55 protein-coding genes and 1 pseudogene (1 of these 56 running past the window's edge) are annotated in these 57,385 nt (G+C 72.7%); 35 read left to right on the plus strand and 21 right to left on the minus strand.

Features of this window, described 5'->3' with window-relative positions:
• Positions 1-15 precede the first annotated feature (15 nt).
• Together IOD16_RS01100 and IOD16_RS01105 are read left to right on the plus strand one after the other, a co-directional pair.
• The gene (locus IOD16_RS01100) at positions 16-1,596 is read left to right on the plus strand and encodes an ABC transporter permease (protein ID WP_442978108.1); all 1,581 of its coding nucleotides are present in this window, start codon (positions 16-18) and stop codon (positions 1,594-1,596) included.
• Positions 1,596-2,567 (plus strand): ABC transporter ATP-binding protein, encoded by a 972-nt coding sequence (locus IOD16_RS01105; RefSeq protein WP_201438553.1) that lies wholly within the window; start codon positions 1,596-1,598, stop codon positions 2,565-2,567. The genes IOD16_RS01100 and IOD16_RS01105 overlap by 1 nt, the downstream gene beginning before the upstream one ends.
• Here the strand turns inward: IOD16_RS01105 and IOD16_RS01110 are convergent.
• The 4 genes from IOD16_RS01110 to IOD16_RS01125 are packed head-to-tail and all read right to left on the minus strand — an operon-like array spanning position 2,557 to position 6,095.
• Positions 2,557-3,057, minus strand: coding sequence for a GNAT family N-acetyltransferase (locus IOD16_RS01110; protein WP_236594672.1), 501 nt, complete (start codon positions 3,055-3,057; stop codon positions 2,557-2,559). The genes IOD16_RS01105 and IOD16_RS01110 overlap by 11 nt on opposite strands.
• A gap of 4 nt (positions 3,058-3,061) precedes the next feature.
• The gene (locus tag IOD16_RS01115; protein WP_123744091.1) at positions 3,062-3,895 is read right to left on the minus strand and encodes an ABC transporter permease; all 834 of its coding nucleotides are present in this window, start codon (positions 3,893-3,895) and stop codon (positions 3,062-3,064) included.
• A complete protein-coding gene (locus IOD16_RS01120; protein WP_201438554.1) occupies positions 3,892-4,932 on the minus strand; it encodes an ABC transporter ATP-binding protein in 1,041 nt (346 codons plus the stop codon). The genes IOD16_RS01115 and IOD16_RS01120 overlap by 4 nt, the downstream gene beginning before the upstream one ends.
• On the minus strand, positions 4,929-6,095 hold the full coding sequence (locus IOD16_RS01125; protein WP_201438555.1) for a LolA family protein: 1,167 nt from the start codon (positions 6,093-6,095) through the stop codon (positions 4,929-4,931). The genes IOD16_RS01120 and IOD16_RS01125 overlap by 4 nt, the downstream gene beginning before the upstream one ends.
• Before the next feature lie 148 nt (positions 6,096-6,243).
• Between IOD16_RS01125 and IOD16_RS01130 the strand changes: the two genes are divergently transcribed.
• The 3 genes from IOD16_RS01130 to IOD16_RS39870 are packed head-to-tail and all read left to right on the plus strand — an operon-like array spanning position 6,244 to position 9,091.
• Complete coding sequence (locus IOD16_RS01130) at positions 6,244-6,966, plus strand: response regulator transcription factor (protein ID WP_201438556.1); 723 nt, start codon at positions 6,244-6,246, stop codon at positions 6,964-6,966.
• On the plus strand, positions 6,963-8,249 hold the full coding sequence (locus IOD16_RS01135; protein ID WP_123744087.1) for a sensor histidine kinase: 1,287 nt from the start codon (positions 6,963-6,965) through the stop codon (positions 8,247-8,249). The genes IOD16_RS01130 and IOD16_RS01135 overlap by 4 nt, the downstream gene beginning before the upstream one ends.
• Positions 8,250-8,275: 26 nt before the next feature.
• Positions 8,276-9,091 (plus strand): NUDIX domain-containing protein, encoded by an 816-nt coding sequence (locus IOD16_RS39870; RefSeq protein WP_236594673.1) that lies wholly within the window; start codon positions 8,276-8,278, stop codon positions 9,089-9,091.
• Positions 9,092-9,313: 222 nt separating this feature from the next.
• Here IOD16_RS39870 and trpS read toward each other — a convergent pair whose 3' ends face one another.
• Positions 9,314-10,279 (minus strand): tryptophan--tRNA ligase, encoded by a 966-nt coding sequence (gene trpS, locus IOD16_RS01145; RefSeq protein WP_201438557.1) that lies wholly within the window; start codon positions 10,277-10,279, stop codon positions 9,314-9,316.
• 193 nt (positions 10,280-10,472) lie between these two features.
• Here trpS and IOD16_RS01150 point away from each other — a divergent pair, with 193 nt between their 5' ends.
• Positions 10,473-10,772 (plus strand): YciI family protein, encoded by a 300-nt coding sequence (locus IOD16_RS01150; RefSeq protein ID WP_123744085.1) that lies wholly within the window; start codon positions 10,473-10,475, stop codon positions 10,770-10,772.
• A 46-nt stretch (positions 10,773-10,818) separates the two neighbouring features.
• Here IOD16_RS01150 and IOD16_RS01155 read toward each other — a convergent pair whose 3' ends face one another.
• Positions 10,819-11,040, minus strand: a complete 222-nt coding sequence (locus tag IOD16_RS01155) for a hypothetical protein (RefSeq protein ID WP_201438558.1) — start codon at positions 11,038-11,040, stop codon at positions 10,819-10,821.
• 147 nt (positions 11,041-11,187) lie between these two features.
• On the opposite strand from IOD16_RS01155, the gene typA reads away from it, so the two are divergent.
• The 10 genes from typA to IOD16_RS01205 all read left to right on the plus strand — a co-directional run bounded on the left by typA (position 11,188) and on the right by IOD16_RS01205 (position 24,075).
• Entirely contained in the window at positions 11,188-13,089 is a 1,902-nt protein-coding gene (gene typA / locus IOD16_RS01160; protein ID WP_123744083.1) for a translational GTPase TypA, read from the plus strand.
• Between the two features lie 726 nt (positions 13,090-13,815).
• Positions 13,816-15,549: an ABC transporter family substrate-binding protein gene (locus tag IOD16_RS01165; protein ID WP_328809405.1), complete on the plus strand. Its 1,734-nt coding sequence runs from the start codon at positions 13,816-13,818 to the stop codon at positions 15,547-15,549.
• 291 nt (positions 15,550-15,840) lie between these two features.
• Positions 15,841-17,664 (plus strand): ABC transporter family substrate-binding protein, encoded by a 1,824-nt coding sequence (locus IOD16_RS01170; protein ID WP_201438559.1) that lies wholly within the window; start codon positions 15,841-15,843, stop codon positions 17,662-17,664.
• A 150-nt stretch (positions 17,665-17,814) separates the two neighbouring features.
• On the plus strand, positions 17,815-18,813 hold the full coding sequence (locus IOD16_RS01175; RefSeq protein ID WP_123744080.1) for an ABC transporter permease: 999 nt from the start codon (positions 17,815-17,817) through the stop codon (positions 18,811-18,813).
• Entirely contained in the window at positions 18,806-19,765 is a 960-nt protein-coding gene (locus tag IOD16_RS01180; protein ID WP_123744079.1) for an ABC transporter permease, read from the plus strand. The genes IOD16_RS01175 and IOD16_RS01180 overlap by 8 nt, the downstream gene beginning before the upstream one ends.
• 38 nt (positions 19,766-19,803) lie before the next feature.
• Positions 19,804-20,970 carry an ABC transporter ATP-binding protein gene (locus tag IOD16_RS01185; RefSeq protein WP_201441138.1) on the plus strand — a complete coding sequence of 389 codons (1,167 nt, stop codon included), beginning with the start codon at positions 19,804-19,806 and terminating at the stop codon, positions 20,968-20,970.
• On the plus strand, positions 20,967-22,034 hold the full coding sequence (locus IOD16_RS01190) for an ABC transporter ATP-binding protein (protein WP_236594674.1): 1,068 nt from the start codon (positions 20,967-20,969) through the stop codon (positions 22,032-22,034). Before IOD16_RS01185 ends, IOD16_RS01190 begins: the two co-directional genes overlap by 4 nt.
• A gap of 88 nt (positions 22,035-22,122) precedes the next feature.
• A complete protein-coding gene (mshB, locus tag IOD16_RS01195) occupies positions 22,123-22,962 on the plus strand; it encodes an N-acetyl-1-D-myo-inositol-2-amino-2-deoxy-alpha-D-glucopyranoside deacetylase (protein ID WP_123744077.1) in 840 nt (279 codons plus the stop codon).
• Positions 22,959-23,351: a hypothetical protein gene (locus IOD16_RS01200; RefSeq protein WP_123744076.1), complete on the plus strand. Its 393-nt coding sequence runs from the start codon at positions 22,959-22,961 to the stop codon at positions 23,349-23,351. The genes mshB and IOD16_RS01200 overlap by 4 nt, the downstream gene beginning before the upstream one ends.
• A complete protein-coding gene (locus tag IOD16_RS01205; protein WP_201438560.1) occupies positions 23,332-24,075 on the plus strand; it encodes a hypothetical protein in 744 nt (247 codons plus the stop codon). Before IOD16_RS01200 ends, IOD16_RS01205 begins: the two co-directional genes overlap by 20 nt.
• Here the strand turns inward: IOD16_RS01205 and IOD16_RS01210 are convergent.
• The gene (locus IOD16_RS01210; protein ID WP_201438561.1) at positions 24,051-24,788 is read right to left on the minus strand and encodes a GNAT family N-acetyltransferase; all 738 of its coding nucleotides are present in this window, start codon (positions 24,786-24,788) and stop codon (positions 24,051-24,053) included. The two genes, IOD16_RS01205 and IOD16_RS01210, sit on opposite strands and share 25 nt — an antisense overlap.
• Positions 24,789-24,934: 146 nt before the next feature.
• On the opposite strand from IOD16_RS01210, the gene fdxA reads away from it, so the two are divergent.
• Positions 24,935-25,261 (plus strand): ferredoxin, encoded by a 327-nt coding sequence (gene fdxA / locus IOD16_RS01215; RefSeq protein WP_123744073.1) that lies wholly within the window; start codon positions 24,935-24,937, stop codon positions 25,259-25,261.
• Positions 25,258-26,358, plus strand: coding sequence for a succinyldiaminopimelate transaminase (dapC, locus tag IOD16_RS01220; protein WP_201438562.1), 1,101 nt, complete (start codon positions 25,258-25,260; stop codon positions 26,356-26,358). Before fdxA ends, dapC begins: the two co-directional genes overlap by 4 nt.
• Positions 26,359-26,551: 193 nt before the next feature.
• Here the strand turns inward: dapC and dapD are convergent, their stop codons facing one another.
• Positions 26,552-27,523 (minus strand): 2,3,4,5-tetrahydropyridine-2,6-dicarboxylate N-succinyltransferase, encoded by a 972-nt coding sequence (dapD, locus tag IOD16_RS01225; protein WP_236594675.1) that lies wholly within the window; start codon positions 27,521-27,523, stop codon positions 26,552-26,554.
• Between the two features lie 25 nt (positions 27,524-27,548).
• On the opposite strand from dapD, the gene dapE reads away from it, so the two are divergent.
• Positions 27,549-28,628, plus strand: coding sequence for a succinyl-diaminopimelate desuccinylase (dapE, locus tag IOD16_RS01230; RefSeq protein WP_123744070.1), 1,080 nt, complete (start codon positions 27,549-27,551; stop codon positions 28,626-28,628).
• 10 nt (positions 28,629-28,638) lie between these two features.
• Positions 28,639-29,403 (plus strand): TIGR00730 family Rossman fold protein, encoded by a 765-nt coding sequence (locus IOD16_RS01235; protein ID WP_123744069.1) that lies wholly within the window; start codon positions 28,639-28,641, stop codon positions 29,401-29,403.
• Positions 29,404-29,506: 103 nt separating this feature from the next.
• On the opposite strand, the gene IOD16_RS01240 is transcribed toward IOD16_RS01235, so the two are convergent.
• The 3 genes from IOD16_RS01240 to IOD16_RS01250 form a co-directional block, all read right to left on the minus strand.
• Positions 29,507-30,550, minus strand: coding sequence for a DNA glycosylase AlkZ-like family protein (locus IOD16_RS01240; RefSeq protein ID WP_201438563.1), 1,044 nt, complete (start codon positions 30,548-30,550; stop codon positions 29,507-29,509).
• The gene (locus IOD16_RS01245) at positions 30,543-30,914 is read right to left on the minus strand and encodes a DUF3224 domain-containing protein (RefSeq protein WP_201438564.1); all 372 of its coding nucleotides are present in this window, start codon (positions 30,912-30,914) and stop codon (positions 30,543-30,545) included. Before IOD16_RS01245 ends, IOD16_RS01240 begins: the two co-directional genes overlap by 8 nt.
• 215 nt (positions 30,915-31,129) lie before the next feature.
• Positions 31,130-32,626, minus strand: a complete 1,497-nt coding sequence (locus IOD16_RS01250) for a CocE/NonD family hydrolase (protein ID WP_236594676.1) — start codon at positions 32,624-32,626, stop codon at positions 31,130-31,132.
• A gap of 152 nt (positions 32,627-32,778) precedes the next feature.
• Here IOD16_RS01250 and folP point away from each other — a divergent pair, with 152 nt between their 5' ends.
• Positions 32,779-33,639, plus strand: coding sequence for a dihydropteroate synthase (gene folP / locus IOD16_RS01255; protein WP_201438565.1), 861 nt, complete (start codon positions 32,779-32,781; stop codon positions 33,637-33,639).
• A complete protein-coding gene (locus tag IOD16_RS01260) occupies positions 33,639-34,541 on the plus strand; it encodes a glucosyl-3-phosphoglycerate synthase (protein ID WP_201438566.1) in 903 nt (300 codons plus the stop codon). Before folP ends, IOD16_RS01260 begins: the two co-directional genes overlap by 1 nt.
• Before the next feature lie 197 nt (positions 34,542-34,738).
• Here IOD16_RS01260 and IOD16_RS01265 read toward each other — a convergent pair.
• The 4 genes and pseudogenes from IOD16_RS01265 to IOD16_RS01280 form a co-directional block, all read right to left on the minus strand.
• A pseudogene (locus IOD16_RS01265) lies at positions 34,739-35,944 on the minus strand (ATP-binding cassette domain-containing protein); the annotation flags it as partial.
• A complete protein-coding gene (gene cydD / locus IOD16_RS01270) occupies positions 35,941-37,581 on the minus strand; it encodes a thiol reductant ABC exporter subunit CydD (protein ID WP_201438567.1) in 1,641 nt (546 codons plus the stop codon). The pseudogene IOD16_RS01265 and the gene cydD, both read right to left, overlap by 4 nt.
• Entirely contained in the window at positions 37,568-38,413 is an 846-nt protein-coding gene (locus IOD16_RS01275; RefSeq protein WP_201438568.1) for a cytochrome d ubiquinol oxidase subunit II, read from the minus strand. Before IOD16_RS01275 ends, cydD begins: the two co-directional genes overlap by 14 nt.
• Before the next feature lie 10 nt (positions 38,414-38,423).
• Positions 38,424-39,590: a cytochrome ubiquinol oxidase subunit I gene (locus IOD16_RS01280; RefSeq protein WP_201438569.1), complete on the minus strand. Its 1,167-nt coding sequence runs from the start codon at positions 39,588-39,590 to the stop codon at positions 38,424-38,426.
• Between the two features lie 89 nt (positions 39,591-39,679).
• Here IOD16_RS01280 and IOD16_RS01285 point away from each other — a divergent pair, with 89 nt between their 5' ends.
• The 5 genes from IOD16_RS01285 to IOD16_RS01305 are packed head-to-tail and all read left to right on the plus strand — an operon-like array spanning position 39,680 to position 42,037.
• Positions 39,680-40,018 (plus strand): PadR family transcriptional regulator, encoded by a 339-nt coding sequence (locus tag IOD16_RS01285; protein WP_201438570.1) that lies wholly within the window; start codon positions 39,680-39,682, stop codon positions 40,016-40,018.
• Positions 40,000-40,677, plus strand: a complete 678-nt coding sequence (locus tag IOD16_RS01290) for a permease prefix domain 1-containing protein (protein ID WP_201438571.1) — start codon at positions 40,000-40,002, stop codon at positions 40,675-40,677. The genes IOD16_RS01285 and IOD16_RS01290 overlap by 19 nt, the downstream gene beginning before the upstream one ends.
• A gap of 28 nt (positions 40,678-40,705) precedes the next feature.
• Positions 40,706-41,053 carry a DivIVA domain-containing protein gene (locus IOD16_RS01295; RefSeq protein WP_201438572.1) on the plus strand — a complete coding sequence of 116 codons (348 nt, stop codon included), beginning with the start codon at positions 40,706-40,708 and terminating at the stop codon, positions 41,051-41,053.
• Positions 41,040-41,453 carry an SRPBCC family protein gene (locus IOD16_RS01300; RefSeq protein ID WP_201438573.1) on the plus strand — a complete coding sequence of 138 codons (414 nt, stop codon included), beginning with the start codon at positions 41,040-41,042 and terminating at the stop codon, positions 41,451-41,453. Before IOD16_RS01295 ends, IOD16_RS01300 begins: the two co-directional genes overlap by 14 nt.
• Positions 41,450-42,037: a DNA-3-methyladenine glycosylase I gene (locus tag IOD16_RS01305; RefSeq protein WP_201438574.1), complete on the plus strand. Its 588-nt coding sequence runs from the start codon at positions 41,450-41,452 to the stop codon at positions 42,035-42,037. Before IOD16_RS01300 ends, IOD16_RS01305 begins: the two co-directional genes overlap by 4 nt.
• Here IOD16_RS01305 and IOD16_RS01310 read toward each other — a convergent pair.
• A complete protein-coding gene (locus IOD16_RS01310; RefSeq protein ID WP_123744055.1) occupies positions 42,024-42,803 on the minus strand; it encodes an enoyl-CoA hydratase-related protein in 780 nt (259 codons plus the stop codon). The genes IOD16_RS01305 and IOD16_RS01310 overlap by 14 nt on opposite strands.
• Positions 42,804-42,818: 15 nt before the next feature.
• Positions 42,819-43,598 (minus strand): PaaX family transcriptional regulator, encoded by a 780-nt coding sequence (locus IOD16_RS01315; RefSeq protein ID WP_236594677.1) that lies wholly within the window; start codon positions 43,596-43,598, stop codon positions 42,819-42,821.
• Between the two features lie 262 nt (positions 43,599-43,860).
• Here IOD16_RS01315 and IOD16_RS01320 point away from each other — a divergent pair, with 262 nt between their 5' ends.
• Together IOD16_RS01320 and IOD16_RS01325 are read left to right on the plus strand one after the other, a co-directional pair.
• On the plus strand, positions 43,861-44,028 hold the full coding sequence (locus IOD16_RS01320) for a DUF3117 domain-containing protein (RefSeq protein ID WP_012783412.1): 168 nt from the start codon (positions 43,861-43,863) through the stop codon (positions 44,026-44,028).
• A 168-nt stretch (positions 44,029-44,196) separates the two neighbouring features.
• Positions 44,197-45,648 (plus strand): leucyl aminopeptidase family protein, encoded by a 1,452-nt coding sequence (locus tag IOD16_RS01325; RefSeq protein WP_201438575.1) that lies wholly within the window; start codon positions 44,197-44,199, stop codon positions 45,646-45,648.
• A gap of 131 nt (positions 45,649-45,779) precedes the next feature.
• Here the strand turns inward: IOD16_RS01325 and IOD16_RS01330 are convergent, their stop codons facing one another.
• Positions 45,780-46,646, minus strand: coding sequence for a LysR family transcriptional regulator (locus tag IOD16_RS01330; RefSeq protein ID WP_236595102.1), 867 nt, complete (start codon positions 46,644-46,646; stop codon positions 45,780-45,782).
• Between the two features lie 56 nt (positions 46,647-46,702).
• Between IOD16_RS01330 and IOD16_RS01335 the strand changes: the two genes are divergently transcribed.
• A complete protein-coding gene (locus IOD16_RS01335) occupies positions 46,703-48,013 on the plus strand; it encodes an MFS transporter (protein ID WP_201438577.1) in 1,311 nt (436 codons plus the stop codon).
• 1,292 nt (positions 48,014-49,305) lie between these two features.
• Here IOD16_RS01335 and glgA read toward each other — a convergent pair.
• The gene (gene glgA, locus IOD16_RS01340) at positions 49,306-50,469 is read right to left on the minus strand and encodes a glycogen synthase (protein WP_123748123.1); all 1,164 of its coding nucleotides are present in this window, start codon (positions 50,467-50,469) and stop codon (positions 49,306-49,308) included.
• A 103-nt stretch (positions 50,470-50,572) separates the two neighbouring features.
• Here glgA and glgC point away from each other — a divergent pair, with 103 nt between their 5' ends.
• A complete protein-coding gene (gene glgC, locus IOD16_RS01345; protein WP_123744050.1) occupies positions 50,573-51,787 on the plus strand; it encodes a glucose-1-phosphate adenylyltransferase in 1,215 nt (404 codons plus the stop codon).
• 166 nt (positions 51,788-51,953) lie between these two features.
• Here glgC and IOD16_RS01350 read toward each other — a convergent pair whose 3' ends face one another.
• On the minus strand, positions 51,954-52,580 hold the full coding sequence (locus IOD16_RS01350; RefSeq protein ID WP_201438578.1) for an O-methyltransferase: 627 nt from the start codon (positions 52,578-52,580) through the stop codon (positions 51,954-51,956).
• A 216-nt stretch (positions 52,581-52,796) separates the two neighbouring features.
• Between IOD16_RS01350 and sigE the strand changes: the two genes are divergently transcribed.
• From sigE to tatB, 4 genes are all read left to right on the plus strand, one after another.
• Positions 52,797-53,372 (plus strand): RNA polymerase sigma factor SigE, encoded by a 576-nt coding sequence (gene sigE / locus IOD16_RS01355; protein WP_201438579.1) that lies wholly within the window; start codon positions 52,797-52,799, stop codon positions 53,370-53,372.
• The gene (locus tag IOD16_RS01360; RefSeq protein WP_123744047.1) at positions 53,369-54,007 is read left to right on the plus strand and encodes an anti-sigma factor family protein; all 639 of its coding nucleotides are present in this window, start codon (positions 53,369-53,371) and stop codon (positions 54,005-54,007) included. The genes sigE and IOD16_RS01360 overlap by 4 nt, the downstream gene beginning before the upstream one ends.
• An 81-nt stretch (positions 54,008-54,088) precedes the next feature.
• Positions 54,089-55,615 (plus strand): S1C family serine protease, encoded by a 1,527-nt coding sequence (locus tag IOD16_RS01365; protein WP_201438580.1) that lies wholly within the window; start codon positions 54,089-54,091, stop codon positions 55,613-55,615.
• A gap of 49 nt (positions 55,616-55,664) precedes the next feature.
• Positions 55,665-56,045 (plus strand): Sec-independent protein translocase protein TatB, encoded by a 381-nt coding sequence (tatB, locus tag IOD16_RS01370; protein ID WP_201438581.1) that lies wholly within the window; start codon positions 55,665-55,667, stop codon positions 56,043-56,045.
• Between the two features lie 128 nt (positions 56,046-56,173).
• On the opposite strand, the gene IOD16_RS01375 is transcribed toward tatB, so the two are convergent.
• Positions 56,174-57,385: the end of a CARDB domain-containing protein gene (locus IOD16_RS01375; RefSeq protein ID WP_201438582.1), read on the minus strand. 2,475 nt of this gene lie beyond the right edge of the window; only the last 1,212 of its 3,687 coding nucleotides appear in the window; the start codon falls outside the window, past its right edge — the gene reads right to left on this strand; the stop codon is at positions 56,174-56,176.

Genomic DNA, 57,385 nt, shown 5'->3' on the forward strand with positions numbered 1-57,385 from the left:
CGCCCGACCACCCGCCTGAGCCCGCGGTCGGCCTGGGCGCTCGCCGCGCTCCTGCCCCTGGCGTTCCTGGGCGTGTTCTTCGCGTGGCCGGTGCTGGCGATCGTCGGGCTCGGCCTGGGCGAGGGTGGCGTGCTGCCGGTCCTGGCCCGCGCCGACACGTGGGACCTGGTCGGGTTCACCCTCGGCCAGGCCGCCGCGGCGACGGCGCTGGCGCTGGTCGCGGGACTGCCGGTGGCGTTCCTGCTGGCCCGGTGCCGGGTGCGGGGCGCCGGGCTGGTCCGCGCGGCGGTCATGGTGCCGTTCGTGCTGCCGACCGTGGTGGTGGGGCTCGCGTTCCGGGCGCTGTGGCCCGACGGTGGCGTGCTGCCGATCGTGCTGGCCAACGCGTTCTTCAACGTCGCCGTGGTCGCCCGCACGGTCGGCGGCCTGTGGGCGCGGGTCGACCGGCGGGCCGAGGACGCGGCACGGGCCCTGGGCGCGTCGCGCTCACGGGCGTTCACCTCCGTCGTGCTGCCGTCGTTGGCGCCCGCGATCGGGTCGGCGGCGTCGGTGGTGTTCCTGTTCTGCGCCACCAGCTTCGGCGTGGTGCTGGTGCTCGGCGGCGCGCGTCACCGCACGCTGGAGACCGAGATCTACCTGCGCACGGTGGAGCTGTTCGACCTGTCGGGCGCCGCCGCGCTGTCGTTGGTCCAGTTCGTCGCCGTGATCGCGGTGCTGGTGGTCGGCGCCCTGGCCCGGCGCAAGCGCGAGAAGTCCCTGTCGCTGCGGGTCGAGCCGCCCCGCCGGCCCACCGGCGGCGAGTGGGGCGTGGTCGTCGCGGCGTGGCTGGTGGTGGCGGCGCTGCTGGTGCCGGTGGTGGGGCTGATCGCCAGGTCGCTGGCCGCGGACGACGGCTGGAGCTTCGCCGGGTACGCGGCGCTGGCGGGCACGGGGGAGCGCGGCACGTTGGCGGTGTCCGGGCTGGACGCGGCGCTGAACTCGGTGCGCACGGCCACCGACGCCACGCTGGTGGCGCTGCTGGTCGGCGTGACGTCCGCGGTCGTGCTCGTGGGGTTGCGGCGGCACGGGTCGTGGTTCGCGGAGACCCTGGACACCGCGCTGATGCTGCCGCTGGGCGTGTCGGCCGTGACGCTCGGCTTCGGCTACCTGGTCACCATGGACGCGCTGCCCGGCGACTTCCGCACGTCACCGCTGCTGGTGCCGTTGGCGCAGGCGCTGGTGGTGACGCCGTTGATCGTGCGGATCGTGCTGCCGGTGCTGCGCGCGGTCGACGAGCGGCTGAGGCAGGCGGCGGCGACGTTGGGCGCGAGCCCGTGGCGGGTGTGGCGCGAGGTGGACCTCCCGCTGGCGTCGCGGTCGCTGCTGGCGGCGGCCGGGTTCGGGTTCGTGGTGGCGTTGGGCGAGTTCGGCGCGACGAGCTTCCTGGCCCGGCCGGACGCGCCGACGCTGCCGGTGGTGATCGCGCGGCTGATGTCGCGGCCGGGCGAGCTGAACAGCCAGATGGCTTACGCGGCGTGCGCGTTGCTGATGGTGGTGACCACGGCGGCCGTGCTGGTGATCGAGCGGTTGCGGGTGCCGAGCGGCGGGGAGTTCTGATGTCGTTGCGGGTCGACGGGGTGAGCGTGGCCTACGGGCCGGTGACCGCGGTGTCGGAGGTGGACCTGGCCATCGGGGACGGCGAGGTGGTGGCGCTGCTCGGGCCGTCCGGGTGCGGCAAGTCGACGTTGCTGCGGGCGGTGGCCGGGTTGGAGCCGCCGGCCGCCGGGACCGTGTCGTGGGACGGCGTCGACCTGGCGGGCACGCCCGTGCACCGGCGGGGTTTCGGGTTGGTGTTCCAGGACGGCCAGCTGTTCCCGCACCGGGACGTGGCGGGCAACGTGGCGTTCGGGCTGCGGATGCGCCGGGTGGAGCGGGAGGCGCGGGAGAAGCGGGTGGCCGCCCTGCTGGACCTGGTCGGCCTGTCGGGTTACGCCGATCGCCGGGTGACCGAGCTGTCCGGCGGCGAGCAGCAGCGGGTGGCCCTGGCCCGTGCCCTCGCGCCGCGACCCAAGCTGCTGCTGCTGGACGAGCCGCTCTCCGCGCTGGACCGGGCGTTGCGGGAGCAGTTGGCGGTGGACCTGGCGCGCCTGCTGCGGGAGACGGGCGCGACCGCGCTGGTGGTGACGCACGACCACGACGAGGCGTTCACCCTGGCCGACCGCGTGGCGGTGATGCGGGCGGGCCGGATCGTGCAGGTCGGCGAGCCGTCCTCGGTGTGGCGGCGCCCCGCCGACGTCGAGACCGCGCGGTTCCTGGGCTGCGGCAAGGTCCTCCCGCCCGAGGACGCCGAGCGCCTGGTGGGCGTGGCCGCGCGGGTCGGCCTGCGGGCCACGGCCCTGCGCGTCGACCCGGCCGGCCCGATCGGGGCAGAGGTCCTGGAACGCGTCCACCGCCGCGACCACGTGCGCCTGCTCGTGCGGCTGGAGGGCGAGGACTTCGAGGCGGTCGCCCCGGTCGCCGCACCACCGTCGCCGGGCGACCGCGTCACCCTGTCCGTGGACCTCGACGGGGTCGCCGTCATCGGCTGAGGTCGAGCACGTACTCCACGTCCCCGTGTTCGGCGCCCTCGATGTGCTCGGGCCAGTCCTCGTGGAACGTCCGCACGTGCCGCAGCCCGACCTTCTCCAGCACCCGCCGCGACCCGGTGTTCACCGTCATCGCGTACGCCACGATCCGCGTCAACCCGGCCGCACGCCCGTGCTCCACCAGCGCCGCCGCGCCCTCGGTCGCGTAGCCGCGCCCCCAGTGGTCGGGGTGCAGCCGGTACCCCAGCTCGGCCACACCCCTGTCCACCGGGCTCAGCTCGAACCACCCGATGAAGTCCCCCGACTCCTTCAGGTGCGCGGCCCACCAGCCGCCGCCGAGCAGCCTCGGCAGCACGACCCGCTCCACGTCGGCCCGCGGCACCGGCTTGCCGTCTTCGACGTACCGCATCACCCGCGGCTCGCCGAGCAACCGCACCACGGCGTCCACATCGGACTCGACGAACTCGCGCAACACCAACCGCTCGGTCTCCACCGGGCTAATTGTCCTTGGTCGCCAACCGCATCGCCGCCAGCGACAGGCCGATCAGGACGTAGCACCCCGCCAACGCCGTGCTCCGCCACAACCCCTCGGTCGGCAACGGGTCGCGCATCACGTCGGTCAAGCCCTCCCACGCGGACGTGATGAGGTACGGGTGCAGCCAGTCCAACGCGCTGAAGACGCCCAGCACCGCGAACACGATCACACCGGCCATCGTCGCCGCCATCACCACCAACGGGTGCTCGGTGCACGCCGAGATCGCCATCGCGATCGCCGCCACACCCCACACCTGCACGGTGACCAGCAGGATCGTCAACGCGATCCGCCCGAGCGCCGCGCCGAACGACAGCGTGGACCCCGACAGCGTGAGCATCCCCTCGCCGCCGAACAGCACCACGCCGGTGATCGCGCCGACGAACGCGATCAGCGTCACCGCGACCAACGTCATCGTGGCCACGCCGAACGCCTTGATCCCCAGCAGCCGCAGCCGGCCCACCGGCGAGATCATCAGCCCGCGCAACGTGCCGTGCTGCGCCTCGCCCGCCAACCCGTCGGCCGCCCAGATCGCGCCGACCAGCGGCAGCAGCAGCGGCAGCGCCAAGAACAGCGTGAACACCGGCAGCACCAGCCCGTTGCCCGCGATGATGGCGGCCAGACCCGGCCCGGCGGGACCGTCGCCGTCCACCGCGAACCACAGCCCGATCCCGGCCAGGACCGGCACCAGGCACAGCGACGCCAGCCCGATCACCGTCCGCGGCCGGCGCACGATCCAGCGCAGCTCCGAGCGCAGTTGCCTGCCCAGCGGAGCGCGCGTGGCGACCAGCGCGCTCATCGGGCCCCCTCCTCGATCGTGTCCACGGCGGACAGGTTGTGCTCGGACTCCTCGGCCTCGGTGAGCCGGGCGAACAGGTCCTCCAGACCGGTGCGGTGGCGACGCGCCTCGTGCACCTCGACCCCGGCGTCCACCAGCGTCCGCACCACCACGGGCGCGGTCGTGCCCATCAGCTCGACCCGCACCCCCTCGGTGGCCTCATCGCCGGCTCCGCCGGCGGAGATCGGGCGCGCCGAGATCCGACCGGCGCGCAACGCGTTCAGCGCGTCGTCCACGTCCGGCGTGACGACCAGCAGCGAACTGCTGTCCGCGTGCAGCAGCTCGGCCAGTTCCCCTTGCGCCACCACGGTTCCCCGGTGCAGCACGGCCACGTGCGTGCACGTCGCCTCGATCTCGCTGAGCAGGTGCGACGACACGACGACCGTGCTGCCCGCCTCGTGCAGGTCCGCGATCACCTTGCGCACCTCGCGGGTGCCCGCCGGGTCCAGGCCGTTGGTCGGCTCGTCCAGCACGATCAGCTTCCGCTTCACCAGCAGCGCCGAGGCCAGCCCCAGCCGCTGCTTCATGCCCAGCGAGTACCCCCGGTAGCGCCGGTGCGCGGCGGCGCCGAGGCCGACCCGCTCCAGCGCGTCCTCGACGGCCTGCCTGATGTCGCCCGAGGCGAGCAGCGGCTCGAAGGCCGCCGCCCGCCGCAGGTTCTCCCGACCCGACAGGAACGGGTGGAACCCCGGACCCTCGACCAGCGCGCCCACGTGCGGCAACGCCTGGGCGACGCCGTCGGGCAACGCCTTGCCCAGCAGCTCGACCTCGCCCTCGGTCGGCCGCACCAGTCCGAGCAGCATGCGGATCGTGGTGGTCTTGCCCGACCCGTTGGGGCCGAGCATCCCGAGCACCGCCCCCTGCGGCACGTCGAGGTCCACCCTGTCCACCGCGACCGTGCGCCCGTACACCTTGCGCAGCCCCCGCGTCCGGGCCGCGAGGACCGGGGTGGAGCCGGTGCTCACCGGCTCCACCCGCGCGCTGGTCGAGGTGGTCACTTGACCTGGCCGATCGCGTCCACGAGCACCTGCTCCGGCACCGCGCCCGCGGCCACCCGGCCGTCGTCGGCGATCAGCACGCCACCGACCCGCGTGGTGATGAGCGTGCCCGAGCCCCAGTCGCCGCTGACCTGCTTGCCCAGCTGCTTGAGCAGGCCCTGCACGTCGACGTCCGCGTCCCGGCCGTCCTCCTGCCAACGCCCCGGGCGCTCACCCTGCCGGCCCTGCTCGCCCTGCCGGTCCGCCAGCCCGGCCAAGGCGCCTGCCGGCACGCGCGCGGCCAGCACGGTGTCCCAGCCCTCGCCGATGACCTGCGGGTTCGCCTCGGTGAACGCCTGCTCGGCGGCGGCCTTGTCCTCGGCCGACGGCTCGTCGGCGTTCGGCTCGGTCACCTTCGCCCCGGCGGGCGGGGTGAACGCGAACAGCGACGCGTCCTGCGGGCCGACGGTCAGCTCGGAGAACCCGACCTGCACGGCGGGCGCGTCCGTGCCGTTGGTCAGCACGGCCACGCGCAGCGGCATCCGCAGCTCCGAGTCGACCGCGACGCGCACCTCGCGCAGCACCGTCTTCTCGGTCGGCTTCGGCGTCAGCACCAGCTCGTACACCGGCCGGTTCGCCACCCGCGCGGTGCCGTCGACGGTGACGTCGCTGTACTCCTGGATCGCCGCGACCACCTGGCGCGACAACGTCACCGGGTCCGTCGGCAGGGCCTGCTGCCCGTCCGGCTCGCCCTGCCCGACGCCGAGCCCCGGCTTGGTCCGCTCGAACGACCCGTGCGGCATCTTGCCGACGGTCTGCTCGGCCGAGTTCCACAGCCACGCCGTCTGCCCGTCGTCGACGAACGTGCGCTCGGAGTCGCCGCCGGGCAGCTGCACCCGCAGCTTGCCCTGCCCGTCGGTCCAGATCCGCAGGTTGCTGGCGCCGTCCGAGGCCTGCGGCACGCCCGCGATGGCCGGGATGCCCAGGTCGTTGTCCACGTCCACGGTGCCGCCGAACGCGGCCGGCTTCGCCTGCAGCACGGACTCGACCAGCGCCTCGGCGCTCACGTCCGGCAGCACCGGCGCGGGACCGGCGCCGGCGGGCATCGCGAGCAGCCCCAGCCCGGCCGCGCCGGCGACCACGCCCACCGCCGCCGCCACGACGGTCACCTTTCTCCGGTTCATGTCCCCTCCTCTGCCGGGCAGCCCCTTGCGACCCGACAACCCAGACACTCCTCCGCGAGCCCTGAGACCGGGCTGAGAGCGGTCCGGACGCTGAGAGCGCACTGAGACTCCTGCCCCGATTGTCCTCCTCACGGGGCATGCTGGGGACGTGAGACCACGGGTGCTGGTTGTGGACGACGAGATCGGCGTGCGCCGCGCGTTGGAACGCGGGCTGTCCGCGGAGGGCATGGAAGTGGTGACCGCCGCCGACGGCCCCAACGCCCTGCGCGTGGCGTTGACCGGCGCGTTCGACGTGGTGCTGCTGGACATCATGCTGCCCGGCCTGTCGGGCTACCGGGTGTTGCAGCGGATGCGCGCCGAAGGGGTGCGCACGCCCGTGCTGATGGTGTCCGCCAAGGACGGCGAGGTCGACCAGGCCGACGGGCTCGACCTCGGCGCCGACGGCTACCTGGTCAAGCCGTTCTCGTTCGTGGTGCTCGTGGCGCAGGTCCGGGCGTTGCTCCGGCGCAACTCCACCGACCTGGCGCGGCGCCGGCTCAAGCTCGGCGAGCTGGTGGTGGACCGCGCCCTGCGCGAGGTGAGCTGGGCCGGCGAGCCGGTCTCGCTGTCGCCGCGCGAGTACGCCGTGCTCGACGTGCTGGCCAGCCGGGCCGGCTCGGTCGTGACGAAGGACGAGCTGCTGCGCACCGTGTGGGGCGACGAGCAGGCCGCCACCCGCAACGCGGTCGAGGTGTACGTCGGCTACCTGCGGCGCAAGCTCGACGCGATGGGCGCGGGCGAGGTCGTGCGCACCGTGCGCGGCCACGGCTACCTGGCGTCCACGCCCGACCTCGACGCGGCGCTGGGTTCGGCGGGGACCAGGCGCAGGTGAGCCCGCGCCGGTGGTGGCCGCCGCGCCGCTGGTGGCTGCGGCGCACCCTGCGGTTCCGGATCACCGTCGTGGCGACCGGAGTGGCCCTGCTGTGCCTGCTCGCGTTCACCCTCCTGGCACCCCAGCTGATCGGGTTCGTGCAGGTCAACGCAGTGGACCGGGAGCTGTCCAAGGCGGAGGACGCCCGCGTGCTCGACACCGCCGGCAACCCCCTGGACGGCGGGCCGAAGCCCGACCTGACCGCGGCCGAGATCCGCGCGCTCAAGTCCGGCGAACCCGTGCTGCGGATCGACGGCCCCAGCGCGCACCGGTGGGTCGGCCGGGTCCAGTTCGCCGCGGACGGCACACCCCGGCTGCACGTCGCCGGCGACACGCTCGTCGGCTACCGCGAGGCGAACCAGCTCGGCACCCGGTGGCTCGCGGTGGCCGCCGTGCTGGTCGCGGGCCTCGTCGGGATCGCCACGTGGCTGGCCGTGCGGTCGTCGCTGCGCCCCGTGGAGCGGATGCGGGTGGCCGCGGCGGAACTGCCGCGCGGGCAACGCCTGCCCGTGCCGGCCGCGCGGGACGAGCTGCAAGCCCTGGCGGAGGCGCTGAACGCCCTGCTGGCCCGACGCGACGAAGCCACCGAACGGCTGCGCCGGTTCACCGGCGACGCCGCGCACGAACTGCGCTCGCCCGTGACGTCCGTGCGGGCGCAGGCCGAGGTGGCGGTGGCGCACCCCGACCCGGACTTCTCCATCGAAGTGCTCGAATCGGTGGTCGAGGAATCCGTGCGGCTGTCCGCCCTGGTGGACGCGCTGCTGATCCTGGCGCGCGCCGACACCGGCGAACTGCCGCGCGCCGAACCCGTCGACCTCGTGCTGCAGGCGCAGGCCGCCGTCGACCGGCTGGGGGAGACGGAGCTGCTGGTGCAGCTGGCCGCGCCCATGAGCGCGTGCCTGATCTCCGCCGCGGGCGCCGAGGTCGAGCTGGTGCTGGACAACCTGCTGCGCAACGCCGCCCGGTACGCCCGGACGTTCATCCGGATCTCCGTGCTGCCGGCCGCGCGCGAGGTGCGGCTGCTCGTGGACGACGACGGGCACGGCATCCCCGAAGAGCACCGGGAGAAGGTGTTCGACCGCTTCTACCGGGTCGAGTCGGACCGGGGACGGGCCACCGGCGGGTTCGGGCTGGGCCTCGCGCTCGTCGCGCACCTCGTGCGGCGGCGGCGGGGGACGATCCGGGCGGGCGAGTCGCCGGAGGGCGGCGCCCGGCTGGAGGTGCGCTGGCCGCTCTACCGGTGACCGCGCCTCTGACAGGATGGGCGACCGTGCCCGAGCTGAGAACCACCACCCTCGTCGACGCGCCGTTGCGGACCGTCGCCGCCGCGCTGCTCGACGCGCGACTGCTGGCCCGTGCCGTGCGGGGATTGGGCGTGCGGATCACCGGCGGGGCGCCGGTGCTGCACGTGGGTGCCTCACTGGCCGGGTCCGTGGGTCCGGTGACCGGGACGCTGGTCGTGACGCGGGCCGACACCACCGGCGTGTCGGCGGAGCTGGTCGGCGGGCCGTTGCCGAAGTTCACGCTGGTCACGGACCTGCTGCACACCGGCGGCGGCACGATGGTGGTCGACTCGGTCGAGTGGTCGAGCCCCGGCGGGCCGTTCGGCCGGCTGGCGGACGTCCTCGTGGGCCGCGGCCTGGCCCTGAAAGTGCTGCAAGCGCGTGCCGCCGCGGTGGCCGCGCGCAGCACCGAGCTGTTGAGGGCGCGCGTGGTGGTAGGTGCCGCGATCGTCCACGACGGCCGCCTCCTGGCCCAGCAGCGCAGCTACCCGCCCGAGGCCGCCGGCAAGTGGGAGCTCCCGGGTGGGCGCGTGGAGCCGGACGAGACCGACCACGCCGCCGTGGTCCGCGAGTGCGCGGAGGAACTGGGCGTGACCGTCACCCCCGGTGACCGGATCGGCCCGGACGTCCCCCTGCGCCCCGACCTCCTGCTCCGCGCCTACGCCGCGACCCTGACCTCGGGCACCCCGGCCCCCACCGACCACCAGGCGATCCGCTGGCTGACCTCCGCCACCCTCGACTCCGTCGACTGGCTGCCCGCCGACCGCGTCCTCCTCCCCGCCCTCCGCCCCCTCCTCCCCTGACCCCGAGAGTCCAACCCCCACCCCGCGCGAGTCCAACGTTCACGTCACGCGTGTCCTACGTTCAGAACACCCGAGTTGAACGCTCAGCGCAGTGGATCTAGTGCTGAACGTTCAACTCGGGGTGCCTGAACGTAGGACACACGCCTTCCGAACGTAGGACACGCGCGTTCTGGAGGTAGGACTCACGCGGCGTGGAGGTTGGACTCTCGCGCGGGGTGGAGGTCAGCCCAGGCCGGACATGCGCAGGGCGGCGTCGAGGCGGTGGCGGCACCGCTCACGCGAGCGTTCCGCGCCGTACGCCCGCGCCCGGTCCAGCTCGGCCGGGTCGTCGAGCAGCCCCTGCGTCACCTCGCGCACGGGACGCAGCTCCTCGACCACCGCGTCCGCCGCGGCTTCCTTCAACTCCGAGTAGTCCTTCACCGAACCCGCCAGCTCCGCCGGGTCCTTCCGGGTGCACGCCGCCAGGATCTCCAGCAGGTTGGCCACGCCCGGCTGCTCCTCCGGCGCGTAACGCACCTCACCCCGGTCGTCGGTCACCGCACGCCGGATCTTGCGCCGCACCAGGTCCGGCGGGTCGAGCACGAACACGGTGCCCGCCGCGTCCTTCGCCGTCTTCGCCATCTTCCGCGACGGATCGGCCAGGTCGCGCACCCGCGCCGCGGTCGGCGGCACCACGGACCGGGGCATGGTGAACACCTCGCCGTAAGTGCCGTTGAACCGCCGCGCCAGCACCCGCGCCAGCTCCACGTGCTGCCGCTGGTCGTCGCCGACGGGCACCTCGTGCGCGCCCTGCAGCAGGATGTCGGCCGCCATCAGCACCGGGTACGTGAGCAGGCTCAACCGGACCGACGACCGGCCCGCCGACTTCTCCTTGAACTGGATCATCCGGGCCGCCTCGCCGTAGGTGCAGGTGCACTCCAGCACCCACGTCAGCGCGCCGAGCTCGCGGACCAGGTCGGACTGCACGGCCACCGACCGCGGGTCGACGCCGGCGGCGATGAGCACCGCCAGCTGCTCCCGGGTCAGCGACCGCAGTCGTGACGGGTTGTGCGACGTCGTCATCGCGTGCAGGTCGCTGATGAAGTAGACGTCCTCCTCGGTGCCCTCGGCGGCCCACCGCCGGATCGCGCCGAGGTAGTTGCCGAGCTGGACGGGGCCGGACGGGGTGATCGCGGACAGCCTGATCATGGTGATCCCTTCGGGGTCTGCCCGCTCGACCCGACCCCCGAAAGCACGAAGGCCGCCCCAGCGGGCGGCCTGCGTTCGTCTGACGCGCAGTTCTCAGGGCCGCCTGAAGGCGGACCACCAGAACGGGTAAAGAGTGCGCACAACCGCGATTCTAGCGTGTAACCCCCCTGTGTCGGGGGTCTACATTTCTCCTATGTACGTCGTGCTGCTGGAGTACACCGCACCGCTGGACGAGGTCGACTACGCCCTCCCGGACCACGTGGAGTGGCTGAGGAAGCAGTACGAGGCCGGGTACTTCCTGGCCTCGGGCCGGCAGGTGCCCCGCGTGGGCGGCGTGATCATCGCGCGGCCGATGGCGCGCGGGAAGCTGGACGCGCTGCTGGCCACCGACCCGTTCGCGGTCGGCAAGCTGGCGAAGTACCAGGTGGTGGAGTTCCAGGCCACCCGGACCGCGCCCGAGCTGGCCGGGATCAACGAGGCGGTGGTGGGCTAGCCCGCGGGCGGCCCCGTCCCACCCGGCGTCGGCCGGGCGGCGGCCCTCACGCGGCCGGCTTCAGGTCGCCCTTCTTCCCGCTCTTCTTCCCGGCCTTCTTGCCCCGTTCCCGCTCCTTCCGCGCCTTGCGCTCCTGCTTGGCCGCCATCTTCGCGGCCTTCTCCCGAGCCTTGAGCAGCACCACGACCGGACAGCTCTTGCACCTCGGTGTGGAACGGCAGCACTTCTTCTTCACCTTGACCTTGCCCACGCGGCGTGCTCCACTCATCCGGGTGTCCTCAGAGTAGGTGAGGCTGACCTCACCTGCCGTCCGTGTGTGGTAAGGGCACTCCGCCCGGTAAGCTGTACTGAGGCTGCGCGCGATCCAACGTCCGGCGCCTGGCTTCCCTCGCACAAACAGCTCTAGGAGTTCCGCGTGCCCACGGCCACCGCGTCGATCAAGGAAACGCTGGTCCGCAACGACCTGCGCAACGTCGCGATCGTCGCGCACGTTGACCACGGCAAGACGACCCTCGTCGACGCCATGCTCCGCCAGTCCGGGGCCTTCTCCGAACGTGCCGAGCTCGTCGACCGGGTCATGGACTCGGGCGAGCTGGAGCGTGAGAAGGGCATCACGATCCTGGCCAAGAACACCGCCGTGCGCCGCCACACGCCCGACGGTCCCGTCACCATCAACGTGGTCGACACCCCGGGTCACGCCGACTTCGGCGGCGAGGTCGAACGCGGCCTCTCCATGGTCGACGGCGTCGTGCTGCTCATCGACGCCTCCGAGGGCCCGCTGCCGCAGACCCGGTTCGTGCTGCGCAAGACCCTGGCCGCCGGCCTGCCGGTGATCCTGGTGGTGAACAAGGTCGACCGCCCCGACGCCCGGATCTCCGAGGTCGTCGAGGAAGCTCACGACCTGCTGCTCGACCTGGCCAGCGAGGTCGGCGCCGACGACTCGGTGCTCGACCTGCCGGTCGTCTACGCCTCGGCGCGCGCCGGCCGGGCGTCGCTCAACCAGCCCGAGGACGGCGGCCTGCCCGACGAGGAGAACCTCGACGTGCTGTTCGAGGTCCTGTTCAAGCACATCCCGGCCCCGCTGGGCGACTCCGACGCGCCGCTGCGCGCGCTGGTGACCAACCTCGACGCGTCGTCGTTCCTCGGCCGCATCGCGCTGTGCCGGATCGAGGCGGGCACCATCCGCAAGGGCGAGACGGTGGCCTGGTGCCGTGAGGACGGCACGATCCAGAAGGTCCGCATCACCGAGCTGCTGATCACCGAGGCGCTCGACCGCGTGCCCGCCGAGTCGGCGAAGGCCGGTGACCTGGTCGCCATCGCCGGCATCCCGGACATCACCATCGGCGACACGCTCGCCGACGTGGACAACCCCGAGCCGCTCCCGCGGATCACCGTGGACGAGCCCGCGATCTCGATGACGATCGGCGTCAACACCTCGCCGCTGGCGGGTCGCGGCGGCGGCACCAAGCTGACCGCGCGGGTGCTCAAGGCCCGGTTGGACTCGGAGCTGGTCGGCAACGTGTCGGTGCGCGTGCTGCCCACCGAGCGGCCGGACACGTGGGAGGTGCAGGGCCGCGGTGAGCTGGCGCTGGCCATCCTCGTCGAGCAGATGAAGCGCGAAGGCTTCGAGCTGACCGTCGGCAAGCCGCAGGTGGTCACCAAGACCGTCGACGGCAAGCTGCACGAGCCGTTCGAGCGGCTGACGATCGACGCGCCCGAGGAGCACCTGGGCGCCATCACCCAGCTGCTGGCCAACCGCAAGGGCCGGATGGAGAACATGTCCGGCCACGGTTCCGGGCGGATCAAGCTGGAGTACGTCGTGCCGTCGCGCGGCCTCATCGGCTTCCGCACCGAGTTCCTCACCGAGACTCGCGGCACCGGCATCGCGAACGCGGTGTCCGAGGGCTACGCCCCGTGGGCCGGCGAGATCCGGACCAGGCACAACGGCTCCCTCGTCGCCGACCGGTCGGGCCAGATCACCGCGTACGCGATGATCCAGCTGGCGGACCGGGGCACGTTCTTCGTCGAGCCCGGCGCCGAGGCGTACGAGGGCATGGTCGTCGGCGAGAACCCGCGCGCGGAGGACCTGGACGTCAACGTCTGCCGTGAGAAGAAGCTGACGAACATGCGCACGTCGACGGCCGACGTGATGGAGACCCTGGCCCGGCCGCGGAAGCTGTCGCTGGAGGAGGCGCTCGAGTTCTGCGCCGCCGACGAGTGCGTCGAGGTCGCGCCGGAGGTCGTGCGGGTGCGCAAGGTGATCCTGGACGCCAACCAGCGCGGCCGTGAGCGCAGCCGCAACAAGTTGCGGGGCTGACCTCCGCTCCTTATATATAGGGTCTGTCCGACGGGCACCCCCGGCTTCGGCCGGGGGTGCCCGTCGGTTTACCGCCCCCTCCGCCCGTGACCACCGCACACGATCGGGTGAACATAGGCCGAAAATGTACGGTAACCCTGTTACCGTCCCTCGGTTGGAACATGAGGAAACCGACCGACCGCCCCGCCGCCGACCACCCCCCGATCCCCACCACCTCCCACACCCACCGGCCACCGCCCCTCCCGCCTGCCACCTCCACAGCCCGCCCGCCACCTGCCCGCACCGGGCCCCCGGCCCCACGCGGGCCGCCCCGCCCCCACGCCCGCGCCCCGGCCACGCGCCTGGCCGCACGCCGCGCCCCCACTCGCGCCCGCGCCGCCGGCCCGCGCCCGTGCGCCCCGGCCCCCGCGCCCGCACGCCTGGCCCCCGCCCCCGCCCGCGCGCCCGCGCGCCGCGCGGCTGGCCTCGCGCCCGCGCCCGCCGGCCCAGCCGCCGTGCGCGCCCTCCCCACCTGCGCGTCGGCTCCGCGCCCACCCGTCCAGCCGCCGCCCGGAGCTCGCCGGCCCCGGCTGTCGCACTCGGTGGCCCCTGCCCGCCCCGCACGATCGCCGGGCCGGGGCTGCCGTTGACGCCGGACCGATCGCCGATCCCGGCCGCGGCGCCGGCGACGCGTCCGGCGACGTCGACCGACGCGCCCGGCGTGCGAATGCCACCGGGGCGTGTCGCGTGGGCAGTGGTGGGGTTGGGAGTCAACTGTCAGCGTCGTCTGGCACGCTCGTACCCATGGGGACGCGGAGGGTTCTTGCGGTGGTGGCTGCGCTCGCGCTGGTCGGAGCGGGTTGCACGGCCGCGCCGCCGTTGCCCCTCGTGCCGTCGACGCCCGGGGTGACGGTCGTGCCGAAGGAGAAGCAGAACGAGGTCGTCGTCGGCGTGGACGACGTCAAGGGCGGCTACAACCCGCACACGCTGGCCGGTCAGAGCAGCGTCACGACGGCGCTGTCCGCGCTGCTCCTGCCCTCGACCTTCCGGACCGACGCGGACGGCAGCCCGAAGCTCGACCTGGACCTCGTGGTGAGCGCCGAGGTGACCAGCGCGGACCCCTACACGGTGACGTACACGTTGCGGCGGGATGCCAGCTGGTCGGACTCGGCGCCCATCGCGGCGGAGGACTTCGTCTACCTGTGGCAGCGGATGCGGGAGGAGCCCGGGGTGGTCGACCCCGCCGGGTACCGGCTCATCGACGACATCGCCAGCCGGGAGGGCGGCAAGGTCGTCGAGGTCGTGTTCGACAAGCCCTACCCCGGTTGGCGCAGCCTGTTCCGCAACCTCCTGCCCGCCCACCTGCTGAAAGACGCCCCCGGGGGGTGGGGCGCGGCCCTCGCGGACAGCTTCCCGGCGACCGCGGGGCCGTTCGCGGTCCGCACGCTCGACCAGCCGCGCGGCGAGATCATCCTCGAGCGCAGCGACCGCTTCTGGGAGGCGCCGCCCGCGCTCGACCGGGTGATCCTGCGCCGCGCGAACCAGCACGACACGATCGAGGCGCTGAACACCGGTGACGACCAGGTCGCCCTCATCCACGCGGACGCGATCGCGGTCAAGGACATCGACGAGCTGGCCAAGACCACGTCGCTCGCCAGCGTGGTCGTGCCCCGCGCGGAGGTCGTCCAGCTGCTCTTCCGGCCCGCCTCGCCGCGCATGCAGGACCTGCGCGTGCGCACCGCCGTGATGAACCTGCTCGACCGCGACGACCTGATCGCCACCGGCACCCGCAGCGGACCCAGCGCGGGCCTCCGCGCGGACGCCCAGGTGATCCCGCCGAGCAAGCCCGGCCACCTCCCGACGATGCCCGCCAAGGCCGGTGACCCGGCGCTACTGCTCACTGAGGCGGGTTACACCCGACCGGAGGGCGGGCAGTGGTTGAGGGACGGCAAGCCGTTCGAGTTGACCATCGCCGCACCCGCCGGGATCGAGCCGTACGTGACCGTCGCGAACCGCGTCCAGCGTCAACTGTCATTGTCCGGAATCGCCGCACGCGTCCTGACAACGCCGCCCAATCAGTTGTTCGGCCAAGATCTGTCGGATACCGCCCCTTCCAATGAGCCGGTCGACATTGCCGTCGTGCCACAGGTCGACACCGGCGATTCCGCGGCCGTTCTGGCTTCCACATTCGGGTGCCGTCCGTCACCCGAGGACGGCGGTACACCCTTTCCGGCGAATCTGTCCGGTTTCTGCGACCAGGCGGTCCAGCCGGTGATCGACCAGGCCCTCAGCGGCCAGGTGCTGCTCGCCGACGCCCTCCGGACCATCGAGCCGATCCTCTGGCAGCAGGCCGTCTCGCTGCCGTTGTTCCAGGTAGCGGACCTGCTGGTGGTCCTACCGGAGGCGGAGAACGTCTCCGCCGGTGCTCCGTTCGCCGGTCCGCTGAGCACCGCGCGCTCCTGGCGGCGCGTGGAACGTTGACCGTTGACCCGGACGAAACACTGGCTTCAAGATGCGTTCGCGGTGCAGTATTGACAGTATTCTCGTCGTCCGGTTAACGAACGCTCCCGCCCGGTAACGACGGAGTCGCATGCTGCGACCAACGTGTCACCCTTTGGTCACGATCGGCCGATGGGCAGTGACCGTGCCGCGCACTGGTTCTTATCGTGCTGCAACGGTGTGTCGGTTCGGGGCGCGTTTGGCACATCACGGTTATGGGTGGAAGTCGGCCCAAACGGTCGCTCCAACCCAGTGCTAGGAGGGCACGTGTCGATGAGGAGATCAAAGGCTGTCTCGGCGCTTGCGCTGTTGACCGGAGCCGCGCTCGTGCTGAGCGCGTGCGGCGGCGGCGGCTCGGGCAGCGGCGATCAAGGCGGGCCGCAGGACCTCGACCCCGGCGCGATCGGTGGTCAGGACGAGCTGTTGAAGCGTCCGAAGGTGGAGGACATCGGCGAGGTCGCGATCGCCGTCGAAGAGGGCTTCAGCAACTACAACAACAACATCGGCGCGACGAACAACTTCGCGAGCACCATCGCGCTGTCGAACGTGCAGCCCTCGCCGTACATCACCGAGCTGGTCGACGGCAAGGTCATCATCAAGATCGACGGTGACCTGATGGAGTCCATCAAGGTGACGTCGAGCGACCCGCAGGCGATCGAGTGGAAGGTCCAGAAGGCCGCCGTCTGGTCCGACGGCGAAGCCATCGACTGCGACGACTTCCACCTCAAGTGGCTGGCCGCGACGAGCAAGGCCACCGTCAAGGGCGAAGACGGCACGGAAGCTTCGATCTTCGACTCGTCCGACACGGGCTACAAGGACATCGAGAAGCTCGAGTGCTCCGACGACGGCAAGACCATCACCACCACGTTCTTCAAGGACAAGGCGTTCGCGGACTACCGCGCCCTGTTCTCGCAGCCCGGTAGCGACAGCCTGCTGCCGGCGCACATCCTGGAGCAGAAGACCGGCGTCGCGGACATCACCAAGATCTCGCCCGCGCAGAACGACGACACGGTCAAGAAGATCGCCGAGTTCTACACGACCGGCTGGCGGGGCTTCGACCCGGCGGTCGCGCTGTCCGGCGGTCCGTACGTCATCACCTCGGCCGACCTCAAGGACCAGACGGTCCTGGAGCGCAACCCGAAGTGGTGGGGCAACCCCGGTGGCCCGTCCAAGGTCATCCTGAAGACGAACACGGACGCCCAGTCTGCCGCTCAGCAGCTGCAGAACAAGGAAGTCCAGGTCATCGCCCCGCAGGCGGACGCCGCCGTGGCGCAGCAGCTGCGCGGTGACAGCGCGTTCAACGTCTTCGCGGCCGGTGGCCAGACGTACGAGCACGTCGACTTCAACATGGCGCTGCCCCTGTTCAAGGAGAACAAGGACCTGCGCACGGCGATCGCCCAGTGCTTCGACCGCGACGGCCTGGTCGAGAAGCTCGTGGCGGACGTGGACCCGAACGCCAAGCCGCTGGGCAGCCTGACGTTCATGCCGAACGAGGTCGGCTACGAGGACCACTACAGCGACACCGGCAAGGGTGACGTCGCGGCGGCCAAGAAGACCCTCGAGGACGGCGGCTGGAAGCAGGGCGCCGACGGCATCTACACCAAGGGCGAGTTCCGCGCGTCCTTCAAGCTCGGCCACAAGATCGTCCAGCGCCGTGCGGACACCGTCCGCATCCTGCAGGACAAGTGCAAGCAGGCCGGCATCGAGATCGTCGACGACCAGGCGGCCGACTTCAACGACAAGCGCCTCCCGGCCAGCGAGTTCGAAGCCGCGCTGTTCGCGTGGGTCGGCCAGCCGCTGAAGGCCGGCGCGTACGGCAACTACGCCCAGAAGGACAAGGGCGGCACGGCCAACTACAACAACTACGACTCCGCCGCGTTGACGGAGAAGTGGGCGGCCGCGAACAGCGAGCTGGACTACCAGAAGCGCATCACCATGATGAACGACGCGGACAAGATCATGCGGGACGACCTGCACAGTGTCCCGCTGTTCCAGCTGACCGACTTCGCGGCGTCGAGCGCGGACATCGGGCCGATCTCGTACATCGGTGTCGGCGGTGGCGTGACCTGGAACCTGTACGCCTGGCAGAAGAAGTAGTAACCGCCGGGCTCGGTGAGCCCAGCTGGAAAAGCACGACCCAACCGCCGGGGGGCCGGTGCCACAAGCACCGGCCCCCCGGAGGGTGTCCGCGTCCGGTAGGCTCCCACGCTTGCACGCGGGGGTGCCTAGGGAGACTAGAGACTCGTCATGTTCCGTTACATAATCCGGCGGTTGTTGATCTCGATTCCGCTGTTGATCGTCGCCTCATTCCTCTGCTTCGGTCTGGTCAACGCCATGGGTGATCCCCTGGGCGAGTGGAAGCTCCAGAAGGCCCGGACACCGGCGGAAATCGCTGCCGCGTACGAGCGGACGGGCTACAACAAGCCGTTCATGGAGCGCTACGTAAACTGGGCCGGCGACTTCGTCACCGGTGACTGGGGCGAGTCCGTCGTCCCCGGCAACGCGGGCAAGCCGGTCAAGGACGAGCTGCTCAAGGCCTTCGGCGTCACGCTGCGGCTGATCCTGGGCGCGGAGTTGATCGCGTTGCTGCTCGGCATCGCCGTCGGTGTCATCGGCGCGGTCAGACAGTATTCGATATTCGACTACACGGCGACCGGAATATCGTTCGCCATGTTCTCGATGCCCTTGTTCTGCGTCGCCCTGGTGCTCAAGGCCGGTGGTATCGAGCTGAACAACTGGCTGGAGTCCATCGGGGCCGACCGGTGGATCATCACGGCGGGTCCGCCAGGCGACGGGTTCGGCGGCAGCTTCGGCCAGCAGGTGTTCCAGTACAGCGGCGCGTACATCCTGCCCACCATTTCGCTGGTGGTCATCCAGTTTGCGCTCTACAGCCGTTTCCAGCGCGCCTCGATGCTGGAGACGCTCAACGCCGACTACGTCCGCACGGCGCAGGCGAAGGGCATTTCGGAGGCGCGGTCGATCTTCCGGCACGCGTTCCGCAACGCGCTCATCCCGATCATCACGGTCTCCTCGCTCAACATCGGCGCCGGGTTCGGCGGCGCGGTGATCACCGAAACGGTCTTCAGCTGGTCCGGAATGGGCAAGTTCATCGTCGAGGCCATCACGAAGATCGAGCCGTACCAGGTGCTCGGCTTCATGATGCTCACGGCCGTGTTCATCATCGTGTTCAACCTGATCGCGGACATCCTGTACGCCTTCCTGGACCCGAGGATTCGCCTTGACTGAGATCGGTTCCCCCGTGGCGCAGGCGCCCGCGCCCCAGTCGGGCGGCGAGGTGAGCACGTTCGACGCGACCACGGCGCGCAAGCAGTGGCAGGTGGTCCTGCGCCGGTTCACCCGGCACAAGGCCGCCCTGGTCGGCTCGGTCCTGTTCGCGATCCTGGTGCTGTTCGCCTTCTTCGGCGGCGTGTTCTGGAAGTACCCGTACACGGACCTCGGCTTCAAGCGGTACCTGCCGCCCAGCGCCGACCACCCGTTCGGCACGGACCGGCTGGGCGGCGACATGGTCGCCCTGATCATCCGCGGCACGCAGTTCTCGCTCCAGATCGCGATCGTGGTGGCGGTGCTGTCCACCGTCATCGGCGTGGTCCTGGGCGCGCTGGCCGGCTACATGAAGGGCTGGGTCGACACCCTGATCAGCCGCTTCATCGACCTGCTGCTGGTGATCCCCAGCCTGATCATCGCGGCCGTGCTGGTGCGCAACAGCTTCGTGGTGGCGGTGGCGGGCGGCAGCGGCGGCAGCAACTGGCTGATCGTCGCGCTCTACCTGGGCCTGATCGGCTGGCTGTCGATCGCCCGGGTGATCCGCGGCATGGTGCTGTCGCTGCGCGAGAAGGAGTTCGTGGAGGCGGCCCGCGCGCTGGGCGCGTCCACGTTCCGCATCGTGTTCCGGCACATCCTGCCCAACACCGTGGACGTGATCATCGTGAACGCCACGCTGGCGATCGCGCAGGCCGTGCTGCTGGAGGCCGCGCTGTCGTTCATCGGCCTCGGCGTGCAGAGCCCGGACACGTCGCTCGGCCTGATGATCAGCCTGAACAAGAACGAACTGACGCTGCACCCGTGGCTGTTCCTCACCCCGTTCGTGTTCATCGTGCTGATCTCACTCGCGGTGAACTTCATCGGCGACGGTCTCCGGGACGCCTTCGACCCGCGGCAGAGGAGGGTGAAGGCATGAGCGAGGTGGACGTGACCGCCGCCGGAGGTGGCAACCAGATGACGGCCCTGACCGAGTCGATCTTCGACAACACCGTCGGCGGCGAGAAGCTGCTCCGGGTCGAGAACCTGTCGGTCGACTTCCCGACCGACGACGGCACCGTGCACGCGGTGCGGGACGTGTCGTTCACCCTCGGCCCCGGCGAGGTGCTGGGCATCGTGGGCGAGTCGGGTTCCGGCAAGTCCGTGTCGTCGATGGCGATCATGGGCCTGCTGCCCAAGACCGCGAAGATCGGCGGGTCGATCAAGTTCAAGGACCGCGAGCTCGTCGGCCTGAACTACAAGCAGATGCAGCCGGTCCGCGGCAACGGCGTCTCGATGATCTTCCAGGATCCGATGACCTCGATGAACCCGGTGTACACGGTGGGCTGGCAGCTCGCCGAGGCGCACCGGGCGCACCACGACGTGTCGAAGAAGGCCGCCTGGGCCAAGGCCGTCGAGGCGCTGGAACTCGTCGGCATCCCGCAGCCGGACCGCCGCGCCTCGCAGTACCCGCACGAGTTCTCCGGCGGCATGCGGCAGCGCGCGATGATCGCGATGGCGATCATCAACGACCCGGACGTGATCATCGCGGACGAGCCGACCACGGCGCTGGACGTGACCGTGCAGGCGCAGATCCTGGACACGCTGCTGCGCATCCGGGACGAGACGAGCGCGGGCATCATGGTCATCACGCACGACCTGGGCGTGGTGGCGGGCATGGTGGACCGCGTGCAGGTCATGTACGGCGGCACGGTCGTCGAGCAGGGCACCGTGGACGAGGTCTTCGAGGCGCAGCGGATGCCGTACACCGTCGGCCTGCTGGGCTCGATCCCGAACCCGAACCTGCTGGGCAAGCGGCTCACCCCGATCAAGGGCGCGCCCCCGTCGCTGATGAACCTGCCGCAGGGCTGCTCGTTCTCGCCCCGCTGCCCGTTGGCGATCGACGAGTGCCGCGAGACCGAGCCGCTGCTGCTGGAGACCGACCGGGCAGGCCACTTCGCGCGGTGCCACCGCTCCGCGCACCTGGCGACCATCGAGAACCCGCAGCGGCTGTTCGCCCACGACGAGATCGGCGTGGTCGAGAACCCCGCGTCGCTGACCATGGCGAACCCGGACATCCCGGTGAGCGAGGACCTCGACGTGGTCGAAGCTCGGTTGCACGAAGAGGAGAAGCCGACCTCATGACCTCGACAGACATCAACCCCCAGGCCGGTGGCCTCGCCTCGGGCGGACGTCCGGGCGAGACCCCGCTGCTGGAGGTCAAGGACCTGGTCAAGTCGTTCCCGGTGCGCGGCGGCGGCATCATCCCGCGCACCGTGGGGCAGGTCCAGGCGGTGTCCGGGGTGAGCTTCGACCTCTACCCGGGCGAGACGCTGGGCCTGGTCGGCGAGTCCGGCTGCGGCAAGTCCACCACCGGTCGGGCGATCCTCCAGCTGCACAAGCCGACGTCCGGCTCGGTGAAGTTCGAGGGCCGCGAGCTCACCAAGCTGCGCGGCAAGGGCCTGCGCGGCGTGCGGCGGGACATGCAGATCGTGTTCCAGGACCCGTACGCGTCGCTGAACCCGCGCTGGCAGATCAACGAGCTGATCTCCGAGCCGTTCAAGATCCACGGCCTGCCGCCGGACGCGGGCGGCGACGTGCAGCACCGGGTCAACGAGCTCATGGAGCTGGTGGGCCTGAACCCGGAGCACCGCAACCGGTACGCGCACGAGTTCTCCGGCGGCCAGCGCCAGCGCATCGGCATCGCCCGGGCGCTCGCGCTGAACCCGAAGCTCGTGGTGCTGGACGAGCCGGTGTCCGCGCTGGACGTGTCGGTGCAGGCCGGTGTGGTGAACCTGCTGGAGGAGCTGCAGGAACGCCTGGGCCTGGCGTACCTGTTCGTGGCGCACGACCTGTCGGTCGTGCGGCACATCTCCGACCGGGTCGCCGTGATGTACCTCGGCAAGATCATCGAGATCGGCGAGCGGGAGGACATCTACGCCCGGCCGATGCACCCGTACACGCAGGCGCTGCTGTCCGCGGTGCCCGTGCCGAACCCGAAGGTGGAGCGCCGGCGTCAGCGGATCGTGCTCACCGGTGACGTGCCCTCGCCGGTGAACCCGCCGTCGGGCTGCCGCTTCCGCACCCGGTGCTGGAAGGCGCAGGACATCTGCGCCGTCGAGGAGCCCAAGCTGGAACGCCGCGGCGACGGCAGCGGCACGCTCTCGGCGTGCCACTTCGCCGAAGTGGTCCCGGCGCTGGTGGGGTGAGTTCCGGAATCGGTCCCCCGCGGCCTCGCGGGGGACCGAGCCGCCGGCTGCGGAACAGCGGCCACCCCACACCGATTAGTCTCTTCCGGTGACGCTCACCGCTCCACCACGGTTGCTGCTGGTACACGCACATCCCGACGACGAAAGCCTGTGGACGGGCGGCACGATCGCCCGCTACTCCGCGCTGGGCGTGCACGTCACCGTGGTCACCTGCACCCTCGGCGAGGAGGGCGAGATCATCCCGCCGGCGCTCCAGGAGCTGACCGCGGACGCCGCCGACCAGCTCGGCGGGTACCGGGTCGCGGAACTGAGGTCGGCCTGCGCGGCCCTCGGCGTGACCGACCACCGGTTCCTCGGCGGCATCGGCCGCTGGCGGGACTCCGGGATGGCCGGCGTCGAGGCGAACAGCCACCCGCGCGCCTTCGTCAACGGCTCGGCCGACGAGCAGGCCGCCGCCCTGTCGGAGATCATCGCGTCGGTGAAGCCGCAGGTCGTCGTCACCTACGACGCGTTCGGCGGCTACGGGCACCCCGACCACATCCGGGCGCACGAGATCACCACGGCCGCGGCGACGGACGTGGACCGCGTCTTCCACGCCGTGACGTCCCGCGCCGCGACCGAGGCGGGCGCGGCGGCGCTGGCCGAGGTCGGCGACCTGCCGTGGCGGCTGCCCGCCGAGGACGAGCTGGTGGTCACCGACGACGCCGCGATCACCACCACGATCGACATCTCCGAGCACCTGGTCGCGAAGCTGCGGGCGTTGCGCGCCCACTCCACGCAGATCAGCGTGTGGCAGGACGGCTCGGGCCGGGCCGCCTACGCGCTGTCCAACGGCATCGCGCAGCCCGTCGCGCAGGCCGAGTACTACGTGCTGGCCAAGGGTCCCGCGGCGGGCGCGGAGACAGACCTGTTCGGGGGGCTCGATTGACCGATCGCCTCGCTCTTGTCGGGATCGCGGTCGCGGCGTTCGTGCTCGCGGTGCTGGAGCTGTTCTTCCTGCCCGTGCGGCTGGACGGCACCCTGCTCCCGCGCGTGGACGACCTGCCGTTCCCGATCACGGTGGTGCTCGCGATCGTGACCACGCCGATGCTGGTCGTCGCCGCCTCGTGGCACGGGCGCCGCACGCTGTCCGTGGTGTCGCCGCTGCTGGTGTGGACCGGCACGTTGCTGCTGTTCGGCCTGTTCGGACCGGGAGGGGACGTGGTACTCCTCAACGACTGGCGCACCCTGGTGCTGTTCGCCGGGGGCGCGCTGCCGGGCGCCATCGCGGTGGGCGCGCACATGGGGAGGACCGCCGGTGCCGGAGACGATCACTGACCGGGACGTGGTGCGGGCGCTGCGCCCGTTCGTGCGGGCGACCGGACCGCTGCTGGACACCCTGCGCGACGCGAACCTGCTGGGGCTGCGCGACCGCGAGGCCGAACGCGACGCCGACCGCAAGCTCGTGGACAAGCTCTGGGACCGGCTGGCCGCCGTGAAGGTGCCGGGCACGGCCGCGTGGACGCGGATGGACGTGCTCCAGCGCGACGAGTTCTGGCTCAACCGGGTCGGCCGCCTCGTGTCGCTGGTCGCCGCGCTGCCCGGGATCGGCGGCGTGCTCGCCGACCGGCTGCCCGTCCAGTCGGCGCTCGGCGCGGCCGGGCAGGGGCTGCTGCTGTCGGCCATCGCGGGCGAGCACGGGTTCACCTCGACCGAGGACCGCGTGCGGCTGCTCGCGCACGTGCTGTTCCAGCGGGAGGTCGACGGGCTGCCGGTCGACCGGCAGCCCGGCGAGACGAGCACCGAGGACGAGCAGACCGCGGCGCTCACCGAGGAGCTGCGGCAGCGGTCCACGTTCCGGGCGATCGGCGCGACCATCTGGAAGCTCGCCAAGGTCCTCTGGAAGCTGGAGGACGAGCTGGACAAGCGCCCGCAGGGCCGGCTGCACCACCAGGCGCTGGGCATGCTGCCCGTGGTCGGCGTGGTGGGCGACTACTTCGGCGAGCGCTCGGCGTTGAAACGGGTCCGCAAGGCCGCCTACGCGTGGTTCGACACCCAGTAGCGGTAGCGGTGGTGCTCGACGCAGCCCAACGACTCGTAGAGCGTGATCGCGGGCTTGTTGTGCTCGGCCACCTGCAACGCGCACGTCGTCGCACCCCGGTCGACGCCCCACGCGGCCAGACCGCCCATCAGCCGCCGCGCCAGGCCGAGCCGGCGCGCCTCGGGGCGCACGGCGAGCCGTGCCACGTGCAGCAGGTCGCCGACGACGGCGCCGCGCACGGCGGCCAGCACCCGGCCGTCCCGGACGACCGCGCCGAAACCGACCTGCCCGCCCGACGCGAGCACGTGCCGCTGCGCGGGGGTGGGGTCGGGCCGGGCGACGAGCTCCCACCATCCGGGAGACGGGAAGTCCGAAATGTCCACCTCGGCTTCCTTCGGGGTGGCGAACCCAGCCGGCCTGCCGGTCATCACCAGCGACTCCGCACCACCCGGGTGATCCACATCGACCCGCCACCCGGCGGCCGCGACCCCGGCCTCGGCGGGCGCGCCGATCACCACGTGGGCGGTCGGCCCGATGCCGTTGGCGGTCGCGAAGTCGATCACCTCGGCGAGCGCGTCGACCACCGGCATCCCGGGATCGCCCGTGGTCAAGGCGCTGTTGGCCCGTCCGGTGAACCCGCCCGCGGCCCGCAGCCGCCACTGCCCGAGCGGCCGGTCGACCAGCGCCGGCCACGCGTCGGCGCACCGCTGCTCCAAGTCGGTGACGTGCTGCACCCCCGCATCGTGCACCGCCCCGGTGGACGTGGGTCTGTGAGGTGGAGCACGGTGCGGTTAAGGCAAGCCTGGGCGTTGGACAATCGACTCCGCCGCGTACTCTCCGGCTTGCGCGGTGTGGACCAGAACAAGAGCAGGAGAGCGCAGTGACCTATGTGATCGCCCAGCCGTGCGTGGACGTGCTCGACAAGGCGTGCATCGAAGAGTGCCCCGTCGACTGCATCTACGAAGGCGACCGGATGCTCTACATCCACCCGGACGAGTGCGTCGACTGCGGTGCTTGCGAGCCGGTGTGCCCCGTCGAGGCCATCTACTACGAGGACGACGTCCCCGACGAGTGGAAGGAGTACACGAAGGCGAACGTGGACTTCTTCGACGAGCTGGGCTCACCCGGTGGCGCCTCCAAGGTCGGCAAGGTCAGCGCCGACCCCGCGGTCATCAAGGCACTCCCCCCGCAGGCGTCGCACGAGTGACCTCCGGCACCTCGCGGAGGCTCCCGGACTTCCCCTGGGACTCGCTGGCCGACCACGCCGCCAAAGCGCGCACGCACCCCGGCGGCGTGGTCGACCTGTCCATCGGCACCCCGGTGGACCCGGTCCCGGAACTGATCCGGCACGCCCTCGGCTCCGTCGCCGACGAACCCGGCTACCCGACCACGCACGGCACGCCGGCGTTGCGCGAGGCGGTCGTGGGCGCGTTGGCGCGGCGGCACGGCGTGACGGGGCTCGACCCGGCGGCGGTCCTGCCGACCATCGGGTCGAAGGAGCTGGTGGCGTGGCTGCCGACGTTGCTGGGCCTGGGGCCGGGCGACGTGGTGGCCATCCCGGCGCTGTCGTACCCGACCTACGAGGTGGGCGCGCGGCTGGCGGGCGCCACCCCGGTGCGGCTGGCCGACGGCGAGCCGCCCCCGCCCGGCACGTCGCTGGTGTGGCTGAACTCGCCGTCCAACCCGACCGGCCGGGTGCTGTCCGACGAGCAGCTAGCGCGGGCCGTGGCCGACGCGCGAGCCGTCGGGGCAGTCGTCGCGTCCGACGAGTGCTACCTGGCGCTGGCGTGGGACGCGCAGCCGGTGTCCGTGCTGCTGCCGTCGGTCAACGGCGGCTCGCTGGACGGGGTGCTGGCCGTGCACTCGCTGTCCAAGTCGTCCAGCCTCGCCGGGTACCGGGCCGGGTTCGTGACGGGCGACCCGGCGCTGGTGGCATCGCTGCTCGAGGTGCGCAAGCACGCGGGCATGATCATGCCCCGGCCGGTGCAGGCGGCGATGACGGCGGCGTTGAACGACGACGCGCACGTCGCCGAGCAGCGCGAGCGGTACCGGGCGCGGCGGGCCGTGCTGCTGCCGGCGCTGACCGCGGCGGGCTTCACCGTGGACCACTCGGAGGCCGGCCTGTACCTGTGGTCGACCCGGGACGGCGAGAACGCGTGGGACACCGTCGGCTGGCTCGCCGAGCGCGGCATCCTGGCCGCTCCGGGCACGTTCTACGGCCCGACGGGTGACCGGCACGTCCGCATCGCCCTGACCGCCACCGACTCGGCCATCGCCACCGCCACCACCCGCCTCACCCCCTGACCCCCGCGTGTCCTACGTCTAGAACGCGCGTGTCCTACGTTCGGAACACCCGAGTTGAACGCTCAGAACAGTGGATCTTGTCCTGAATGTTCAACTCGGGGTACCGGAACGTAGGACACGCGCGTTCGGAACGTAGGACACGCGCGTTCGGAACGTAGGACACGCGCGTTCGGAACGTAGGACACGCGCGGGGTCAGTCGTTGGCGTGCAGGGCGGCGTTCAGCTCGATGCCCTGGCCCTCGCGGGAGCGGACCTTGACGACGCCGGTGGTCGAGTCGCGCAGGAACAGCAGGTTCGACATGCCGGACAGCCGGCCCGCCTTGACGACGGCGCCGTCCTCGCCGGTGACCTTCGTCCCCGCGGTGATGTAGAGGCCGGCCTCCACGACGCAGTCGTCGCCCAACGAGATGCCCACGCCGCCGTTCGCGCCGATCAGGCAGCGCTCGCCGACCGAGATGACCTGCTTGCCGCCACCGGACAACGTGCCCATGATCGACGCGCCGCCGCCCACGTCCGAGCCGTCGCCGACGACGACACCGGCCGAGATGCGGCCCTCCACCATCGACGTGCCCAGCGTGCCGGCGTTGAAGTTCACGAAACCCTCGTGCATCACGGTCGTGCCGGACGCCAGGTGCGCGCCCATCCGCACCCGGTCCGCGTCCGCGATCCGCACCCCGCTGGGCACGACGTAGTCCACCATCCGCGGGAACTTGTCGACCCCGTGCACGGTCACCGGGCCACGTGCGCGCAGCCGCAGCCGGGTCTGCTCGAACCCCTCCACCGCGCACGGCCCGTAGTTCGTCCACACCACGTTGTTGAGCAGCCCGAACAGTCCGTCCAGGTTCGCGCCGTGCGGCCGCACGAGCCGCGACGACAGCAGGTGCAGCCGCAGCCACACGTCGTAGGTCGAGGTGGGCGCGTCGGCCAGCGAGCCGATGCCGACCCGGACGCCGATGACCTCGACGTCGCGCTCGGCGTCCGCGCCGAGCTGCTTGGCGGCGGCCTCACCGAGCTCGACCGACACCTCCGCGGACGACAGCAGCGCCACACCGGGCTCCGCGGTCCCGAGCGACGGCGACGGGAACCACGTGTCCAGCACAGCGCCGGTAGGGGTGACGGTGGCGAGTCCGACGCCGTACGCGCCGGTGGGGTTTGCGGTGCTCACGGGTGCCAACGGTAACGTGCGCCGAGTGGCCGACACCTTGCACCTCGCCGCCGATCCCGTCGAGCTGACCGCCGCGCTGGTCGACACGCCCAGCGTCTCCGAAGACGAAGCCCGCATCGCCGACCTCGTCGAACGGTCCCTCAGGGACCAGACGGCCCTGGAGGTCACGAGGTCCGGCAACGCCGTGCTGGCCCGCACGAACCTCGGTCGCCCGACCCGGGTCGTGCTCGCCGGCCACCTCGACACCGTGCCGATCAACGACAACCTGCCGTCGCGCCTGGAGGACGGTGTCCTGCACGGCTGCGGCACCGTCGACATGAAGGGCGGCGACGCGGTGATGCTGCACCTCGCCGCGACGGTCGCCGACCCGCGCCACGACCTGACGTTCATCTTCTACGACTGCGAGGAGATCGACGCCGTCCGCAACGGCCTCGGCCGCATCGAGCGCGAGCTGCCGGAGTGGCTGCGCGGGGACCTGGCGATCGTGTGCGAGCCGTCCAACGGCGTGATCGAGGCGGGCTGCCAGGGCACGATCCGCGTCGAGGTCCGGACGAAGGGCGTCCGCGCCCACACCGCGCGCGGCTGGATGGGCGTGAACGCGATCCACGCCGTCGGCGAGGTCCTGCGCCGCCTGGAGGCCTACGAGCCGCGGCAGGTCGAGATCGACGGCTGCCGGTACCGCGAGGGCCTGCAGGCGGTGAAGATCGGCGGCGGCGTCGCGGGCAACGTGGTGCCGGACGAGGCGGTGCTCACCGTCAACCACCGCTTCGCCCCCGACCGCACCCCGGAGCAGGCCGAGCAGCACCTGCGGGAGGTGTTCGAGGGCTACGACGTCACGGTCACCGATAGCTCGCCGGGCGCGCTGCCCGGTCTCGCCTCGCCGACCACCCGCGAGCTCGTCGCCGCCGCCGGCGGCGTCCCCGTCGCCAAGCTCGGCTGGACGGACGTGGCCCGCTTCGCCGCCCTGGGCATGCCGGCGGTGAACTTCGGACCGGGGGACCCGACGCTGGCGCACACCCGGCAGGAGCACGTCCCGGTGCACCAGATCCGGCGGTGCGCCGACGTGCTGCGCCGCTTCCTCGGTCACGACCAGGCGCGCGGCTAGACTCCGGCCAATGACGGACAGCGTGGACGAGCACCCCAAGGAGAAGCAGCGCGGACCGGTCGTCCTGCGTCGCGAGCGCCGCGACGAGCTGACCACCACCGACCAGCGGTTGCTGGACTCGCGCGGCCACAGCGACTGGGTGCACACCGACCCGTGGCGCGTGCTGCGCATCCAGGCGGAGTTCGTCGAGGGCTTCGGCGCGCTGGCCGAGGTGCCGAGCGCGGTGACCGTGTTCGGCTCCGCCCGCACCGGCCGCGACCACCCCGAGTACGAGACGGGGCGCAAGCTGGGCGCCGCGCTGGCCGAGGCGGGGTTCGCGGTGATCACCGGTGGTGGGCCGGGCGCGATGGAGGCGGTCAACCGGGGCTGCTCGGAGGCGGGCGGGTTCTCCGTCGGCCTCGGCATCGAGCTGCCGTTCGAGCAGGGCCTGAACCCGTGGGTCGACCTCGGCGTGAACTTCCGCTACTTCTTCGTCCGCAAGACGATGTTCATCAAGTACTCGCAGGCGTTCATCTGCCTGCCGGGCGGGTTCGGCACGCTCGACGAGCTGTTCGAGGCGTTGACGCTCGTGCAGACGAAGAAGGTCACCAAATTCCCGGTGGTCCTGTTCGGCAAGTCGTACTGGCAGGGCCTCTACGACTGGGTGCGCGAGTCGGTGCTGGCCAGCGGCAAGGTCGGCGAGAAGGACCTGGACCTGCTGTACCTGACCGACGACATCGACGACGCGGTGCGCGTGGTGAACGACGCGCACAAGGCCTGGGCGGACGCGCACTGACCGCGGGCGGGCCGGTGGTCCGGCCGGGCGTCGACGGTCGCCGCCGGGTCGGGGGAGTCGCGCGACCGGGGACTCGTGCCCCCGGTCCGCGCCCGACTCCCCGCTAGCGGACCTTCGCCTCCGCCAGGCCGCGGGCCGCCGCCAGCCGGGTCGCCTCCTCCGCGAACATCTCCACGTCCAGCGGCACGAACGGCGACGCCTCGACGTCCAGGCGCGAGCCCGTCGCCCTGGCCTGCCAGGTGCCCAGGATCTCGCCGTCCACGAGCAGCGCGCCCCGGCGGCCCAGGATTCGCCACACCTGCTTCTGGTGCGCCTTGTCCGGCACGAGCAGGTCGCGGTCGCGGGCGTTCAGGTAGGGGTCCAGCGGTGGCAGCAGCCGCACCACCTCGGGCTCCGGCGGGTTCTCGAACGCCGCCATCCGGTCGGCCGGCAACCACGCCCGCTTGGACACCGCGACCAGGTCGTCCGGCCACACGTCCTTCACCTCGCGGACCGGCGCGCCGAAGTAGTGCGCCACCTCGGACGGCCCGGCGGGGCCGTGCAGCCGCAGGTAGTCCGAGATCAGCGCGGGGAAGCCCGCGCTCTCCCGGGGCACGTCCCGCCGGCCCTCCAGCGGCACGAACGTCACCGTCTTCTCCGCCGGGTCGAACCGCAGCCCCGCGGGCAGCACGGCGAGGCGGAAGACCGGGTCGAGCACGTGGGTGGCGTCGCAGCCCCGGCACCAGGCGGCGACGTCCGGGCGCACCACCGCGGTGAGCCGGGCCGACGCCTCGCCCTTCGTCATCGGCTCCGTCACCACCTCGCGCAACGCCGAGGCGACCTCGTGCAGCACCTCGCGCCCGTGCTCCACCGGCGGCCGGTTCATCCGGGCCACCGCGTCGGCGTCGCTCAACGGCCACAGCCGGGCGGCCAACGCCGGCACCTCGTCGGCCCGGTGCCAGTGGGGCGCGCCCCGCACGCTCCACGTGAGGGTGAACGCGTCCAGCTCCGGCACCTGCTCCAACCGCGCCGCCAGCGCGGGCACCGCCGACCGCTCCGAGTCCTGCAACCCGAGGTCGAACACCCGCAGCCCGGACGCGTCGGCGACGGTCCGGTCGAACTGGTGCGCGGCGACCCGGTAGGCGATCACCCGTTCCCGGTCAGCCAAGGTCGTGGTCCAGGGTGATCAGCTCGTGCTCCAGCCGGGCCGTGCCGGAGATGCCGGCCAGCTCGCCGGTGCCGGACCCGGGCACGATGTGGCCCCAGAACTCGGCGTTGTCACCGGACATGACCGCGCCGTGCTGCAGGACGAACGTCCCGGCCTTCCCGTCGAGCGTCCCGGTGAACCTCTCGGTGCCCACGTAGCCGGCGGCGCCGTCCGAGGGCTGGCACATGGTCAACTCGGCCGTGCTGGTGCCCACCATCGCGCCGCTGTACGCCTTGTCCACGAGCGCCCGGCCCAGCTGCGGCTCCGCCTCGTCGTAGACGGTCTGGTCCCATCGGGTGATCTTGAACGTCGACTTCGCTTCCATGCGGGCGATCCTGTCAGGCATTCCTGCCACCCGCTGTCAGGGTCGGCCTCCGCCCACCGGGTCGGCGGCCACCGCGGGTGCGCGGCCTGATCACCCAGTGTCTCATGAGGTCACTGACCGTCATGGGGGTCCGGGTTCGGGAGCACCCGCCGTCAGCACCGTCCCGAAGGTCTGGCGACGGTTTCCGCCCCACGACCCCGCAGCCCTCCGACCCCTCACCCCCTCGGCAGCTCCAGCCACGACCCCGCGCCGAACGCCACCGACGACCCGATCGCACTCGACCCCTGGTACCGGGCGTCCACGGTGTCCACGACCAGCACCAGCCGGTTCCCGGCCGCCACGTTCCACACCACCGGCTCCAGCTCGACGTCGACCGCGCGGGTCGCGGTCCCGGTCAGCGTCACCGGCTTGTGCGTGATCAACGCGCCCGACCCCAGGGCGTTGACCTCGTACAGGTACGCGTACAACGTGGTGCGGGCCGCGCCGGGCGTCACCGTCAAGTGCGCCTTCGGCGTGCCGCTGACCGAGCCGGCGCTCCACTGCACGGGTCCGCGCCACACCGCCGCCGCACCCCGGTCGACCAACGGCGTGGACACCCCGACCGGCAGCCGCAGGAACCCCTGCAACGCGCCCGACACCAGGACCACGCCGCTCTCCGCGATGGTGGGCCACCCCGCCCCGATCCGGTCCGCCGACAGCGCCACCGCCTCCGTGCGGGCCGTCACCGCCGCCCACGACGGGTACGACCGCCAACCGCCGCCGTTGTTCGGCTTCACCTGCACGGGCAGCTCGCGCTCGACCCCGTTCTCCTCGCCCTTCACGTACCGGTCGAACCAGCGCCCCACCGAGGTCCAGATCTCGTTCGGCAGCCCGGCCGCCCCGAACAGCTCGGCCGTCGCGTGGTCGCCCGGCGACAGCATCAACCGCTTCGGCCCGCTCAACGCGCCGAAGAAGTCCGTGAGCTGGCCGGGTGCGAACAGCCCGTCGTTCCACGCGTTGCCGATCAGCACCGCCGCCTTGATCGACGACACGTGCGAAGCCGGCGAGCGGGGCGGCGAGATCGGCAGCACGTCGGCGAACCGGCCTTCCCGGTAGGCCGCCTCGGCCTCGCGCAGCACGGGCCCCGGCCGGCCGGTGAGCTTCCCCGCCGCCAGCAGCAACTCCACCGCCTGCGCGCTCACCGTCTCGTTCGGGTACAGCGAGCGGCCCAGGTCGGTCCACGTGCTCAGCGCCGTCACCGCCTTGATCCGCGGGTCGCGCGCCGCGGCCAGCAGCGACTGCCCCGCGCCGTAGGAGATCCCGCCGACGCCGATCCGCGCCGGGTCGCCGCCCGCGTGCGCCAGGCCCCAGTCGATCACCCGGCTGACGTCGGCCACGGTGTCCGGCCCGGCGACGTCGATCTCGCCCGCCGAGTCGTGGAAGCCGCGGGAGGTGTAGCTGATCACCGAGTACCCGGACTCGTAGGCCAGCCTGGCCGCCGCGCCCACGTACTCGATGTTGTTCACGCCCCAGCTCGACGGCAGCACGAGCAGCGGGAACGGGCCGCTGCCACGTCCGGTCGGCGTGACGACGAAGGCCTTCAACGGCGTGCCGCCCTCGCCGGGGATGGTCTGGTAGGCCACCGCGAACCCGGGCGCGGCGGCCTGGGCGGACGGTGGTGCGAGCACGAGCGCCACCAGGGCGGCGAGCAGCAGGGGGAGTGGTCGGCGCACGAGGTCCTCCTTGACCTTCGGCCACCCGGTCCAGCCACCGTGACCGGGATCACGCAGGGGGTGTTACCGGTGAGTAAACACGCAACGTACTCGTCAGTAGCAGAGGGCTGTGACGCAGCTCACGGGCAATTCCGACGTGGCACCATGCCCCCATGCGGTTCGGTTCACGAGAGGTCGCCGGGGATCGCGCGCTGGTGATGGCGATCGTCAACCGGACGCGCGACTCGTTCTACGACCGCGGCGCGACCTTCTCCGACGACGCCGCCATGGCCGCGGTGGACCGGGTGGTCGCCGAGGGCGCGGACATCGTCGACATCGGCGGGGTCAAGGCGGGCTCCAAGGGCGAGGTGGTGGACGCCGCCGAGGAGGCGCGCCGGGTCGTGCCGTTCGTCGCGGCGGTCCGCGACCGGCACCCCGACCTGGTGATCAGCGTCGACACCTGGCGGCACGAGGTGGGCCGCGCGGTGTGCGAGGCGGGCGCGGACCTGATCAACGACACGTGGGCGGGCGCGGACCCGGCGCTGGCCGAGGTGGCGGCGGAGTTCGGCGTCGGCATCGTCTGCTCCCACACCGGCGGCCTCGAACCGCGCACCGACCCGCACCGCGTCCGCTACGCCGACGTGGTGGCGTACGTGGTGGCGGAGCTGGTCGAGCGGGCCGAGCGGATGGTCGCGCTGGGCGTGCCCGCCGAGGGCGTGCTGATCGACCCGACCCACGACTTCGGCAAGAACACGTGGCACGGCCTGGAACTGCTCCGCCGGTTGGACGAGCTCGTGGCCACCGGGTGGCCCGTGCTGATGGCCCTGTCGAACAAGGACTTCGTCGGCGAGACCCTGGGCGTGGAGCTGGACGACCGGGTCGACGGCACGCTCGCCGCCACCTCCGTGGCCGCGTGGACCGGCGCGAAGGTCTTCCGGGCGCACCAGGTGCGCCAGACCCGGCGGGTGGTCGAGATGGTGGCGAGCATCGCCGGCACGCGACCCCCGGCGCGCGTGCTGAGGGCGTTGGCCTGATGACCGACTGGTTCGCGGCCAACACGTGGCAACGGCCGCGGTGGACCCCCGAGGAGCTCCTCGCGCACAAGGCGGACCGCACCGTCAGCGTCGTCCTGCCCGCGCTCGACGAGGAGGCGACCGTCGCCGACGTCGTCGCCGTGGTCCGCCCGCTCCTGGGCACCCTCGTGGACGAGCTCGTGGTCGTCGACTCCGGCTCCACCGACGACACCGCGGCCCGCGCGGCCGCGGCGGGAGCGCGGGTCGTGCACCGGACCGACGTGCTGCCCGACCTGGCGCCCCGCCCCGGCAAGGGCGAGGTCCTCTGGCGCTCGCTGGCCGCCACCACCGGCGACCTGGTCGTGTTCCTCGACTCCGACCTGGTCGACCCGGACCCCGAGTTCGTGCCCGCCCTGCTCGGCCCGCTGCTCACCCGCGCCGACGTGCACCTGGTGAAGGGCTTCTACCGGCGGCCGCTGCGACTGGAGAGCACCGGCGGCGGCCGGGTCACCGAGCTGGCGGCCCGGCCGCTGCTCAACGCCCTGCGGCCCGAGCTGGCGGGCGTCGTGCAGCCGCTGGGCGGCGAGTACGCGGGCACGCGCGAGTTCCTGGAGTCGGTGCCGTTCGCGCCCGGCTACGGCGTCGAGATCGGGCTGCTGCTCGACGCGCACACCCGCTACGGCCTGGACGGGATCGCGCAGGTCAACCTGGGCGTGCGCAAGCACCGCAACCGGGACCTGCGGCAGCTCGGGCCGATGGCGGCTCAGATCGCGGTCACCGCGCTGCGCCGCTGCGGCGTGCCGGTGGCGTCGTCGACGCTGACGCAGTTCGTGCCGTTCGACGGCGAGTGGCTGCCGTCGCCGGTGGACGTGCCCGCCGAGGACCGGCCCGCCATGCGCTCGGTGCTCCAGCGGTCGCGGTAGTAGCCGGGCGCCGCGACCAGCTCCTCGTGCGTGCCCTCCTGCGCGACGCGACCCCCGTCGAGCACCACGACCCGGTCGACACCGGCCAACGGCGCGAGCCGGTGCGTGACCAGCACGACGGCGCCCCGCGCGTGGTCGAGCACGCGGCGCAGGACGGCGTCACCGTGATCGACCGCCAGGCCTTCGACGGGTTCGTCGAGCAGCAGCACGTCCGGGTCGGCCAGCAGGGCGCGGGCCAGCAGCAGGCGTTGCCGCTGACCGCCGGACAACGCGCCGCCGTCCTCGCCGACCACGGTGTCCCACGGCACGTCCAGGTCCACCACCCGGGCGACTTCGTCCAGCTCCTCCTGTGACGCCTCCGGCCGGGCCAGCCGCACGTTGGCTTCCACGGTGGCGTGGAAGACGTGCGCGTCGTCCAGCACGCCCTTGGCGACGCCGGGGTGCGCGGCGGCCAACGCCCGCAGGAACGTGCTCTTCCCCGCCCCGCTGGCGCCCACCACCCCGACCCGGCCCACGGGCAGCTCCACGTCCGGTGCCGGGGCGTCCCGCACCGGCAGCACCTCCCCCACCCGCAACGCCTCCCGCACCCGCGTGACCGACCCCCGCACCTCGGCCCACCGCTGCGCCGCCGCCGCCAGCGGCAGCGTCACCTCCAGCACCGCGACCGAGCCCAGCACGACGTGCGCCGGGGCGCCGGACCGCAGGAACGCCAACGCCACCCCGAACTGCACGACCACGGCCACCGCCGCCAACGCCGCCGCGCCGGACCCGCCCCGCCGTTCCCGGTCGGCCACCGCGTCGACCACCCGGCCGGTCGCGGCCAGCTCCCGGTCCAGCGCGCCGAACGCGGTCAGCTCGGCCGCTCCGTCCAGCAGCACGACGGTCCGCTCCGCCAACTCCGCCCGCAACGGCGCCAGCGCCCGCGAGTGCCGCACCGCGAGCCCGTACGCGGCCCACGGGACGAGGCAGGCGGTCACCACCAGCCCGACCGCCAACGGCCACGCGAAGCCCGTCGCCGCCAACGCCACCACCCCGACCACGACCGCCACCGCGCCGGGCAACGCGCACCGCAACAACGCGTCCTGCACACCGTCCACATCGGACACGAGTCGGGTGAGCGCGTCGCCCTTGGCGAGCGGACGGCGCAGCAACGCCTCGTACACCCGGCCGCGCACCTCCGCCAGGTGCCGCAACACCGCCGAGTGCCCGGCCAGCCGTTCGGCGTACCGCAGCCCGCCGCGCGCCAGGGCCAACGTCCGCACCGCCACGACCGCCACCGCCAACGCCGACAGCGGCGGCTGCCCGGCGGCGCGCACGACGAGCCACACGGCGGTGGTCATCAGCCCGATCCCGGCCAGTTCGGCGGCCACCCCGGCGGCCACCGCGAGCACCAGTCGCCTCATCCGAACGCCACCACCCGATCCACCTCGTCGAGCACCGCGGGCCGGTGCGCCACGACGATCGCCGTCCGCCCGGCCACGAGCCGCCGCGTCGCCCGCACCACCGCGTCCTCGGTGCCGCCGTCCAGCCGGGACGTCGGCTCGTCCAGCAACAACAGCCGCGCCTCGTCCCGCACCAACGCCCGCGCCAACGCGACCCGTTGCCGTTCACCGGAGGACAGCGGGTGCTCGGCGTCGACCAACCCCGCCAACCCCATCTCCGCCGCCGCGCCGCGAACGTCACCGGAAGAGCCCAGGGCGATGTTCTCGCCGACCGTGCCGGGGAACAGCGTCGGCCGCTGCGGCACCCACGCCACCTGCCGCAACCACGACTCGCGGTCGATCTCGCGCAGGTCCACCCCACCGACCAGCACCCGCCCCGACGCGGGCGTCACGAACCCCAGCACCACGGCCAGCAACGTGCTCTTCCCCGCCCCGCTGGGCCCGACCAGCCCGACCCTCTCACCGGCCGCGACCCGCAACGACATCCCGCCCAACGCCTCCCTGCCGGGATACCGGACCACCACCTGGTCCACCACGATCCCGGCCGTCCTCAGGTCGGGCGCACGCGTCCTGCCGACCTCGACGAGTTGTCCACAGCCCCCGCCCGACGACGCCTCTGCGTCGTCCCCCTCTGGCAGGATCAAGATCGGGGATCCCCCCGGCGAGGACCCCTGCGCAGCGACGACCTGCGGCGCCGGCCGCGACGCGGCGCGCGATCGTGCTCCGGGTGCGGCTTTCGGCGCGGCTTGTGGCACGGCCTCCAGCACGGCCAGGCCCTCCGCGGCGGCGTGGAACTGCGAGCCGGCCGCCCGCAGCGGCAGGTAGGCCTCCGGCGCCAGCAGCAGCACGAGCAGCGCCACCGGCAACGTCACCCCGCCGTGCAGCAACCGCAACCCCACCGGCACGGCCACCAGCGCCACCGACAACGTCGCCACCAGCTCCAACACCAGCGCCGACAAGAACGCGACCCGCAGCGTCCGCATCGTCGCCGCCGCGTGCGCCGCCGCCATCGCCCGCACCGTCCCCGCCTGCGCCGCCGCCCGCCCGAACACCTTCAACGTGCCCATCCCGCGCACCACGTCCAGGAAGTGCCCGCCCACCACCGCCAACCCGGCCCACTGGGCCCGCGTCCGATCCCGGGTGTGCGAGCCGACCAGCGCGGCGAACACCGGCACCAGCGGCAACGTCAGCAGCACCACGACGGCCGACGTCAGGTCCGCGAACGACAACCGCGCCACCACGGCGACCGGCACCACGGCCGCCACCACCGCCTGCGGCAGGTAGCCGGCGAAGTAGGGCTCGACCGAGTCGACCCCCTTCACCACGAGCGTCGTGACCGCCCCGGACGTCCCGCGGCGCCCGTCCCGCAGCACCCGCTTGCGCAACGCGGCCTTCATCGACACCGCGAAGCGCTGCGTCACGACCCGCCCGCCCCACACCACGCCCGCGCGGGCCGTGACCACCGCCACCACCCACCACGCCGACCACCCGCCCGCCAGCACCCCCGCCAGCACCTCGGCCTGCGCCAGCACCACCGCCGCCGTCAGGACCGCCAAGACCACCAGGACGGCGACGTACCGCCGGTCAACGTGCCGCACGGGACATCCGCCACGTCGCCCACTGGAACACCAGCACCAGCGGCACCACCACGACCGCCGCCCACGTCAGCACCCGCAACGACGACACGTCGGCCATCACCGACGCGGTCACCACCGACCGCGCCCCGAACACCGCCACCACCGGCAACGCGCACAGCACGGCGCTGCACCCGAACGCCACCCGGTGCCGCCCCGCGCGCAGCGCCACCCGGACGCCGCCCAACGACGCCAGCGCGAGCACCGCGGTCACCCCGAACGCGGGCGTCGGCACCGACCCGGCCGTCACCACCGCCGCCACCGCGAAACCCGCACCGGGCAGCACCAGCACACCCGCGATCCGCGTCGCCCGCGCCCGCAGCTCACCCGACAACCGCCAGGCCAGGAACACCGCCCCGTGCAACCAGAACACCACCGCCATCCCCGCACCCCACAACCACACGGGCCCGCCGAGCACCCGCCCCAGCAGCACGCCCCACCCGACGGCCACCACGAGCGCGCCGCCCACCAGCAGGAAGTCCCAGCCGGGCGACCGCAGCTGCACCGCCACCGTGAAGCACACCAGCCCGGCCAGCAGCACCGCGAACACCGTGTGCTGCGACGACAGCAACTCGCCCTCCAGCCGGGGGAACGCGCCGAACAGCACGCCCACCGCGGCGACCAGCCACACCTCGTTGCCGAGGAAGAACGGCGTCACCGCGCGCAGCACCGCCCGCCGCGACCGCTCGTCCCGCCCGACCACCCTCAGCAACGCCCCGACCCCGTAGTCGAACCCGGCCAGCGCGAAGTAACCGCAGGTCAGGAACGCGAGAAGGGCTACCCAGACACCGTGCACGACACACCTCTCACAGCGCCGGGACGAGCGGCGACACCGGCGCCCCGTCCGAGTCGACCGGTCCACGCCGCGCGAGCCGGGCGATCAGCACCCAGTCGGCGACCGCCAGCACCGCGAACACGGACGTGAACGCGACGAACGACACGAGCACCTGGTCCGCACCCACGTGCGACATCGCGTCCCGCGTGGTCAGCACCCCCTGGACCAGCCACGGCTGCCGCCCGACCTCCCGGAACAGCCAGCCGCCGATCGCGGCGACGAACGGCAGCGGGATGCCGAGCACCATCAGGTACAGCGGGAACCGCATCCGGACCACCAGGTCGCGGGCCAGCAGCGGCACGGTCACCCAGCTCACCAGCAGCAGCGCGAACCCGATCTGGATCATGAACCCGAGTCCGGCGCCGTCCGCCGCGCCGACCGCGTCGAACTTCTCCGGCTGGTGGCGCCGCACGATCGGGAACTGCCCGAACCCGAACCCGACCAGCGGCGGCGTGGCCAGCGCCGTCAGCACCACGCCCAGCCGCAGCGACCGGCGGAAGAAGTCGACCTCCGCCGTGCGGCGGATGAAGTGGTAGGCGCTCACCCCGGTCAGGAACACGCCGCCGACGGTCAGCGACGCGAAGCACACGTGCAGGAACGCGGCGCCGAACGTCGGGTTGGTCAGCAGCGCGGAGAAGTCGACCAGCCGCAGCACGCCGTCGCGCAGCTCGTGCCCGGCGGGGTTCTGCAGGAACGCGTTGGCCACCATGATCCAGAACGCGGAGGCGAAGGCGGTCAGCGCCACCAGCCAGATCAGCGCCAGGTGCGCCCACTTGGGCATCCGGTCCCAGCCGAAGATCCACAGGCCGAGGAACGTCGACTCCAGGAAGAACGCCACCAGCGTCTCCAGCGCCAGCGGCGCGCCGAACACGTCGCCCGCGAACGTCGACAGGCCCGACCAGTTCAGCCCGAACTGGAACTCCATGACGATGCCCGTCGCGATGCCGAGCGCGTAGTTCACCACGTAGAGCCGGCCCCAGAAGCGCGCCATCCGGGCGTGCACGGGGTCGGCGGACAGCGTGGCCCGGGTCTGCATCACCGCCACCGCCGTCACCAGTCCGAGCGTCAGCAGCACGAACAGGAAGTGGAACGACGTCGTGGTGGCGAACTGGAGCCGGGCCAGTCCGAGAGCATCCATGAGTAGGCACGGTATACGTAGGCAAGCAACCCAACATCGGGGATGTCCCGGATGTCCGCCCCGGACCACGACCAGTAGAGTCGCTACCCATGAAGTCCGACGCGCTGCGCGGGCACCTGGACGCGCTCCTGCTGGCCACGCTCGACGGCGGGCAGCTGCACGGCTACGCCATCATCGAGGCGTTGCAGCGGCGCAGCGGCGGCGCCCTCGACCTGCCCACCGGCACCGTCTACCCGGCCCTGCGCCGGCTGGAGACCGCCGGCCTGGTGGCCAGCGAGTGGAGCACCGTCGGCGGTCGGCAACGCCGCACGTACCGGCTCACCAAGGCCGGTCAGCGCGCCCTGGCCGCCGAGCGCACCGCGTGGCGCGAGTTCACCACCGCCATCGAGGGCGTGCTGGGAGGCGGGCCGTGGCCGGCGCAGGCGTGATCGACGACTACGTGACCGCCCTGGACCGGCGGCTGCGCGGCCCGGACCCGGTCAAGGACGACCTGCTCGCCGAGGCCAGGGACAGCCTCCACGACGCCGCCGCCGCGCACCGCGACGACGGGCTCACCGAGGAGGACGCCCAACGCCGCGCCGTCGCCGAGTTCGGCCCGGTCACCGCCATCGCCCGCGAGTACCAGGGCCTGCTCGGGCTCGCCTACGGCGCCCGCACGCTGCGGTCGGTGATGCTCGTCATCCCGCTCGCGTACGTCATGTGGGAGCTCAACCGCAGGTTCTGGATCGGCGCCTGGCAGGACTTCGACGCCCCGCCGCCCGACTGGTACCTCGTCGTGGCCCGGTTCAACGACACGTCGGCGTGGCTGGTGGCGGGCGTCGCGGTGCTCGCCCTGCTCGTCGGACGGCGACTGGCCCGCACGGCGGTCAGCACGCTCACCCTGGCCCGGCTCGCCGGCGCCGTGGCCGTCGTCGCGGTCGGCGTGTCCCTGCTCGGCAACGTGGCGATCCTGGCCGCCACCGCCTACCTGGACGCCACGAGGCTGCTCATGTCGCCGCCGGTGGCCGCCGCGACCGTGCTCTCGTTCGTCATCGCGCTGCGGCTCACCGTCCTCGCCCGGCGCTGTGTGGTGTTCTCCTCGGTCTGACCGGCGGGGCATGTGTCACGATCGTCACGTGACCTCAGCGCTCATCTACATCGTCGTCATGGCGCTCGTCGCGGCCGTGGTCTTCCTGCTGGCCGCGCTGGTGTTCGGGCGTGGCGAGGAACTGGCGCCGCTGCCGCCGGGCGCGTCCCCGACCCGGCTGCCGTCCGACGACGTGACCCCCGACGACGTGCGCGACCTGAAGTTCCAGCAGGTCCTGCGCGGCTACAAGATGACCGAGGTGGACTGGGCGCTGGACCGCCTGGCCGGCGAGGTCGAACGGCTGCGGGACCGCGTCGCGGAACTGGAGGCCGACCTGGGCGTCGGCCACCAGGCGGTGCCCGAGCCCGAACGGGAGCCGGAGCATGACCCGGCTTGACCTGCGCGTCGCCGTCGAGGCGCCGGCCGGGACCACCTGGGCGGCGCTGACCGACTGGGCGCGGCAGGGTGAGTGGATGCTCGGCACCACCGTCCGCGTGACCAGCGGCGACGGCGTCAGCACGGGCAGCGGGCTGACGGCGTTCACCGGCCTCGGCCGGCTCGGGTTCACCGACACCATGCGCATCACCGCGTGGGAGCCGCCGGTGCGCTGCGCGGTCGAGCACACCGGCCGGCTCGTGCGCGGCACCGGCGAGTTCGTCGTCGTCCCGCGCGGCGCGGAACGCAGCGAGCTCGTCTGGTCCGAGGACATCGCGCTGCCTCTCAACCTGGCCTTCGCACCGGGTGTGGCATGGTCGCTGCGCCGCTTCGCCGCCTTCGCCCGGGAGTACCGCGCATGACCGACCTCGTCCGCTGCCCGTGGGGCGACAGCACGCCCGACTACGTCGACTACCACGACACCGAATGGGGCGTGGAACTGCGCGGCGAGGCGGCGATGTTCGAGCGCATGTCGCTCGAGTCGTTCCAGTCCGGCCTGGCCTGGATCACCATCCTGCGCAAGCGCGAGAACTTCCGGGCCGCCTTCGCGGGCTTCCGGCCCGAGGTGGTCGCCGAGTTCGACGCCGCCGACTTCGACCGGCTGATGGCCGACGCGGGCATCGTCCGCAACCGCGCCAAGATCACCGCCACGATCGCCAACGCCCGCGCGGTCGCCCGGCTCGACGTGCCGCTGGACGACCTGCTGTGGTCCTTCGCGCCCGAGCGCCACGAACGACCCGCCACGATCGCCGACGTGCCCGCCGTCACACCCGAGTCGAAGGCGATGGCCAAGGAGCTCAAGCGCCGCGGCTTCGCGTTCCTCGGCCCCACCACCTGCTACGCGCTGATGCAGGCCACCGGCATGGTCGACGACCACATCGCGGCCTGCTTCCGCGCCACGTCCCAACCGGCCACCCGCGGGCGCCGGCGCGTCACCGGCCGGTGAAAGTCGGCTTCCGCTTCGCCACGAACGCGGCCACCGCCTCGCGGTGGTCGGCCGTCGCGCCCGCCTCCGCCTGCGTGCGCGCCTCCACGTCCAGCGCCGCCGCCAGCTCACCGGAGAACGCCATCGCCTCCTTGATCTTGGCGTACGCCGTGGTCGGCCCGGCCGCCAGCTGACGGGCCAGCGCCTGCGCCGTCGACAGCACCTCGCCGTCCGGCACGACCTGGCCGACCATGCCGATCCGCAACGCCTCCTCCGCGGCGACCGGCTGCGCGAGCAGCATCATCTCCATCGCCCGGCCGTGCCCGATCAGCCTCGGCAACGTCCACGACGCGCCCGAGTCCGCGGTCAACCCCACGTTCGCGAACGCCATCAGGAACTTCGCCCCCGCGCCGGCCACCCGCAGGTCGCACGCGTACGCCAGCGACGCCCCCGCGCCCGCCGCCATCCCGTTCACCGCCGCGATCACCGGCTTCGGCATCCCCACGATCGCCTTGATCAGCGGGTTGTAGTGCCGCTCCACCGTGTGCAGCGGCGCCGGGTCGCCCGCCTCCAGCAGCGCGACGTGCTCCTTGAGGTCCTGACCGGCGCAGAACGCCTTCCCCGCCCCCGTGACGACCACCGCCCGCACGGCGTCGTCCGCGGCGGTCTCGACCACGGCCTCCAGGAACCGCTCCTTCAACGCCACCGTGAACGAGTTGAACGACTCGGGCCGGTTGAGCGTGAAGGTGCGAACGCCGTCAGCGTCGTCGATGAGGAGTTCGGACACGGGGTGACCTCCGGTTCAGTGGTGTGCGAGGGAGTCGTCGACGAACTCGGCCACCGCCGGCGCGAGCCGGTCGGTGTGCCGGTCGAAGAACGCGGCCGCCGCCGCGCCCGGCCAGTCGGCGGGCAGCAGCTCGCGCGGCAGGCCAGGGTCGCGGAACAGGAACTTGCGCCAGGCGTGCAGGAACCGCTGCGAAGCCGCGAACGCCGCCGACGGCGACCTACCGTCCACAGCGGACATCACCGGCTCCCACTCGGCCACGAACCGCGCGTAGTCCCGCCCCAGCGTGGCCAGGTCCCAGGCGCGCGCCGCCAGCTCCGCCGGGTCGCCCTCGTGCTCGCCGTGGAACGTGCTGCCCCGGACGTCCTCCCCGGTGAGCACGTCCGCCAGCTCCGGCGACGGGCGCGGTGCGATCCACGTCACGGGCCCGAGCGCGCCGTAACCGAGCAATTGCAGCGAGGAAGCGAGCCGGTCCCGCGCCTCGCGCGCGGGCAGCTCCTCCAGCACCACCACGTGCCAGCGACCGTCCCACGTGGACGGCCGGGTGCGGTAGATGCGGGCCGCCGCCTCGTCCAGCCGCCGTTCCGCGCGAGGTGTCATCGCGTAGCCGGGGCCGTCCGGCAGGCGGACCGGCTCCAGCCAGCCCTGCCGCACGGTGCGCGAGACCGCCGTGCGCACGGCGGGCGCGGCGAAGTCCAGCGGCTCCAGCAACCGGACCAGGGCGGCGATCGTCGCCGCGCCACCCCGCTCGCGGAGGTGGCCGCCGTAGACGTCGAAGAGCGCGGAACGGGCTCGCACGAGAGCCGAGTCTGTCAGGGCGACCCCGCGACACGCCACAAAGCCGGCCGCGGTCACGACCAGGTGACGGTCGGCCCTCGGCGCGGAAGTCGTTGGGGCACGGCGATCCTGGCCCTGATCTGCGGCTTGGCGAAGATCGCCGAACGGTCGCCGGCCGGCCGGAAAGATCGGTTCGGTTTCGCTGCCGAGTCCGCATAGGGGAGAATGGCCTGAGTATCCGGCCCTGGTCGGACGGGGAAGATGTTGACGGAGGGAGCACGCGATGGCGGCCATGAAGCCCCGGACCGGCGACGGTCCCCTCGAGGTGACCAAGGAGGGGCGCGGCATCGTGATGCGCGTTCCGCTCGAGGGTGGTGGGCGCCTCGTCGTCGAGATGTCGGCGGACGAGGCCAACGCCCTGGGCGACGCCCTCAAGGCAGCCGCCGGCTGACCAGCCGGAGAAGAGAAAGCGTCGACGCCCCGGTTTCCACTGTGGAACCGGGGCCTCGCTACGTCGTGCCGCGCCGGTGACGCACCCCGCCGCCCGCGCCGTCTTACCGGGCTCTGATCTGCGGCTTCACCAGCCCCAACCCCCTGTCGGTCCTACCGGAGGTCCCCCGTGCGAGCACCCCTGCCCACCCCGCTGGTCACCGTGGAGGTGGCCGACACCCTCCGGCGAGGTGTGCCCGCGGTGCTCGTCGCGTTCCCCGGCGACCCGGTGCGGCTGGGGCCCGGCGCGGAGGACGTGACCGACCTCGGCGACGTGAGCGGCAAGGCCGGCGCGACCTCCCGGCAGGGGCGGACGTGGGTGGTCGGCGTCGGCGACGGCGGGCCGGGTGACTGGCGCAAGGCGGGCGCGTCGCTGGTCCGGGCGCTGCACGCGGACGCCGAGAAGGCGGGCGGCACGACGTTCGACGTGCGGCTGCCCGCCGACGTGACGGCGGAGGCGGTGGCGGCGTTCACGCTGGGCGCCGCCGTCGGCGGGTACCGGTTCAAGGTGACCTCGGAGCCGCCGCCGCCCCGGGTGAAGTCGTTGCGCCTGGTCACCGGGGGTGCCGGGCTGGCGGACGCCGTGCGCAGGGCCACCACGCTGGCCGCCGCGACGTCGTTGGGGCGCGACCTGGCGAACACGCCGTCAAATGTGAAGGATCCGTCGTGGCTGGCGTCGGCGGCGGTGAGGGCCGCGCGGGCGGCGCCCGGCCTCGACGTGGCGGTCCGGGACGGGGAGTGGCTGGCCGAGCACGGGTTCGGCGGGGTGCTGGCGGTCGGCGGCGGCTCGTCGCGGCCCCCGAGGCTCATCGAGCTGACGTGGCCGGGCACCGGCGAGGGGCAGCCGCACCTGGTCCTGGTCGGCAAGGGCATCACGTTCGACACCGGCGGCATCTCCATCAAGCCCGCCGAGGGCATGCACCTGATGCGCACGGACATGTCCGGCGGTGCGGCCGTCATCGCGGCCCTGGTCGCGATCGCCCGGCAGAGCCTGCCCGTCCGGGTGACGGGCTTGGTGCCGGCGGCGGAGAACCACGTGTCGGGCTCGGCGTACCGGCCGGGTGACGTCATCACCCAGTACGGGGGCACGACGACCGAGGTGACGAACACCGACGCCGAAGGCCGGCTGGTCCTGGCCGACGCGCTGGCCTACGCGGTGGCCACCCTGCGGCCGGACGTGCTGGTGGACGTGGCGACGCTGACCGGCGCGATGAAGGTCAGCCTGGGCCTGCGCACCGGGGGCCTGTTCGCGACCGACGACGACCTGGCCGCGCGGGTGGCCGAGGCCGGCGCCCGGGTCGGCGAGTCGTGGTGGCGGATGCCGCTGCTCGCGGACCTGGCGGAGGACGTGCGCAGCGACATCGCCGACCTGCGCCAGTGCCCGCCGGGGCCCGGTGGCATCACGGCGGCGCTGTTCCTGAAGGAGTTCACCGGCGGCGTCCCGTGGGCCCACCTGGACATCGCCGGCCCCGCGCGGGCCGACAAGGTCTACGACGAGGTGGTGCCGGGAGCCACCGGCTTCGCCGCCCGGACCTTGGTCGAACTGGCCGAGACCTACAGCCGGCCCGACACGATCGGGTGATCATGGCCCGGAAATGTACGGAAACACCGTTACCGTCCCTCGGTTGAATCGAGGAACCGCAACCCCCCGACCCGCACCCCTCACGGACAGCGGGCCGGGCGGGTGAGCGGCAGGCGGCCGGGGGAGCGTGGTCAGGGCGCCAGCGCGTGGTCGCGGAAGGCTTGGACGGCCGGCGGGAGCGGGGTGTCGGCCGGCCAGACCAGGGCGATCTCCCGCGCGGCCCGCGGGTCGAGCGGGATCTCCGGCAGGCCCGAGGGCGAGTCGGCGTGCGGCAGCAGGGCGACGCCCAGACCCGCCGCGACCAGGCCCCGGACGGTCTCGGTCTCCTGGCCCTCGAACGCCGGGGTGGGCGTGAAACCGGCCGCGGCGCACAGGTCGTCGGTGATCTGCCGCAGGCCGTAGCCCGGTTCGAGGCCGACGAACTCCTCGCCCGCCAGCTCGGCCACCCGCACCGCCGGGCGGCCGGCCAGGCGGTGGCCCGGCGGGACGACCAGGATCAGCTCCTCCTCGCGGATGACGGCGTGCGCGAACGCGGGGTCGGTCGGCGGCGGGGAGACGAGGGCCAGGTCGACGTCGCCGTCGGCCAGGTGGGCGAGGATGTCCTGGCGCGAGTTCTGGACCAGGCGGAACCGCACGGCCGGGTGATCTTCGCGGAAGGTGCTGACCAGGGACGGGACGACGGACCGGCCCAGCAGGTGGAGGAAGCCCAGCGCCACCTGGCCACGTTCGGGTGACACCTCTTCCGCTGCGGCGCGTTGGCCCGCTTCCAGGGCGGTCAGGGCGCGGTCGGCGGCTTCGCACAGCAGGCGGCCCGCCCTGGTCAGGCGGACGCGGCGGCCCGATCGGAGGGCGACCGGCGCGCCCAGTGACGTGCCCAGGGCGGCCAGCCAGCGGCTCACGGTGGGTTGGGGGACGCCCGCGGCTTCGGCGGCGTGGGTCACGTGCTCGTCGGCCGCCAGCGCGCGCAGGACGGTCAGCCGCTGCACCAATTCATCCATCACCGCATGGATTATCGCAAACTGGCGCATTGGACGCATGGATTAGCGTCGAAGACGTGCCCAGCCGCCTCACCACCGCCGTCGCCGCCACCGGCCTGGCCACGTTCACGCTGCTCTACGCGCCGCAGTCGGTCCTGCCCGACCTCGCCCGCGAGTTCCGCCTCGCACCGGCCGGAGCGTCCCTCGCCATCAGCGCCGCGACCGGCGCGCTGGCCCTCGCGATCATCCCGATGGCGGCCCTGGCCGACCGCGTCGGCCGCCGCCGCGTCATCGTCTGGTCGGTCCTCGCCGCCGCCGCCCTCGGCCTGCTCCTCCCGCTCGCCCCGACCTACGAGACCTTCCTCGCCGCCCGTGCCCTGCAAGGCGTCGCCACCGCCGGCGTCCCCGCGACCGCCATGGCCTTCCTCGCCCAGGAGGCGCCCAGGGCGCACGTCGGCGCGGCCATCGGCGCCCTGGTCGCGGGCAACAGCGCGGGCGGCATGCTCGGCCGCCTCATCACCGGCTTCACCACCGACGGCACGTCGTGGCGCACCGCCCTGGCCCTCGCCGGCGCGTTCGGCGCGGCCTGCGCGATCACCGCCGCCCTCCTGCTGCCCAAGGGCCGCCACGCCGAGCGCCGCCCCAGCGCCCTCAAGGACGCCCTCACCGACCGCGTCCTGCTCTGCCAGTACGCGATCGCGGTCCTCGCGGTGGCGGCGTTCATCTCCGTCTTCAACGTCATCGGCTTCCGCCTCACCACCGACCTGGGCCTGCCCACCGGCGTCGCCACCCTGGTCTACCTCGCCTACGCGGCGGGAGGCGGCACGTCCGCCGCCGCGGGCCGCCTCGCCGACCGCCACGGCCGCGCCCGCGTCGCCCTCGCCGGCCTGGCCCTGGCCGCCGCCGGCGCCGCGATCACCCTCCCCGACCACGTGGCCGCGATCGCGGTCGGCCTCACGCTGTTCACCGGCGGTTTCTTCGCCGCCCACGCGGTGGCGAGCGGCTGGGTGGGGGCCCACGCCCCCGAGCACGTCCGGGGTCAGGCCTCGGGCGTGTACCTGTTCGCGTTCTACGTCGGCAGCAGCACCGGCGGCACGGCGGGCAGCGCGGCCTACCAGGCCCGCGGCTGGCCGGGCCTGACCGCCCTGGTCACGGTCTGGCTGGCGTTGGCGGCGGTCGCGGTCCTCGCCGCGCAGAAGGCCACGACGGCCCGCGAGGCCCGCGACGCTCAGAAGTCCAACGGCACCTCGACCGCCGCCCCGCCCGTCACCGCGACCGGGCCCAGCTGCGGCAACGTCACGGTTCCGGCGGCCACCGAGAACGTCGCCGACCGCACGTCCTCCGGCACCTCGTACACGACCGCCACCGGCACGGTGTCCCCGCCGTAGCGGGCGCCGACCTGCCGCGCCGCCTGCCCGCCCGGCACCGTCAAGGTGAACAGCGGCGCCGTCTGCCCGGCGCCGACCACGCTCGGCAGCCCGTGCCCGACCAGCCGCAGCTCCACCAGCGCCGACCCGGCCCCGGCGGTCGCCAGCTCGTACTGCGCGCTGGACGACACCGGCCGCTGCCGCCCCAGCCGCGCCCGCACGACCTCCACCGACCCGGCCGACCCGCCCACCGCCATCGGCGTCGACACCGAGATCTCCTCCGGCCCCGGCGCCCGCCGCAGCACCTTCGTCGCCTCGCCGACGACCACCCCGGTGGGCACCTCGACCCGCTGCTGCAGCGACTTCGCCCCCACGGTGTCGAGCACCAGCGACTCCGGCCCGCCGCCGACAGGCACGGTGTAGACGATCAGCGCCGACCCGTGGTCCGGCAGCCGGTCGGCGGGCAGCCGGTGCCGCCGGCCCGGCACGTCCAGCGACAGCTCCGGCGGCTGCGGCAGCCACCCGCGCCACGGCGTCTGGCCGAACGCCGAGTCGACCTCGCTGTGCCGCGTCACCCGCACCCGCAGCACCCGCAGCGCCACCCCGTGCTCGGCCCGCAGGTCACCCTCCGCGGTCGGCCACACCGACGGCGACGAGTACCCGGTCACGTGCACTTCGAGCTGGTCGTCGCGCACCATCGCGGACGCCGCGTCGAGCACCTGCCCGTCGTCGGGCAGCACGGCCAGGAAGTCCGGCCCCGCCTGCCCGACGCCCTGGTCGGCGTCGGTCACCCGCCCGTCGGTGCGCACCAGCTTCCCCACCGGCGTGCTCCGGGCGCCCTGCGCGGGCACCTGCGGCGGCTGGACCTCCAGGCGGATGCCGAAGGCGTTGCGCCCGACCTGCTTCAACGGCACCGGCACCCAGTCGGTGGTCGCGGCCGTGCCCGGCACCTGCACGGGACCGCACCACAGCCGCGTGTCGACCTCGAACGCCTCACCGGTGCGCGCGAACCAGCAGCTCACCGCGTCCTGCCCGGTCCGGGCCACGTACCCGAACGACAGCGTGTAGCTCAGCTCCGCCTCGGCCCGCGACTGCAGGCCGGGCGCGTCCAGCACCGCCTCTCCCTCGATGGTCAACCTGACCTGCTCCGCGCTGAACGCGGGCGTGGCGCACCCACCGGCCACCAGCGCGAGCAGGAGCACAAGCCACCGCATACCGCCCCCAGTAGTCGCCCCTACTGGTTAAAGGCGGTCGGCGGCCCGTACCGTTGCATCGGGATCGAGTGGCGCACGTCACATCGCGGGCTCAGGTGGTCACTGGGCGCCGTTCAGCGCGGCCGAGTACACCGCCACGGTCTGCTCGGCCACCGTCGCCCACGAGAACTCCTCGATCGCCCGCGCGCGCCCCGCCTCGCCGAACGCCGCCGCCCGCGCCGGGTCGCCGAGCACCTCGTTCACCGCGTCGGCCAGCGCCACCCGGTACGCCTCGACGTCCTTCTCGTCGTAGTGCACCAGCAGCCCGGTCCGCCCGTGGTCGACGACCTCGGGGATGCCGCCCACGTCGGAGGCCACCACCGCCGTGCCGCACGCCATCGCCTCCAGGTTCACGATGCCCAGCGGCTCGTACACCGACGGGCACACGAACACCGTCGAGTGGCTCAGGATCTGCCGCACCTCGGCCGGCTGGAGCATCTGCTGGATCCAGAACACCCCGGGCCGCGACGCCGCCAGCCCGGCCACCGCGAGCCGCGTCTCCTCGGCGATCTCCGGCGTGTCCGGCGCGCCCGCGCACAGCACGACCTGCGCGTCCGGCGAGATCCGGTGCGCGGCGGCGACCAGGTGCCCCACGCCCTTCTGGCGGGTGATCCGCCCGACGAACGTCACGATCGGCCGCGTCGGGTCGATGCCGTGCCGGAGCAGCGCGTCGGTCTCGGTGACGGGGTGGTAGGCCGAGGTGTCGATGCCGTTGCGGACCACGTGCACGCGCGCCGGGTCCAGCGCCGGGTAGCAGTCCAGCACGTCGGCCCGCATGCCCTCGCTGACCGCGATCACGGCGTCCGCCGCCTCGTACGCGGTCCGCTCCACCCACGACGACACCCGGTAGCCGCCGCCGAGCTGCTCGGCCTTCCACGGCCGGCGCGGCTCCAGCGAGTGCGCGGTCACCACGTGCGGGATGCCGTGCAGCAGTTTCGCCAGGTGACCGGCCATGTTGGCGTACCAGGTGTGGGAGTGCGCGAGCTGCGCGTCGCCCAGCGCGGCGGCCATCTCCAGGTCCACCGACAAGGTGGCCAGCGCGGCGTTCGCCTGCTCCAGGCCGTGGGCCGGGTTGTGGGCCCTGGCGTCCGCGCGCGGCCCGCCGAAGGCGTGCACGTCCACGTCCACCAGTTCGCGCAGCCTCGGCACGAGGAAACCGACGTGCACCCCAGCGCCGCCGTAGACCTCCGGCGGGTACTCCCGTGTGAGCAGTCCAATTCGCACGTCGCTCACCGTAACCCGCCCGCCGGGGCAGCCGGGTGAACGAGAGGGGTTTGCGTTACTTCGCCGTTGGTGGGGCGGTGGTCACCCGGTTAGGGTCGTTGCTGTGAAAGGGCAACCGCACGTTCTAGGAATTGTCCTCGCCGGTGGCGAAGGCAAACGGTTGTGGCCGTTGACCGCCGACCGGGCAAAGCCGGCGGTGCCCTTCGGCGGTAACTACCGGCTGGTGGACTTCGTCCTGTCCAACCTGGTGAACGCGGGTTTCGTGAAGCTCTGCGTGCTCACCCAGTACAAATCCCATTCCCTCGACCGGCACATCTCCACCACGTGGCGACTGTCCAATGTGCTCGGCCAGTACGTCACGCCGGTGCCGGCGCAGCAGCGGCTCGGGCCGCGCTGGTACACCGGCAGCGCCGACGCCATCTTCCAGTCGTTGAACCTCGTCAACGACGAGAAGCCGGAGCACGTGATCATCTTCGGCGCGGACCACGTCTACCGGATGGACCCCGGTCAGATGGTGCAGCAGCACGTGGAGACCGGCGCGGGCGTCACCGTGGCGGGCATCCGGGTGCCGCGCGCGGAGGCCAAGGCGTTCGGCTGCATCGACTCCGACTCGACCGGGTTGATCACCCGGTTCCTGGAGAAACCCGCGGAGCCGCCGCACGTGCCGGACGACCCGGAGGTCACCTTCGCGTCGATGGGCAACTACGTGTTCACCACCGAGGCGCTGATCGACGCGTTGCGGGCGGACGCCTCGAACCCCGACTCCGACCACGACATGGGCGGCGACATCATCCCGATGCTCGTCGACCAGGGGCAGGCGCACGTCTACGACTTCGCCGACAACAAGGTGCCGGGGGAGACCGACCGCGACCGGGGCTACTGGCGCGACGTGGGGACCATCGACGCCTACTACGAGGCGCACATGGACCTGGTGTCGGTGCGGCCGGTGTTCAACCTCTACAACCAGGCGTGGCCGATCCGGACGGCGACCCCGCCGCTGCCGCCCGCGAAGTTCATCGCGGGAGGCAGCGCGGAGGACTCGATGGTGGGGCCGGGCTCGATCATCTCCGGCACCGTCCACGGGTCGGTGATCAGCTCGGACGTGGTGGTCGAGTCCGGGTCCGTGGTGCAGGGCAGCGTGCTGCTGCCGGGCGTGCGGATCGGGCGCGGCGCGGTGGTGCGGCGGGCCATCCTGGACAAGAACGTCGTCGTGCCCGACGGGGCGCTGATCGGCGTGGACCCGGCGACGGACCGGCAGCGCTACACGGTGTCGTCCGGCGGGGTGACCGTGCTGGGGAAGGGCGTCACGGCTCACTGACGGCAGGAGTGCCGCGTCGGGGACCTCACCCGGGTGAGGTCCCCGACGTCGCCCCGAGTCGGGGCCGACCTCCGGGGTTCACCCACCTGGGTGAACCCGCGCCGGCGAGGTCGGGTGGTCCGGCGAGTGGACCCGAAGCCGCTCGGCGGCCGGGCGTGTCGGGCCCTCAGCCGACCTTCGCCGCGACCAGCAGGCCGTCGCCGAGCGGCAGGATCACCGGCACCAGGCGGTCGTCGTCGCGGACCGACCGCGCCACCTCCCGCATCGCCGCCGTGTCCGGGTCCCGGTGCGCCGGGTCGACCACCCGGCCGTGCCACAGGACGTTGTCGAACGCGATCACGCCACCCGGCCGCAGCAGCCGCACGCCCTCCGCCAGGTACTTCGGGTACTCCGCCTTCGCCGCGTCCACGAACACCAGGTCGTACGCTCCGTCGGTGAGCCTGGGCAGCACGTCCAGCGCCCGCCCCATGATCAACCGGGTCCGCGACACCGCGATCCCCGCCTCCGCGAACGCCACCCGGGCCGCCCGCTGGTGCTCCGGCTCCACGTCGATCGAGGTCAGCACCCCCGCCGCGGGCATGCCGCCGAGCAGGTACAACGCGCCGACGCCGGCGCCCGTGCCGATCTCCACCACGGCTTTGGCCTGCGTCGCCGCCGCGAGGAACCGCAACGCCGCCCCGCCGCCGGACCCGATCGGCACGCACCCCAACCCGGCGCCACGAGCCCTGGCGGCCGCGGTCACGGCGTCCTCGGGCAGGTAGCCCTCCACGTACTCGCGCGTCGGCGCATCCACAGCACGAAGGCTAACGCCGCCGGCGTCGGTTCGGGTGAATCCGGCGGACACCCGGATTCTCAGCCTGCTCTCAGCCGCCTCTCACGATGGTTATAAGGGAGCAAGTCAAGCTGACCCCAACGCATGACGAGCAAGACCAACGGGAACACGTCGGGGGAGCCGAGCGTTGACCCGTGCAGCAGGGCAGCCAGCCCAGTGGAGGTGCGTAACCGCCCGATGCCAAAGCAGCCGACCGCCACACCGACCGCGCCCATCGAGGACGCGGACTGGATCGCGCCCTCTTGGGACCAAGTGGTGCGTGAGCACGCCGACCGGGTGTACCGGCTGGCCTACCGCCTGTCCGGCAACCAGCACGACGCCGAGGACCTCACCCAGGAGACGTTCATCCGGGTGTTCCGCTCGCTGGCGTCGTACAAGCCCGGCACGTTCGAGGGCTGGCTGCACCGCATCACCACGAACCTGTTCCTCGACATGGCCCGCCGCCGCTCCCGCGTGCGCATGGAGGCCCTGCCCGAGGAGACCGACCGCATCCCGGGTGACGACCCCACGCCCGAGGAGGTCTACGACGACACGCACCTCGACCCGGAGTTGCAGGCCGCGCTGGACGAGCTGCCGCCCGAGTTCCGCGCCGCCGTCGTCCTGTGCGACGTGGAAGGACTCTCCTACGAGGAGATCGGCGCCACCCTCGGCGTCAAACTCGGTACCGTGAGGAGCAGGATCCACCGGGGCCGCCAGGCCCTGAGGGTCGCACTGGAACGCCGTCGGGGTCTGGCCTTGGAGGACTCTGCATGACCGACCTGCGAGGTTGGCAACTGCCCGAGCAGCACCTGCTGCCCGACGCGGTCGTCGCCTTCGTCGACGGCGAGCTGACGGCCTCGGCGCACAACCGGGCGTCCGCGCACCTCCAGCGCTGCCCGTTCTGCGCGGCCGAGGCGTACTCGCAGCAGCAGGCCCGCTCCGCCGTGCGCGCGGCCGACGCGCCGTGCGCGCCCGCGAGCCTGCTGGCCAGGCTGGGCGCGATCCCGCAGGAAGTGGAGCTGCCCAGCGCGCCGGACGGCCTCGCGGTCTCCGAGGACGGCCAGCTCGTCACGGTCCAGCGGCCCGACCGGGTCGCGTTCGGCGACGGTCCCGTGCTGGGGTCCGGCCGCCCTTTCGGGACCGGCGGCGGTAGCCGCATCGGCACGGGTCTCTTCGGCACCGGCCTGTTCGGGGGCCGACGCGCCCGCCAAGGCGCCGGCGTCGTCGTGTCCGGCCTCATGCTCGGCGCGCTCGCCCTGGTCGCACCGGGCAGCGAGGACACCGCGCCGCCGCCCGCGCAGGGCAACTCCCCGCAGCCCTCGCCCGTGGTCGCGCCGGCGTCGATCGACGACCGCGAACCCGTCGGCGTGCTGCGCCCCGCCGTGAACACCGGCGTCCTGGGCCGCTGACCAGCCCGCTGACGGCAACTTCACCGGTCATCGGTCACGATTGCCCCGCGAGAACCATGGTGTGACGACGTGCGGGGAGCGATGAGCGAGCCAGAGCAGGGCAACGGGACTCCCAGGTCGGGTGTTGACGACGGGGCGCACCGCAGGCTCGCACCCCGTCCGCTGAACCGCCCGGCCGTCGACACCGGTCAGCAAGCCGTGTTCGGCCGCCCGCAGGGCGTGGCGGGCGCCTTCTCCGCCGACCGCCCCGGCCTCAACGGCCACTCGTCCGTCCAGCTCGCGCCGCCGCCACCGGAAGCGCTGTCCACCGCGTTCGGCCGGCCGCGCGGCGACGACGACACCCTCCTGCAACGACCGCCGGTCGACCTGAACGGCGAGCCCGAGGTGGAGCCCGTCTTCTGGGAGGGCAAACCGGCGGGCGACGCGTGGCGCGACCCGGGCGCGTCGGCCGTCATCGGCCCGCCCGCCGTCACCGAGCAGCCCGACACCGGACCCGAGCCGGAACCCCGGCCCGGACCGCAGCTCAGCGTGCCCGAACTGCTGTTCGGGCGGCGGGTCAAGCCGATGGGCCTGGTGCTGCTGATGGTGGCCGCGCTGGTGGTCGGCGCCGGCGGCGGCCTGGTCGGCTGGCTGATGGGCCGCGTCGGAAACCCGCTCACCGACGGCGGCGTCACGCTCGCCGAGGTCAAGCCCGGCAAGGAACGGCCCGTCGGGTCGGTCGCCGACATCGCCCAGCGGGTCACGCCCAGCGTCGTGTCCATCGAGTTCAAGGGCGCCAGCGTGGCCGGCGTCGGCTCCGGCGTGGTCATCGACGGCGAGGGCTACGTGCTGACCAACGACCACGTGGTCGCCCCGGCGGTGCAGGACACGTCGGCGAAGCTGACCGTGGTCTTCACCGACGGCAAGCGGGCCGTGGCGCAGGTCGTCGGCCGCGACTCCAAGACCGACCTCGCGGTGATCAAGGTCGAGGTGGACAACCCGACCGTGCTGCAGTTCGGCGACTCCGACGAGCTGGCGGTGGGCGACACCGTGCTCGCGATCGGCTCGCCGCTGTCGCTGTCGAACACCGTGACCGAGGGCATCGTCAGCGCCCTGCACCGGCCCGTGACGGCGGCGGGCGAGAACGGCGGGCCGCAGGTCACCTACGACGCGATCCAGACCGACGCGGCCATCAACCCCGGCAACTCCGGCGGCGCGCTCGTCGACTCGTCCGGCGCGCTGGTCGGCATCAACTCGTCGATCCGCACCGAGACCGGCGGCTCGGTCGGCCTCGGGTTCGCGATCTCCGGCAACTACGCGCGCAAGGTGTCGCAGGCGCTGATCCGCGACGGCGAGGTCAAGCACGCCGACATGAACATCAACGTGCGGTCGGCCTCGGCGGAGACGGCCGAGGGCGCGCAGGTGCAGAACGTGCCCGACGGCGGCGCGGCCGACGCGGCGGGCATCGAGGAAGGCGACGTGATCACCCGGGTCGGCGACCGGATGGTGCGCAACGCCGCGGAGCTGACCGTCGCGGTGAGGGACCATGAAATCGGCGAGACCGTGCCGGTCGTGCTGGCCAGGCAGGGCCGTGAGCTGACCGTGCAGGTGACTTTGCGGTCCGACTGACGGCTACGCTGGCAGCCAGGGCTTGGGGCGCGGAAGGTGGGGCACGAGGGTGTTCGACAGCATCGGGTGGCTTGAGATCCTCGTCATCGTCGTGGCGGGCCTGTTCATCCTGGGCCCGGAACGACTGCCCGACGCCGCCGCGTGGGTCGGCAAGACCGTCCGCCGCGTCCGCGAGTACGCGACCGGCGCGCGGGAGCAGCTCAAGCAGGAGATGGGGCCCGAGTTCGAGCAGCTGCGCAAGCCCCTCGAAGACCTGCGGGAGCTGCGCAACTTCGACCCCAAGCGCGCGATCACGAAGCACCTGTGGGACGACGACCCGGCCGAGAAGCCGAACGGCCACCCCGCCGTCCCCCCGGCCCGCGACACCACCAGCCGCGAGCGTCCCCTGGAACGCGGCGAGCGCCCCCCGTTCGACCCGGACGCCACCTGACGTCCTGCCTGCCCCGGGCCCGGTCGGCCCGAGCGCGGGCCCGGGATTGTCGTACCCCACCGGTGGACTCACGGCAGGGGTCCCCTTGGCGGGGACCCCTGCCGTGAGTTCGAGGGGGGCCGACCCGGTCAGGAGACGCCCTGGCCGCGCCGGCCGGTCGCGGTGGTGGTCGGGGCGCCGGTGATGGTGAACTGCGAGCCCGGTTCGACGACGACGGCTCCGGCGGCCGAGTTGGTGATGGTCACGTTCGTCAAGGTCGCGCTGCCGCGGGCGCCGCCCATGGCCAGGATGCCCGCTCCGTTGGTGGAGCGGTCGATGCGGACGTTGCTGATGACCACCCCGGGCACGGTGCCGCCGCCCGACTTGAACTGGATGCCGTCGTACGTCGAGTCGTGGATCTCGGTGTCGCGGATCGTCACCCCGGTGATGTCGCGGCTCTGCGCGAACAACGTGATCGCGCCGAACTCCTGCGCCTCGCCCCAGAACGCCCCGCCCGTGCGGAACAGGGCGTTGTTGGCGATCAGGGTCTGACCGGAGAACGGCAACGGGTCGTGGTCGGTCGCCAGCATGATGCCCGGGTAGTTCATGGTGTCGTAGACGAGGTTGTTCTCCACCTTGTTGCCGTGGCCGCCGTAGATCGCGACGCCGTTGGCCCGCCACGGCAACTGGATGGTGTTGTTCACGAACGCGTTGTCGTGCGCGACGTCGACCGCCTGGTCCTTGACGTAGCGGTTCGCCCACACCGCCAGCGAGTCGTCACCGGTGGTGCGGAACGACGAGTCGAAGACCCGCGAGTTGCGGGTGCCGTTGGTGAAGTTGATCCCGTCGGCGTAGGTGTCGCGGATCCTCATGCCGCTGAACTCGACCCCGTCGGCGGGCCCCCACAGCTCGGGGATGTTGTCGTAGTCGCGGCCGACCCACACGCCGACGTTGGCGTGCTCGATCCACACGTTCGTGATCTTCGTCCCGACGCCGAACCGGCCGTTGAGGGCCACCCCGCCCTCGGCGCCGCCCGCGCCGCCGCGGATCCGGCCCGAACCGAAGATCGCGATGTCCGAGATCTTCGTGTTCGCGTCGATGTCGAACCCGAAGTTGCCCTCGTGCGGGTGGTTGATGCTCCCCTGCGCGAGGTGCGGCTCGGTGAGCGTGTAGAGCTGCGAGTGCCACATGCCCGCACCGCGGATCGTCACGTCCCGGATGCCCACCTGGTTGTACTGGCCCCGGTTGAGCGGGTCGTCGGTCAGGACCTTCTTCTCCTGCCGCCACTGCCCGGCCGGGATCCACACGCAGCCGATCACGCCGTTCTGGTCGTCGGTCACGGCGCGCTGGATGGCGTCCGT

Origin of the sequence: Saccharothrix sp. 6-C, assembly GCF_016695385.1 — a bacterium.
Classification (GTDB): Bacteria; Actinomycetota; Actinomycetes; order Mycobacteriales; family Pseudonocardiaceae; genus Actinosynnema; species Actinosynnema texasense.

Coding starts and splice junctions, on each gene's coding strand:
- IOD16_RS01185 (WP_201441138.1), top strand. CDS start 19,804: ATGACGGCCCTGACCGAGTCGATCTTCGACAACACCGTCGGCGGCGAG.
- IOD16_RS01190 (WP_236594674.1), top strand. CDS start 20,967: ATGACCTCGACAGACATCAACCCCCAGGCCGGTGGCCTCGCCTCGGGC.
- IOD16_RS01260 (WP_201438566.1), top strand. CDS start 33,639: ATGACCGACTGGTTCGCGGCCAACACGTGGCAACGGCCGCGGTGGACC.
- IOD16_RS01245 (WP_201438564.1), bottom strand. CDS start 30,914: ATGGAAGCGAAGTCGACGTTCAAGATCACCCGATGGGACCAGACCGTC.
- IOD16_RS01300 (WP_201438573.1), top strand. CDS start 41,040: ATGACCCGGCTTGACCTGCGCGTCGCCGTCGAGGCGCCGGCCGGGACC.
- IOD16_RS01150 (WP_123744085.1), top strand. CDS start 10,473: ATGTACGTCGTGCTGCTGGAGTACACCGCACCGCTGGACGAGGTCGAC.
- IOD16_RS01155 (WP_201438558.1), bottom strand. CDS start 11,040: ATGAGTGGAGCACGCCGCGTGGGCAAGGTCAAGGTGAAGAAGAAGTGC.
- IOD16_RS01105 (WP_201438553.1), top strand. CDS start 1,596: ATGTCGTTGCGGGTCGACGGGGTGAGCGTGGCCTACGGGCCGGTGACC.
- IOD16_RS01115 (WP_123744091.1), bottom strand. CDS start 3,895: ATGAGCGCGCTGGTCGCCACGCGCGCTCCGCTGGGCAGGCAACTGCGC.
- IOD16_RS01360 (WP_123744047.1), top strand. CDS start 53,369: ATGACCGACCTGCGAGGTTGGCAACTGCCCGAGCAGCACCTGCTGCCC.
- IOD16_RS01125 (WP_201438555.1), bottom strand. CDS start 6,095: ATGAACCGGAGAAAGGTGACCGTCGTGGCGGCGGCGGTGGGCGTGGTC.
- IOD16_RS01320 (WP_012783412.1), top strand. CDS start 43,861: ATGGCGGCCATGAAGCCCCGGACCGGCGACGGTCCCCTCGAGGTGACC.
- folP (WP_201438565.1), top strand. CDS start 32,779: ATGCGGTTCGGTTCACGAGAGGTCGCCGGGGATCGCGCGCTGGTGATG.
- trpS (WP_201438557.1), bottom strand. CDS start 10,279: ATGATCAGGCTGTCCGCGATCACCCCGTCCGGCCCCGTCCAGCTCGGC.
- IOD16_RS01170 (WP_201438559.1), top strand. CDS start 15,841: ATGAGGAGATCAAAGGCTGTCTCGGCGCTTGCGCTGTTGACCGGAGCC.
- IOD16_RS01280 (WP_201438569.1), bottom strand. CDS start 39,590: ATGGATGCTCTCGGACTGGCCCGGCTCCAGTTCGCCACCACGACGTCG.
- sigE (WP_201438579.1), top strand. CDS start 52,797: ATGCCAAAGCAGCCGACCGCCACACCGACCGCGCCCATCGAGGACGCG.
- IOD16_RS01365 (WP_201438580.1), top strand. CDS start 54,089: ATGAGCGAGCCAGAGCAGGGCAACGGGACTCCCAGGTCGGGTGTTGAC.
- IOD16_RS01330 (WP_236595102.1), bottom strand. CDS start 46,646: ATGGATGAATTGGTGCAGCGGCTGACCGTCCTGCGCGCGCTGGCGGCC.
- IOD16_RS01175 (WP_123744080.1), top strand. CDS start 17,815: ATGTTCCGTTACATAATCCGGCGGTTGTTGATCTCGATTCCGCTGTTG.
- IOD16_RS01305 (WP_201438574.1), top strand. CDS start 41,450: ATGACCGACCTCGTCCGCTGCCCGTGGGGCGACAGCACGCCCGACTAC.
- IOD16_RS01235 (WP_123744069.1), top strand. CDS start 28,639: ATGACGGACAGCGTGGACGAGCACCCCAAGGAGAAGCAGCGCGGACCG.
- IOD16_RS01285 (WP_201438570.1), top strand. CDS start 39,680: ATGAAGTCCGACGCGCTGCGCGGGCACCTGGACGCGCTCCTGCTGGCC.